The organism is Pseudomonas sp. SJZ074 (assembly GCF_007828215.1).
Taxonomy (GTDB): Bacteria; Pseudomonadota; Gammaproteobacteria; order Pseudomonadales; family Pseudomonadaceae; genus Aquipseudomonas.
Window position 1 is genome coordinate 111,690 of sequence record NZ_VIUE01000005.1, and the last position, 55,914, is coordinate 167,603.

General features: G+C 59.1%; 54 protein-coding genes and 1 tRNA gene (2 of these 55 running past the window's edge). 30 read left to right on the top strand and 25 right to left on the bottom strand.

Annotation, left to right across the window (positions count from 1 at the left end):
• The 7 genes from cyoA to FBX99_RS08520 form a co-directional block, all read left to right on the top strand.
• Positions 1-506, top strand: partial view of a ubiquinol oxidase subunit II gene (gene cyoA / locus FBX99_RS08490; protein WP_047699654.1) — the 3' portion only. It extends 442 nt beyond the left edge of the window; 506 of the gene's 948 nt are visible here — the last part of the coding sequence; the start codon falls outside the window, past its left edge; its stop codon occupies positions 504-506.
• A 3-nt stretch (positions 507-509) separates the two neighbouring features.
• Positions 510-2,540, top strand: a complete 2,031-nt coding sequence (gene cyoB, locus FBX99_RS08495; protein WP_144922996.1) for a cytochrome o ubiquinol oxidase subunit I — start codon at positions 510-512, stop codon at positions 2,538-2,540.
• 3 nt (positions 2,541-2,543) lie between these two features.
• Positions 2,544-3,170 carry a cytochrome o ubiquinol oxidase subunit III gene (locus FBX99_RS08500; RefSeq protein WP_047699659.1) on the top strand — a complete coding sequence of 209 codons (627 nt, stop codon included), beginning with the start codon at positions 2,544-2,546 and terminating at the stop codon, positions 3,168-3,170.
• The gene (gene cyoD, locus FBX99_RS08505) at positions 3,171-3,506 is read left to right on the top strand and encodes a cytochrome o ubiquinol oxidase subunit IV (protein WP_041022358.1); all 336 of its coding nucleotides are present in this window, start codon (positions 3,171-3,173) and stop codon (positions 3,504-3,506) included.
• 11 nt (positions 3,507-3,517) lie between these two features.
• A complete protein-coding gene (gene cyoE, locus FBX99_RS08510; RefSeq protein WP_025211928.1) occupies positions 3,518-4,405 on the top strand; it encodes a heme o synthase in 888 nt (295 codons plus the stop codon).
• Between the two features lie 144 nt (positions 4,406-4,549).
• A complete protein-coding gene (locus FBX99_RS08515) occupies positions 4,550-4,894 on the top strand; it encodes a toxin (RefSeq protein ID WP_145131316.1) in 345 nt (114 codons plus the stop codon).
• Positions 4,891-5,205 carry a DNA-binding transcriptional regulator gene (locus tag FBX99_RS08520; RefSeq protein WP_144922999.1) on the top strand — a complete coding sequence of 105 codons (315 nt, stop codon included), beginning with the start codon at positions 4,891-4,893 and terminating at the stop codon, positions 5,203-5,205. The genes FBX99_RS08515 and FBX99_RS08520 overlap by 4 nt, the downstream gene beginning before the upstream one ends.
• A gap of 221 nt (positions 5,206-5,426) precedes the next feature.
• Here FBX99_RS08520 and FBX99_RS08525 read toward each other — a convergent pair whose 3' ends face one another.
• The 3 genes from FBX99_RS08525 to FBX99_RS08535 form a co-directional block, all read right to left on the bottom strand.
• The gene (locus FBX99_RS08525) at positions 5,427-6,131 is read right to left on the bottom strand and encodes a hypothetical protein (protein ID WP_047699663.1); all 705 of its coding nucleotides are present in this window, start codon (positions 6,129-6,131) and stop codon (positions 5,427-5,429) included.
• Positions 6,132-6,270: 139 nt separating this feature from the next.
• Positions 6,271-7,014, bottom strand: a complete 744-nt coding sequence (locus tag FBX99_RS08530; RefSeq protein ID WP_145131227.1) for a DUF72 domain-containing protein — start codon at positions 7,012-7,014, stop codon at positions 6,271-6,273.
• Between the two features lie 67 nt (positions 7,015-7,081).
• Positions 7,082-7,990, bottom strand: a complete 909-nt coding sequence (locus tag FBX99_RS08535) for a LysR family transcriptional regulator (RefSeq protein ID WP_145131229.1) — start codon at positions 7,988-7,990, stop codon at positions 7,082-7,084.
• 98 nt (positions 7,991-8,088) lie between these two features.
• Between FBX99_RS08535 and FBX99_RS08540 the strand changes: the two genes are divergently transcribed.
• Positions 8,089-9,261, top strand: coding sequence for an aspartate aminotransferase family protein (locus FBX99_RS08540; protein ID WP_144923005.1), 1,173 nt, complete (start codon positions 8,089-8,091; stop codon positions 9,259-9,261).
• A gap of 123 nt (positions 9,262-9,384) precedes the next feature.
• Positions 9,385-10,119, top strand: coding sequence for an OmpA family protein (locus FBX99_RS08545; RefSeq protein ID WP_047699666.1), 735 nt, complete (start codon positions 9,385-9,387; stop codon positions 10,117-10,119).
• Positions 10,120-10,380: 261 nt separating this feature from the next.
• Here FBX99_RS08545 and FBX99_RS08550 read toward each other — a convergent pair whose 3' ends face one another.
• From FBX99_RS08550 to dctP, 5 genes are all read right to left on the bottom strand, one after another.
• Positions 10,381-12,285, bottom strand: coding sequence for an alkaline phosphatase D family protein (locus FBX99_RS08550; RefSeq protein ID WP_144923008.1), 1,905 nt, complete (start codon positions 12,283-12,285; stop codon positions 10,381-10,383).
• A 162-nt stretch (positions 12,286-12,447) separates the two neighbouring features.
• The gene (locus FBX99_RS08555) at positions 12,448-13,443 is read right to left on the bottom strand and encodes a TRAP transporter substrate-binding protein (protein ID WP_145131231.1); all 996 of its coding nucleotides are present in this window, start codon (positions 13,441-13,443) and stop codon (positions 12,448-12,450) included.
• Between the two features lie 113 nt (positions 13,444-13,556).
• Positions 13,557-14,840 carry a C4-dicarboxylate TRAP transporter large permease protein DctM gene (gene dctM, locus FBX99_RS08560; RefSeq protein ID WP_144923014.1) on the bottom strand — a complete coding sequence of 428 codons (1,284 nt, stop codon included), beginning with the start codon at positions 14,838-14,840 and terminating at the stop codon, positions 13,557-13,559.
• Positions 14,837-15,469 (bottom strand): TRAP transporter small permease, encoded by a 633-nt coding sequence (locus FBX99_RS08565; RefSeq protein ID WP_144923017.1) that lies wholly within the window; start codon positions 15,467-15,469, stop codon positions 14,837-14,839. The genes dctM and FBX99_RS08565 overlap by 4 nt, the downstream gene beginning before the upstream one ends.
• A gap of 65 nt (positions 15,470-15,534) precedes the next feature.
• Positions 15,535-16,530 (bottom strand): C4-dicarboxylate TRAP substrate-binding protein DctP, encoded by a 996-nt coding sequence (gene dctP / locus FBX99_RS08570; RefSeq protein WP_144923020.1) that lies wholly within the window; start codon positions 16,528-16,530, stop codon positions 15,535-15,537.
• A gap of 446 nt (positions 16,531-16,976) precedes the next feature.
• On the opposite strand from dctP, the gene FBX99_RS08575 reads away from it, so the two are divergent.
• Entirely contained in the window at positions 16,977-17,348 is a 372-nt protein-coding gene (locus FBX99_RS08575) for a PH domain-containing protein (RefSeq protein WP_039592153.1), read from the top strand.
• A gap of 47 nt (positions 17,349-17,395) precedes the next feature.
• Here the strand turns inward: FBX99_RS08575 and FBX99_RS08580 are convergent, their stop codons facing one another.
• The 3 genes from FBX99_RS08580 to FBX99_RS08590 all read right to left on the bottom strand — a co-directional run bounded on the left by FBX99_RS08580 (position 17,396) and on the right by FBX99_RS08590 (position 23,863).
• Positions 17,396-19,702, bottom strand: a complete 2,307-nt coding sequence (locus tag FBX99_RS08580; RefSeq protein ID WP_144923023.1) for an Orn/Lys/Arg decarboxylase N-terminal domain-containing protein — start codon at positions 19,700-19,702, stop codon at positions 17,396-17,398.
• A 238-nt stretch (positions 19,703-19,940) separates the two neighbouring features.
• On the bottom strand, positions 19,941-20,345 hold the full coding sequence (locus FBX99_RS08585) for a DUF488 domain-containing protein (protein WP_144923026.1): 405 nt from the start codon (positions 20,343-20,345) through the stop codon (positions 19,941-19,943).
• Between the two features lie 221 nt (positions 20,346-20,566).
• Positions 20,567-23,863 carry a tetratricopeptide repeat protein gene (locus FBX99_RS08590; protein ID WP_144923029.1) on the bottom strand — a complete coding sequence of 1,099 codons (3,297 nt, stop codon included), beginning with the start codon at positions 23,861-23,863 and terminating at the stop codon, positions 20,567-20,569.
• Positions 23,864-24,066: 203 nt separating this feature from the next.
• Here FBX99_RS08590 and FBX99_RS08595 point away from each other — a divergent pair, with 203 nt between their 5' ends.
• From FBX99_RS08595 to FBX99_RS08610, 4 genes are all read left to right on the top strand, one after another.
• A complete protein-coding gene (locus tag FBX99_RS08595; protein WP_144923033.1) occupies positions 24,067-25,989 on the top strand; it encodes an MAC/perforin domain-containing protein in 1,923 nt (640 codons plus the stop codon).
• A 68-nt stretch (positions 25,990-26,057) separates the two neighbouring features.
• Positions 26,058-26,909, top strand: coding sequence for a hypothetical protein (locus FBX99_RS08600; RefSeq protein WP_144923036.1), 852 nt, complete (start codon positions 26,058-26,060; stop codon positions 26,907-26,909).
• A gap of 293 nt (positions 26,910-27,202) precedes the next feature.
• The gene (locus FBX99_RS08605; RefSeq protein ID WP_145131233.1) at positions 27,203-28,405 is read left to right on the top strand and encodes a hypothetical protein; all 1,203 of its coding nucleotides are present in this window, start codon (positions 27,203-27,205) and stop codon (positions 28,403-28,405) included.
• A gap of 12 nt (positions 28,406-28,417) precedes the next feature.
• Entirely contained in the window at positions 28,418-28,963 is a 546-nt protein-coding gene (locus FBX99_RS08610; protein ID WP_145131235.1) for a DUF4256 domain-containing protein, read from the top strand.
• Between the two features lie 115 nt (positions 28,964-29,078).
• On the opposite strand, the gene FBX99_RS08615 is transcribed toward FBX99_RS08610, so the two are convergent.
• A complete protein-coding gene (locus FBX99_RS08615; RefSeq protein WP_144923045.1) occupies positions 29,079-29,504 on the bottom strand; it encodes an EamA family transporter in 426 nt (141 codons plus the stop codon).
• 224 nt (positions 29,505-29,728) lie between these two features.
• Between FBX99_RS08615 and FBX99_RS08620 the strand changes: the two genes are divergently transcribed.
• On the top strand, positions 29,729-30,367 hold the full coding sequence (locus FBX99_RS08620; RefSeq protein ID WP_145131237.1) for a YopT-type cysteine protease domain-containing protein: 639 nt from the start codon (positions 29,729-29,731) through the stop codon (positions 30,365-30,367).
• A 47-nt stretch (positions 30,368-30,414) separates the two neighbouring features.
• Here FBX99_RS08620 and FBX99_RS08625 read toward each other — a convergent pair whose 3' ends face one another.
• Positions 30,415-31,281, bottom strand: a complete 867-nt coding sequence (locus tag FBX99_RS08625) for a LysR family transcriptional regulator (RefSeq protein ID WP_145131239.1) — start codon at positions 31,279-31,281, stop codon at positions 30,415-30,417.
• Positions 31,282-31,397: 116 nt separating this feature from the next.
• On the opposite strand from FBX99_RS08625, the gene FBX99_RS08630 reads away from it, so the two are divergent.
• The 5 genes from FBX99_RS08630 (at position 31,398) to FBX99_RS08650 (ending at position 38,728) form a co-directional block, all read left to right on the top strand.
• Complete coding sequence (locus FBX99_RS08630; RefSeq protein WP_144923054.1) at positions 31,398-31,817, top strand: ester cyclase; 420 nt, start codon at positions 31,398-31,400, stop codon at positions 31,815-31,817.
• Between the two features lie 3 nt (positions 31,818-31,820).
• A complete protein-coding gene (locus FBX99_RS08635; RefSeq protein ID WP_145131241.1) occupies positions 31,821-32,858 on the top strand; it encodes an SDR family oxidoreductase in 1,038 nt (345 codons plus the stop codon).
• Between the two features lie 251 nt (positions 32,859-33,109).
• Positions 33,110-33,949 carry a helix-turn-helix domain-containing protein gene (locus tag FBX99_RS08640; RefSeq protein WP_178111874.1) on the top strand — a complete coding sequence of 280 codons (840 nt, stop codon included), beginning with the start codon at positions 33,110-33,112 and terminating at the stop codon, positions 33,947-33,949.
• Positions 33,949-36,351, top strand: coding sequence for a 7TM-DISM domain-containing protein (locus tag FBX99_RS08645; RefSeq protein WP_144923063.1), 2,403 nt, complete (start codon positions 33,949-33,951; stop codon positions 36,349-36,351). The genes FBX99_RS08640 and FBX99_RS08645 overlap by 1 nt, the downstream gene beginning before the upstream one ends.
• 1 nt (position 36,352) lies before the next feature.
• Positions 36,353-38,728 carry a TonB-dependent receptor gene (locus FBX99_RS08650; protein WP_144923066.1) on the top strand — a complete coding sequence of 792 codons (2,376 nt, stop codon included), beginning with the start codon at positions 36,353-36,355 and terminating at the stop codon, positions 38,726-38,728.
• Here FBX99_RS08650 and FBX99_RS08655 read toward each other — a convergent pair.
• The 3 genes from FBX99_RS08655 to FBX99_RS08665 all read right to left on the bottom strand — a co-directional run bounded on the left by FBX99_RS08655 (position 38,712) and on the right by FBX99_RS08665 (position 41,572).
• Positions 38,712-39,797: a sensor domain-containing diguanylate cyclase gene (locus FBX99_RS08655; RefSeq protein ID WP_144923069.1), complete on the bottom strand. Its 1,086-nt coding sequence runs from the start codon at positions 39,795-39,797 to the stop codon at positions 38,712-38,714. The genes FBX99_RS08650 and FBX99_RS08655 overlap by 17 nt on opposite strands.
• Positions 39,798-40,085: 288 nt before the next feature.
• Positions 40,086-40,340: a colicin E3-like toxin immunity protein gene (locus tag FBX99_RS08660; RefSeq protein ID WP_144923072.1), complete on the bottom strand. Its 255-nt coding sequence runs from the start codon at positions 40,338-40,340 to the stop codon at positions 40,086-40,088.
• Positions 40,341-40,348: 8 nt separating this feature from the next.
• Positions 40,349-41,572, bottom strand: coding sequence for a colicin E3/pyocin S6 family cytotoxin (locus FBX99_RS08665; protein ID WP_145131243.1), 1,224 nt, complete (start codon positions 41,570-41,572; stop codon positions 40,349-40,351).
• Between the two features lie 662 nt (positions 41,573-42,234).
• Here FBX99_RS08665 and FBX99_RS08670 point away from each other — a divergent pair.
• Positions 42,235-42,549, top strand: a complete 315-nt coding sequence (locus FBX99_RS08670; RefSeq protein ID WP_145131244.1) for a DUF2442 domain-containing protein — start codon at positions 42,235-42,237, stop codon at positions 42,547-42,549.
• A gap of 88 nt (positions 42,550-42,637) precedes the next feature.
• Here the strand turns inward: FBX99_RS08670 and FBX99_RS08675 are convergent, their stop codons facing one another.
• Entirely contained in the window at positions 42,638-42,868 is a 231-nt protein-coding gene (locus FBX99_RS08675; RefSeq protein ID WP_145131246.1) for a hypothetical protein, read from the bottom strand.
• Complete coding sequence (locus FBX99_RS08680; RefSeq protein ID WP_145131248.1) at positions 42,865-44,058, bottom strand: colicin E3/pyocin S6 family cytotoxin; 1,194 nt, start codon at positions 44,056-44,058, stop codon at positions 42,865-42,867. Before FBX99_RS08680 ends, FBX99_RS08675 begins: the two co-directional genes overlap by 4 nt.
• Before the next feature lie 237 nt (positions 44,059-44,295).
• Here FBX99_RS08680 and FBX99_RS08685 point away from each other — a divergent pair, with 237 nt between their 5' ends.
• Complete coding sequence (locus tag FBX99_RS08685) at positions 44,296-44,577, top strand: DUF6429 family protein (protein WP_256662464.1); 282 nt, start codon at positions 44,296-44,298, stop codon at positions 44,575-44,577.
• An 18-nt stretch (positions 44,578-44,595) separates the two neighbouring features.
• Here FBX99_RS08685 and FBX99_RS08690 read toward each other — a convergent pair whose 3' ends face one another.
• The 3 genes from FBX99_RS08690 to FBX99_RS08700 all read right to left on the bottom strand — a co-directional run bounded on the left by FBX99_RS08690 (position 44,596) and on the right by FBX99_RS08700 (position 46,625).
• Positions 44,596-44,862, bottom strand: coding sequence for a Rho-binding antiterminator (locus FBX99_RS08690; RefSeq protein WP_144923078.1), 267 nt, complete (start codon positions 44,860-44,862; stop codon positions 44,596-44,598).
• A 73-nt stretch (positions 44,863-44,935) separates the two neighbouring features.
• Positions 44,936-45,823, bottom strand: coding sequence for a dihydrodipicolinate synthase family protein (locus FBX99_RS08695; RefSeq protein WP_144923082.1), 888 nt, complete (start codon positions 45,821-45,823; stop codon positions 44,936-44,938).
• A gap of 19 nt (positions 45,824-45,842) precedes the next feature.
• Positions 45,843-46,625, bottom strand: coding sequence for an aldolase (locus FBX99_RS08700; protein ID WP_053152480.1), 783 nt, complete (start codon positions 46,623-46,625; stop codon positions 45,843-45,845).
• A 150-nt stretch (positions 46,626-46,775) separates the two neighbouring features.
• Between FBX99_RS08700 and FBX99_RS08705 the strand changes: the two genes are divergently transcribed.
• A complete protein-coding gene (locus tag FBX99_RS08705) occupies positions 46,776-47,342 on the top strand; it encodes a helix-turn-helix domain-containing protein (RefSeq protein WP_145131250.1) in 567 nt (188 codons plus the stop codon).
• 156 nt (positions 47,343-47,498) lie between these two features.
• Here the strand turns inward: FBX99_RS08705 and FBX99_RS08710 are convergent, their stop codons facing one another.
• Both FBX99_RS08710 and FBX99_RS08715 read right to left on the bottom strand, forming a co-directional pair.
• Positions 47,499-48,266, bottom strand: coding sequence for a TSUP family transporter (locus tag FBX99_RS08710; RefSeq protein WP_145131252.1), 768 nt, complete (start codon positions 48,264-48,266; stop codon positions 47,499-47,501).
• A gap of 133 nt (positions 48,267-48,399) precedes the next feature.
• Positions 48,400-49,380, bottom strand: a complete 981-nt coding sequence (locus FBX99_RS08715) for a hypothetical protein (protein ID WP_145131254.1) — start codon at positions 49,378-49,380, stop codon at positions 48,400-48,402.
• 155 nt (positions 49,381-49,535) lie between these two features.
• On the opposite strand from FBX99_RS08715, the gene FBX99_RS08720 reads away from it, so the two are divergent.
• From FBX99_RS08720 to FBX99_RS08730, 3 genes are all read left to right on the top strand, one after another.
• Positions 49,536-50,405 (top strand): LysR family transcriptional regulator, encoded by an 870-nt coding sequence (locus FBX99_RS08720; protein WP_145131256.1) that lies wholly within the window; start codon positions 49,536-49,538, stop codon positions 50,403-50,405.
• Positions 50,406-50,907: 502 nt separating this feature from the next.
• Entirely contained in the window at positions 50,908-51,267 is a 360-nt protein-coding gene (locus FBX99_RS08725; protein ID WP_145131258.1) for a DUF6124 family protein, read from the top strand.
• Positions 51,268-51,536: 269 nt separating this feature from the next.
• Positions 51,537-52,127 (top strand): hypothetical protein, encoded by a 591-nt coding sequence (locus tag FBX99_RS08730; RefSeq protein ID WP_145131259.1) that lies wholly within the window; start codon positions 51,537-51,539, stop codon positions 52,125-52,127.
• 141 nt (positions 52,128-52,268) lie between these two features.
• Here FBX99_RS08730 and FBX99_RS08735 read toward each other — a convergent pair whose 3' ends face one another.
• On the bottom strand, positions 52,269-52,598 hold the full coding sequence (locus tag FBX99_RS08735) for a hypothetical protein (protein WP_145131261.1): 330 nt from the start codon (positions 52,596-52,598) through the stop codon (positions 52,269-52,271).
• A gap of 292 nt (positions 52,599-52,890) precedes the next feature.
• Positions 52,891-52,975 (bottom strand) — tRNA-Leu (locus tag FBX99_RS08740).
• A gap of 108 nt (positions 52,976-53,083) precedes the next feature.
• Here FBX99_RS08740 and queA point away from each other — a divergent pair.
• From queA to secD, 4 genes are all read left to right on the top strand, one after another.
• Positions 53,084-54,133: a tRNA preQ1(34) S-adenosylmethionine ribosyltransferase-isomerase QueA gene (gene queA, locus FBX99_RS08745; RefSeq protein ID WP_144923115.1), complete on the top strand. Its 1,050-nt coding sequence runs from the start codon at positions 53,084-53,086 to the stop codon at positions 54,131-54,133.
• A 14-nt stretch (positions 54,134-54,147) separates the two neighbouring features.
• A complete protein-coding gene (gene tgt / locus FBX99_RS08750) occupies positions 54,148-55,263 on the top strand; it encodes a tRNA guanosine(34) transglycosylase Tgt (RefSeq protein WP_178111879.1) in 1,116 nt (371 codons plus the stop codon).
• A 43-nt stretch (positions 55,264-55,306) separates the two neighbouring features.
• Positions 55,307-55,642, top strand: coding sequence for a preprotein translocase subunit YajC (gene yajC / locus FBX99_RS08755; protein ID WP_007956696.1), 336 nt, complete (start codon positions 55,307-55,309; stop codon positions 55,640-55,642).
• Between the two features lie 65 nt (positions 55,643-55,707).
• Positions 55,708-55,914, top strand: partial view of a protein translocase subunit SecD gene (gene secD / locus FBX99_RS08760; protein WP_144923121.1) — the beginning only. 1,662 nt of this gene lie beyond the right edge of the window; the window shows 207 of its 1,869 coding nt (coding positions 1-207); its start codon is at positions 55,708-55,710; the stop codon falls past the right edge of the window.

Genomic DNA, 55,914 nt, shown 5'->3' on the forward strand with positions numbered 1-55,914 from the left:
CCGTCAACAAGATCGTGTTCCCGGCCCACACGCCGATCAACTTCAAGGTCACCTCCGACACCGTGATGAACTCGTTCTTCATCCCGGGCCTGGGCGGGCAGATCTATGCGATGGCGGGCATGCAGACCAAGCTGCACCTGATCGCCAACCAGAACGCCGAACTCGAAGGGATCTCCGCCAACTACAGCGGCGCAGGTTTCACCGGCATGAAGTTCAAAGCAATCGCCACCACTCAGGAAGACTTCGACGCCTGGGTCAACGATGTGAAGAAGGCACCTAAACAGCTTGAAAAAGCTGAATACGAAGCCCTTTCCAAACCGAGCCAGAACAACCCAGTCGAACTCTACTCCGCGGTCACGCCGAACCTGTTCCAGACCATCATCGACAAGTATGAGGGGATGAATCCAGGCAAGCCGATGCACCACGAGAAGCATGAGAAGGAAGTGGCGCACAACATGGAAGGGATGGACATGAGCTCGCATTCAGCTGCCGGGGCAGAGGAGTAAACGATGTTTGGTAAATTAAGTTGGGAAGCGATCCCGTTCCACGAGCCGATTGTCATGGTGACCCTTGCCATCATCGCGCTCGGTGGTCTGGCGTTGTTCGCCGGGATCACTTACTTCAAGAAGTGGACCTATCTGTGGACCGAGTGGCTGACGTCGGTCGACCACAAGAAAATCGGCGTGATGTACATTGTCGTCGCCATGGTCATGCTGCTGCGTGGTTTTGCCGACGCCATCATGATGCGTACCCAGTTGGCCATGGCCACCGAGGGTTCGCCTGGCTACCTGCCACCTGAACACTATGACCAGATCTTCACCGCCCACGGTGTGATCATGATCATCTTCATGGCGATGCCATTCTTCACCGGCCTGATGAACCTCGCAGTGCCGCTGCAGATCGGTGCCCGCGACGTTGCCTTCCCGTTCCTGAACTCCCTGAGCTTCTGGCTGCTGGTGTCCGGCGTCGTGCTGATCAACGTTTCCCTGGGTGTCGGCGAGTTCGCCAAGACCGGTTGGGTGGCCTATCCGCCGTTGTCGGGGCTGCAGTACAGTCCGGGCGTGGGTGTGGATTACTACATCTGGGCGCTACAGCTATCCGGCCTGGGTACGACGCTGACGGGGGTCAACTTCCTGGCCACCGTGCTGAAAATGCGTACCCCGGGCATGAAACTGATGGACATGCCGATCTTCACCTGGACCTGCACCTGGGCCAACGTACTGATCGTCGCTTCGTTCCCGATCCTGACCGCTACCCTGGCACTGCTGACGCTTGACCGCTACATGGATTTCCACATTTTCACCAATGAGCTGGGTGGAAATCCGATGATGTACGTCAACCTGTTCTGGGCCTGGGGTCACCCCGAGGTGTACATCCTGATCCTGCCGGCGTTCGGGATCTTCTCCGAAGTCATCTCGACCTTCTCCGGCAAGAAACTGTTCGGCCATCACTCGATGATCTACGCGTCCGGCGCGATCTCGGTGCTGGGCTTCATGGTCTGGCTGCACCACTTCTTCACCATGGGCTCGGGTGCCAGCGTCAACGCCTTCTTCGGCCTGGCGACGATGCTGATTTCGATCCCGACCGGGGTGAAACTGTTCAACTGGCTGTTCACCATCTACCAGGGGCGCTTGCGTTTCACCAGCCACGTCATGTGGACCCTGGGCTTCATGGTGACCTTCGCCATCGGCGGCATGACCGGCGTACTGCTAGCCATTCCGGGTGCCGACTTCGTCCTGCACAACAGCCTGTTCGTGATCGCGCACTTCCATAACGTGATCATCGGCGGCGCGGTGTTCGGCTACATCGCCGGCTTCGCCTTCTACTTCCCGAAAGCGTTTGGCTTCAAGCTGCACGAAGGCTGGGGCAAGGGCGCGTTCTGGTTCTGGATCACCGGCTTCTTCGTCGCGTTCATGCCGCTCTATGTACTGGGCTTCATGGGCATGACTCGTCGCTTGAACACCACCACCAACCCTGAGTGGGTGCCGTACCTGTACGTCGCCATGTTCGGTGCGGTGCTGATCGCCGTCGGTATCGCTTGCCAGCTGATCCAGCTGTACGTCAGCGTGCGTGACCGCAACAAGCCAGAGAACATGTGCGAACACGGCGACCCGTGGAATGCCCATACCCTGGAGTGGTCGACCTCTTCGCCGCCGCCGTTCTACAACTTCGCCGTGCTGCCGAAAGCGGACGTCATCGACCCGTTCACCGAAGCCAAGGAAAACGGTACTGCGTACCAGACTCCGGCCAAGTACTCGCCGATCCACATGCCGAACAACACCGCCACCGGTGTGGTCATGGGCGGCCTGTTGACCGTGTTCGGTTTCGCGATGATCTGGCACATCTGGTGGTTGGCGATCGCCAGCCTGGTTGGCACCGTGGTGTATTTCGCCATCCATGCCGCCCGTGACGATCAGGGCTACATGGTGCCGGTGGATGTCATCGAGCGCATCGAAGCCGAGCAGCACAAACGTCTGGTCGCGGCCGGGAAAGTCCCAGCCACCGCCACCCGTGTTGAAACCTCGTTGGAACAGGCTTAAACCATGTCGAACTTAGTGACCAATGTTGGACACGCCCATGGTCATGACCATGGGCACGATGACCATCACCACGACTCGGGCGAGATGACCGTATTCGGTTTCTGGCTCTACCTGATGACCGACTGCATTCTGTTCGCGTCGATCTTCGCGGCCTACGCGGTGCTGGTAAACAATGTCGCCGGTGGCCCGTCGGGCCACGACATCTTCGAACTGCCTTACGTACTGGGCGAAACCGCTCTGCTGCTGTTCAGCTCGATCACCTACGGCTTCGCCATGCTGGCGTTGTACAAGGGCAAGAAAACCCAGGTACTGGGTTGGTTGGCCATGACCTTCCTGTTCGGGGCCGGCTTCATCGGCATGGAGATCAACGAGTTCCACGTGTTGATCTCCGAGGGCTTCGGTCCTAACCGCAGCGGTTTCCTGTCCGGGTTCTTCACCCTGGTCGGCACCCACGGTCTGCACGTGACCAGCGGCCTGATCTGGATGGCGATCATGATGTACCAGGTCCAGAAAAATGGCCTGACCGCCACCAACAAGACCCGCCTGAGCTGCCTGAGTCTGTTCTGGCACTTCCTGGACGTGGTGTGGATCTGCGTATTCACCGTTGTTTATCTGATGGGGACCCTGTAAATGGCTAACGCACATTCCCATGATGGTCATGACGCCAGCCACGGCAGCGTCAAGTCCTATGCCATCGGCTTCATCCTGTCGGTGATCCTGACCGTCATCCCGTTCGGCCTGGTGATGTACCCATCGCTGCCCAAGAGCCTGACCCTGTGGATCGTCCTGATCTTCGCCGTGGTCCAGGTCCTGGTGCACCTGGTGTACTTCCTCCACCTTGACCGCTCCGCCGCCCAGCGTAACAACGTGATTGCGTTTGTCTTCGCGGCGTTGGTGATCGTCCTGCTGGTCGGCCTGTCGTTGTGGATCATGTTCAGCATCCACACCAACATGATGGCGCACTGAGGAAAGTCCGGATGTCCTTAAAGCACTTTATCCAAATCACCAAGCCGGGGATCATTTTCGGTAACGTGCTTTCTGTGGCAGGCGGGTTTTTCCTGGCCTCGAAAGGGCATGTCGATCTGGCCATCTTCCTGGCGGCGATGATCGGCACCTCCCTGGTGGTGGCGTCCGGTTGCGTGTTCAACAACTGCATCGACCGCGACATTGACATCAAGATGGAGCGCACCAAAAACCGTGCGCTGGTCCAGGGGCTGATCCCGGTACAACTGGCCCTGGCGTTCGCCACGGTGCTGGGCGTGGCCGGCGTGGCGCTGTTGTATCGGGTGGCCAACCCGTTGGCGGCGCTGTTTGCAGTGATCGGTTTTGTCATCTACGTCGGCCTCTACAGCCTGTACCTCAAGCGCAAGTCGGTTCACGGCACGTTGGTGGGCAGTCTGTCGGGGGCGATGCCGCCGGTGATCGGCTACGTGGCGGTCAGCAACAGCTTCGACATGGCTGCGCTGACGCTGCTGGTGATGTTCAGCCTGTGGCAGATGCCGCATTCCTATGCCATCGCGATCTTCCGCTTCAACGACTACCTGGCAGCCTCGATTCCGGTGTTGCCGGTCAAGCGTGGCATTCGCGTGGCCAAGAAGCACATCCTGCTCTACATCCTGGCCTTCCTGGTGGCGACCTTGATGCTGACCTTCAGTGGCTACGCCGGCATGAGCTACCTCGCCGTCGCCGCCGCCATGGGCATGTACTGGCTGTACATGGCCTGGACCGGCTACAAGGCCGTGGATGACACGGTCTGGGCACGCAAGCTGTTCGTGTTCTCGATCTTCACCATCACCGCCCTGAGCGTCATGATGTCCCTGGACTTCAAAGTGCCAAGTGAGCTGCTGCTGACCTACGCACCATAAGCGCCAGACGCTATATAGAAAGCCCCGCCTTCGCGAGAAGCGCGGGGCTTTTTCTTGGTACGGAGCTTTGAGCGGTATCGTCTTTCATCTGCTGCAACAGATGGGTGGGTGTTGAACTATAAGCAATTTGCCTATAGTTTTACCATGCGCACTCAATTTTTTGAAACCTCGTCATTTACTGCCACCGTAAGCCGTTACCTGACGGACGATGAATATCGCTTGCTTCAAACTCATCTGCTGCAGCATCCGGGCGCCGGCGACCTCATGCCTCGTACAGGGGGATTTCGTAAGTTGCGCTGGGCGGACGAGCGTCGTGGCAAGGGGAAGCGAGGAGGGTTGCGGGTTATCTACTATTGGCTTATGAATGATGGCCAATTCTGGATGTTTGCGATTTATGACAAGGACGAGCTGGAAAACCTGACCTCGGATCAGGAAAAAACGCTCAAGCGCGCCATAGACGCAGAGTTGAAAGTACGAGGTACCTTATGAAAAAGCGCGATCTGTTTGCCGAGCTGATGCAAGGCGTCGACGAGATGGCTGCTCATCGAGAGGGCAAGATCACCCTTCGTCAGATATCGATTGAAGACAAGCCCGCTCCCGAGGTGTCGGCGCAGGAAATTGTTGCTCTGCGCGACAAGCTCCACATGTCTCAGGCGGTTTTTGCGAAGAGCATCAGGACTAGCCCCGGTACGCTTAGAAATTGGGAGCAGGAGAAGTCCAAACCCAATGCCCAGGCGGCTCTGCTGATCAAACTGGTCGAGAAGTTTCCAGACATGGTCGAGCGGCTCGGCGCGGTCTGATCAATCAGTCCCATGAAAAAGCCCCGTCTTCGCGAGAAGCGCGGGGCTTTTTCATGGGTGTCATTTCGGACTTTTGTGGGAGCGGGCTTGCTCGCGAAAGCGGTGGGTCAGCTAGCGATGATGTTGGCTGTCGACCGCCTTCGCGAGCAAGCCCGCTCCCACAGTAGGTCTGCATGGCACAGGGAATTTGTGCCTGGTGAAGGACTCGTGTGGGAGCGGGTTTACTGCTGGGCGATGCTATAGCCGTCAAAGGCCTTTTGCTGCTGCAAAGCGGTGATGATGCTTTTGCGGGTGGCCTGTTGTTCGGTGCCGTCGTTGTCGAGGAACAGGTCGTTTTCCAGCTCGGCCTCGTCCCCTTCGCCGACGAAATTGAAACCCAGGAATTCGAAGGCCTCACGGTCGACGTTCGGCTTGGAGCTCGGGGTGCGCAGGGGCAGAGTGACGCTGATGCCGTCCTTGCTGATGACAAACACTTGCGCTTCCTTCTTGGCCCGCGAGGCCTTGCCCTTGCTGCCGCTCGGGTTGCTGATGGCCTGGTGGGTCTGGTTCAGCACCTTCAGGGCCAGGCCATAGACCAATTCCTGGAAGGCTGGGTCGTCCTTGTAGCTGGAAAGAATCCGGCTGATGGGGAAGCGGCTGCTCAGGTCTTCCAGCGCGGCGAAATCGGCCGCTTCGGCGTCCTTGAGTTGCTTGAGCTGGCCCATCAGTTCGTAGGCCTTGTCATCGTCGAACGCGTCGTGGGCCTGGCGGATGGCGCTGCGCAGTTCGCGGATCTGGTCGCTCTCACGGTTCGACTGGAAGGCATCCAACACCATCTCACTGATGGTCTTGGCTTGAGGCAGATGCTGTGAAAGATTGATGGAGTTTTCGTATTCCGCTTTGGACGACAGGGTGACTACGGATTCAGCGGTATTGGAATCGGACATTGAAATTTCACTACTTCTGTTAGCTGGATAAGACGAGAAAGGCATTGAGCTTTTTTTCGGTCGCCTAATCTATTGGACGCGGGCGGTGTTGTCACGGTTGATCCGGTGGCTGGTCGGCATTTGTTGCCGGCATCGGCGTTCAGGTGCGCATCAGCGCCTCCAAGCGCAACGCGTCGGGGATGGCGGTGCCGCTGGCGGTGTTGTCGAAGATGCACCAGGTCGGCGTATCGGGTTCGCGTTTCAATTGTTGAGCGAGTTGCTCCAGCCAAATGTCTTCGTAGCGCGAGTAATAGATCCGCGGGGAGCCGTGCAGCCGGTAGTAACGCACCCCGGGCCACCCCCCTGGTTGACCGCAACCGGGCAGGGGTGATGGATCGGCGGCGACGCGGCCGATGTGTTCATCGTGCAGCAATGCCGTGACGTGCTCGGTCAGCCAGCTTGGATGTCGGGGCTCAAGCACCGCGTGGCCCTGATAGCGGTCTCGCAAGGCCCTGAAAAACGATTCGGCCACCGCTGCATCGAAGGCCAGTGACGGTGGCAATTGGATCAACAGGCAGCCCAGCTTTTCCCCCAATTGCGAACATTGTCCGAGAAAATCACCCACAAGCCCGTCGCAATCGCGCAACCGCCGTTCATGGGTGATCTGCTTGGGCACCTTGACCGAGAAGCGGAAGTCCGGCGCGACGCTGTCCGCCCACTTTGCATAGGTGGCGGGACGGTGCGGGCGGTAGAACGAGCTGTTGATTTCCACCGCCGGGAAGCGGGCGCTGTAACGCTGCAGGTGCGTGCCTTCCTCGGGAAAGGCCGGCCATTGCTCCCGGGGCAACGACCAGCCGGCGCAGCCCAAATGAAAGTCAGCTGAAGGGCGAGATTGAATCGACAAGGGCAATGACCTGTACCGTCTCTGGTTTCGCTGGGTTTTCTGTAGCCTCTCAGGGCTACTCCTGGATTTAGTCAGCGGATCTCGCCCATTTCTCCAACGCAAACTCCACAAAACTGCGCAGCTTTGGCAACCGGTAGCGATCCTGGGCGTAGATCAGGTTCATTGGCCGATGGGGCAGTTGGTAATCCTGCAGCAGCGCTACCAGGTGTCCATCCTTCAGGTCCTGTTCCACCAGCGCATCGGGCAGCATCACCACACCCATGCCGGCCAGGGCCGCGCGATGCAGGCCTGCGGAGCTGTTGATCAGCATCGGTCCGTTCACCGGCACTTTGATTTCTCCATCCGGGCCGTTGATGGGCCAGTGGTCCTGGGCGAAGCGCCACTCGTCGCCGGCGGAATAGGCGAACGACAGGCAGTCGTGCTGTTGCAGGTCGGCGGGCTGTTCCGGGGTGCCCCGGCGGGCCAGGTAGGCCTTGGAAGCGCAGATCGTCAGGCTGTAGTCGATCAAGGGCCGGGCAATCAACTTCGGATCGGACAGGCCGAGGCGGATGGCGGCATCGAAGCCGTGGTCGAGCAGGTCCAGGCGCTGGTTGGTCAGTACCACGTCGAGTTTGACCTGCGGATAACGCTGACTGAACTCGGCCAGGGCCGGCGCAAGGCGTTCGGTGCCGAAGGTCAGCGGCGCAGTGATGCGCAACGTGCCGGTGGGCTCACCTTGGGTCTGCTCGGCCAGGCGCTCGGAGTCGGCCACCAGCCCCAGGACTTCCAGGCAGCGCTGATAGTACGTCGAGCCGAATTCCGTCAGGCGCTGTCGACGGGTCGTGCGGTTGATCAGTCGTACCGCCAGGCGTTGTTCCAATGCCCGAAGGTGATTACCCACCATGGTGGTGGACATTTCGCACGCCTGGGCCGCTGCGGTCAGGCTCCCGGTTTCTACTACTTTGACGTAAACCGTCATTGCCTGGAACAGATCCATTATCAAGCCTGGCTTTTAAATGATTGAAGTTAAGCAGTGTTTATCCAGCAAAGGTGGCTAACCATACTGGAAAAAACCACCTGATGGAGCTTGATGTCATGACCGCCACCTGCCTGATGACCACTTACCAACCTTTGGCCCTGAGTTTCACCCATGGGCTGGGGACGCGCCTGTGGGACCAGGACGGTCGCGAGTACCTCGATGCGGTGGCCGGTGTGGCGGTGACCAATGTCGGTCATTCCCATCCCCGGCTGGTGGCCGCCATCAGCGAACAGGCCGGTCTGTTGCTCCACACCTCGAATCTGTACAGCATCGACTGGCAGCAACGGCTGGCACAAAAGCTCACCCAACTGTCGGGGTTGGAACGGGTGTTTTTCAATAACTCGGGTGCCGAGGCCAACGAGACCGCGCTGAAGTTGGCGCGTCTCTACGGCTGGCACAAAGGCATTGAGCAGCCCTTGGTGGTGGTCATGGAAAACGCCTTTCATGGACGCACGCTAGGCACTTTGTCCGCCAGCGATGGCCCGGCGGTACGGTTGGGTTTCAACCGCTTGCCGGGGGACTTTATCAAGGTGCCGTTCGGCGATCTCGCCGCGCTGGAAGACATCCAGCAGGCCCACGGTGAACGCATCGCGGCAATACTGGTGGAACCGATCCAGGGTGAGAGCGGTGTGCAGATGGCATCGCCGGGCTACCTCAAGGCTTTGCGGCAGTTGTGCTCCCGGCGTGCCTGGTTGTTGATGCTTGACGAGATCCAGACCGGCATCGGCCGCACCGGGCAGTGGTTCGCGTTCCAGCACGAGGGCATCGTGCCGGATGTCATGACCCTGGCCAAAGGGTTGGGCAATGGCGTACCCATTGGCGCGTGCCTGGCGCGGGGCAAGGCGGCCGAGCTGTTCACTCCCGGCAGTCATGGCAGCACCTTCGGTGGTAATCCACTGGCCTGCCGGGTTGGCTGCACGGTATTGGATATCATCCAAGAGCAGGACCTGGTGGGCAATGCCAGGCGTCAAGGCGAGCACTTGATCGGCCGGCTGCGGGCGGAACTGGCGGACAACCCGAACGTGCTGGCGATTCGTGGCCAGGGATTGATGATCGGCATCGAACTCAAGCAACCGGTCCGCGACCTGGTGCTTCGTGCCGCCCGGGACCACGGTCTGTTGATCAATGTCACCCGCGGCAAGACCATCCGCTTGTTGCCACCGTTGACGATCGATGGGCGGGAGATCGAAATGATTGTCCGGGGGGTAAGCCGCAGCCTCGTCCAATGATAAAATCGGCCTGAGCGAAGCGCAGCGTGACGGAATTTTTAACGTTTGCTGCGTTCCAACGCCAGCCAGAGTCGATTGCCCATGTCCTGGCACATCAGACTGAAAACCCCAGGAGCTTGTCCCATGTTCACCTCGCGTCGCTTGATCGTTGTCGCTACCGCCGTGGCCCTGTTGTCCGGCTGCGCGTCGCCTAACCCGTATGACAACCAGGGCCAGGCTTCCACGGACTCCTCAGGGATGAGCAAGACCGCCAAGTACGGCGGCCTCGGAGCGTTGGCCGGCGCACTGGCCGGTGCGGCCATCGATCACAACAATCGTGGCAAGGGTGCGTTGATCGGCGCCGCAGTCGTGGGTGCTTCCGCGGCAGGCTACGGCTACTACGCCGACCAGCAGGAAAAGAAATTGCGGGCCAGCATGGCCAACACCGGTGTTGAAGTGCAGCGCCAGGGCGACCAGATCAAACTGATCATGCCGGGCAACATCACCTTCGCCACTGACTCGGCGAACATCGCATCGAGCTTCTACCAGCCGCTGAACAACCTGGCCAACTCCCTCAAGGAGTTCAACCAGAACCAGATCGAAATCGTTGGCTACACCGACAGCACCGGCAGCCGTCAGCACAACATGGACCTGTCCCAGCGTCGCGCCCAGAGCGTGGCAACCTACCTGACGTCCCAGGGCGTCAGTGGTGCCAACCTGAGCGCCCGCGGGGCCGGTCCGGATAATCCGGTGGCCAGCAACGCCGACGTCAACGGTCGGGCGCAGAACCGTCGCGTTGAAGTCAACCTCAAGGCCATTCCGGGCCAGAACTACCAGGCACCGGCGCAGCAAGGACAGACTTACCAACAGTACCCATGATTGCCTGACGGCATATGAAAACGGGGGCCCTGGAGACAGGGCCCCCGTTTTTTTCATCACGAGCAGGCCCTCACGTTTTTCCGAACTGTTACAAGCGTCACGTACGCCATCAATCCCGTGTGGGAGCGAGCCTGCTCGCGATAGCGGTCCGCCTGAACCGGTGATGTCGGATGTGCGGACGTCATCGCCAGCAGGCTCGCTCCCACCGGTTTTGCGCAATGGCTGAGGGATGCATGGTTACCACAAATCCCTCTGTGGGAGTCAGGCTGGAGGGGATGTCGGGCCCAGCATCCGCGTTGGCGGCTTGCCGTTGGCGTTGTGCTGGTAGATCTGCTCCGGCTGGCCTTGCTCATTGAAAAATACCTGGCCGATCCCGGCCGAGTTCCACAAGCGTTCACCCGCCTCGGCATGTTCCGGGGTGTGGGGAACGATGCGCATGCGTCGACGCTGGGTGAACCAGTTCAGGGGCGAGCGTGGGGCGTAGAGCCAGCGGTTCAGGCGGTCGAACCATTCCAGCAGCACCGGTGGGAATTCATTCTTGATGCCGCTGCTGGTGATCTGCCAGACCCGCGGGCCGCCCTTGCGATGGGGAATCAACACTTCGTAGACGAAGGAATAATGCACATCCCCTGACAGCACCACGTAGTTCCCTGGCGTCCGCGAGTGTCGGAAAATGTTCAGGATCACCTGGGCCGCGCCGCGGTGGGCCATCCAGTTTTCCGCGTCCACCAACAGTGGATAACCACACCAACTGAACACCCGCTGCACAGTTTCGATCAGCTTCACCCCGAAGATCGGTGCTGGCGAAACGATGATTGCTGAAGGATGGTCCAGCAGTTCCTGTTGCAGTTCGCTCAGTGCTTCCCAATCCAGCAGACCGGAGGGGTGCCTGAGGTTGCGTTCACTGCGCCAGCGGCGGGTACGGGTATCGAGCACCACCAGGGCCGGGGTGCTGGGCAACACGTAGTGCCACTGCTGGAAGCCCAGCAAGGTATCGATCAGGGCGTCCTGGGGCCCGCTGTCGAGGTAGCGGTCCCGTGCCGTGTCGCTCAGGGCTACGGTCTGGCGAACCACATCCTCGAACGCATCCGGGTTGTTGCCCCAGCCCTGACACAGCATGTAGGCGATCAACGTATTGCCGATGATGCGCTTGGAGAACGGGTGGCCGTAGGCCGTTTCTTCCCACTGTGCAGACAGGTTCCAGTCATCGGTGATGTCGTGATCGTCGAAAATCATCAGGCTCGACAGGTGCGCCAACACCCGCGCCACGCCATCCAGGCCGGCCTTGAAGCCATCGATGCGTTGCTGCTCCAACCCGTAGCGCTGGCGTCGCTCGGCGGTCAGCTCGGGCGGCTGCGGATCGATCAGTGTCCAAGGCACTGGCGACCAGACCAGCAGGTACATTGCCATGACCTCGGCGAAGGTCACCAGGTGATTGTCGGCGCTGCTGCTGGTGAAGATCGGCTTGCGCGCGCCGCCGAAAAATCGCTCGCGCAGGGTTTCGTTGCTTTCCAGGGCAGGCAACAGATCGGCGCGATGGTAGTAGCTGGCCGGGTGTCGATAGAGCCGGGCGCTGTCTTCCACCACCGCACCGTCCAGACATTCCTCGAACAACCCCAGCCGCTCGATCAGTGCATGAATCGCCCGCAGCATCGGCCCGGCGACGTCATCGGCATAGACTTGATCGCCGCTCATCATCAACAGTGCCGGCCGTTGCGCTGGGGGTTGCGTGAGCAGTCGGTCGACACAGAGTAAACCGTCGTTGGCCGGGTGATGAGGCTTGCGACACGAGCCGTGGACCAGTTGCCCGATACGCGAGTGCAGCACGAAGTTCGGCCGTTTCGCCTCGCCATACAACAGGTGCGGCGCCCACTCGGCGATGGGGCTGCCGTCCACCAACAGGTCGTATTCAAGCGCGACGTCCTGGGGCAGGGGATGATCGAGTCGGACATCGACCAGGTGTACAAACGCGTGCTGCCCCACCGGCACCACCGTGCAGTGGTCGGTATCCAGTGCCAGATCGCCCACACCCTCCACCTGCAACGTCAATGCCAGCGACCGCGTCCCCACCAGCCACATCACCAGCCGCGTGGGCTCCAGCCGCCGCAGCAGCGGACCGACCAGGACGGGGGGCAGGGCAGTGGTGATATCGGCAGTGGACGGCATGTGTGGGTAAAGCTCGGGTTCAGAACGAGGAGCGGATCATAACGCAATGCGCTTTGGCACTGAGGAGGGGTGAACAAGAGCAGCAAAGCGACACAGCTCTTGTGGCGAGGGGATAAATCCCCTCGCCACAAGAAAGCGATGTTCAGTCGATCGACAGCTCGGTCACTGAACCTGATTGGCCGCCTGCGCTGCCTTGAGCAGATCCGCTCCGATCTCCTTTTCGAATGTCGCCCATACCGGTTTCATCTTTTCCCGCCAGGCGTTGCGCTGCTCCGGTGTGAGGGTAATGATCTGGGTGAGCTTGGTGTCCAAGACGTGCTGCTTATCCTGCTGGTTCAACCGCTCTGCCTCACCATTGGTATAGGTGGTCACCTCCACCACGATCTTGTCCAGTTCGGCGCGGATATCCGGTGGCAGGCCATTCCAGAAATCGGAAGTCGTGATCCACATGTAGTCGAGTGCGCCGTGGTTGGTTTCGGTGACGTACTTCTGCACTTCATACAGCTTCTGGTTGTAAAAGTTCGAATAAGGGTTTTCCGCCCCATTGACGACGCCTGCACGCAGAGCCTGATACGCCACTGAGAAAATCATCGGCTGCGCCTTGGCACCCACCGCCTTGAACTGTTCTTCCAGCACCGCGGAAGTCTGGATCCGGAAGATCAAGCCTCGGGCATCATCGGGTGTGCGCAGGGGCTTGTTGGCGGACAACTGCTTCATGCCGTTGTGCCAGTAGGCCAGGCCGGTGATGTTCTTGCTTTCCATGGACTTGAGCAGCTTCTGGCCCTCGGGGCTCACCTGGAAACGCTCCACCGCGGCCATGTCGTCAAACAGAAATGGCAAGTCGAACAACTGTACGGTCCTGGTGTACTGCTCGAACTTGGCCAATGATCGCGCAATCATCTGCACATCCCCCAGCAGCAGGGCTTCCATCTCCTTGTCATCGTTGTACAAGGTGGAATTGGGATACACCTCGACCTTCACCTTGCCCGCCAGCCGCTCATCCACCAGCTTCTTGAACATCAACGCGCCCTGGCCCTTGGGCGTCTGTTCGGCCACGACGTGGGAGAATTTGATCACGATGGGTTCTGCTGCCATGGCCGTGCCCAATGCACTGAACGCGAGGGTACAGACGAGCGCTTTCCAAAGAGGTGTGAACATTGCGAAGTTCCCTTTGCATCAATATTTATCGGGTGGGCTCATTCAACTCAGACCAACGGCGGTCAACTCCAGGTCCGGGAGAAAACCGCCGCGACTTCGGCAGAGCCGGTGGGCTAACTCATCCCCAACCAGTTCGGCAAGACCAGCGAGATCCACGGCACATAGGTAATCAGCACCAGGAACGCCAGCAGGATCATCAACCACGGCATGGCCGCGCGGATGGTGGCGGGCAGGGACATGCCGGTCACCGCCGAGGTCACGAAGAGGTTCAGGCCCACCGGCGGCGTAATCAAACCAATCTCCAGGTTCACCACCATGATAATGCCCAGGTGGATCGGGTCGATGCCCAGTTGCATGGCGATCGGGAACAGAATCGGTGCCAGGATCAGGATGATCGCCGATGGCTCCATGAACGCGCCGGCAACCAGCAGCACGATGTTCACCACCAGCAGGAACGTCACGGGGGTGAGCCCGGCATCGATCACCCATGCGGTGATCTGTTGGGGAAGTTGCTCGGTGGTCAGCACATGGGCGAAGAGCATGGCGTTGGCAATGATGAACATCAGCATGATGCTCAACTTGGCCGACTCCAGCAGTACCTTCGGCGTCTCACGGAACGTGAGGTCCTTGTAGACGAACAAGGCGATGAACGCCGAATACACCGCAGCCACCGCAGCCGCTTCGGTCGGAGTGAACATCCCCGAATAGATCCCGCCGAGGATGATGAGCATCAGCAGCAGACCCCACAGGGCCTTGCGCGCGGTGGACAGCCATTCGCGGAACGTCGCCCTAGGCAGGGCCGGCAGGTTCTTTTTCACCGCGACGATGTAGATCGCGACCATCAGCGCCAGGCCCAGCAGCAAACCAGGCACCACCCCGGCCATGAACAACTTGCCCACGGAGGTCTCGGTCGCGGCGGCATACACCACCATCACGATCGAGGGTGGAATCAGGATCCCCAGGGTCCCGGCGTTGCACACGATGCCGGCGCCGAACGATTGTGGATAACCCGAGCGCACCATGCCAGCAATGGCGATGGAGCCGACCGCCGCTACGGTCGCCGGGCTTGAGCCGGACAGCGCCGCAAACAGCATGCACGCCAGCACCGCGGCAATCGCCAAGCCGCCGCGAATGTGGCCGACGCAGGCGTTGGCGAAGTCGATCAGCCGTCGCGCCACGCCGCCGGTGGTCATGAACGCGCCGGCCAGCAGGAAGAACGGAATTGCCAGCAGTGTGTAGTGTTCAGACGTTTCGAACAGCTTGATCGCCAGGGATCGCACGGAGTCCGGGCTGAAGAAAATGATGGTCAGTGAGCCGGCCAACCCCAACGAAATGGCAATGGGCACACCGATGAACATCAGAATGAACAGTGCTGCAAACAGGAAGGCAATGGTCATGGCTTGTCTTCCTCGTGTTCGGTCAGTTTGATAGCTTCCGCCGCTTCATCGGCCAGGCCCAGGCCTGTCTGACGATTCCTCAGGATGCGCAGGAGGATTTCCGCGAAACGGATGAACACCAAGGCAAAACCCACCGGTACGATCAACCCGATATGCCATTGCATGATGCCGAATTGACCCAGGTCCTCGGCGCCGATCTGCGCGATCATCAACGTATTGATCCATTCATAGCTCGCCACGGCCAGCAGCCCGGCGTAGGTCAGGCAGAACAGGCAGGCGATCACCCCGATAAAGCGCTGCACCGGCTTGCTGGCCAGTTTCACCAGCGCGTCGACGCCGATATGCCCGGCGGTGCGCACGCCATACGACAAGCCGAAAAAGATCAGCCAGCCGAACAGCGCTTTGGTCAGCGAGCTGCTCCAGGTCATGGCCTGGGCCATATTCATGATGCCATCGCCAATGGCGGACGCCGGTTCACTGACGGCCGACCAGTTATCGCCGATGCTGTAGAAAACGCTGTAGAGATTGTTGAGCACCACATAGACGAAAGTAACCAACGTCATGGCGGCCAGAAGGAAGGCAATGAAACCTTCCTCGAAGTGTTCCCAGATGCGCCGAAAAGCGTTCATGGAGGACATCTCCTGCAGGGGGACGACAAGCCGGTGTTGCCAGAACGGCAGCACCGGCCAACCCATTACTGAGCCTTGTTGGAGGCTTCGGCCGCTTTGATCAGATCAGCACCGATGTCACCTTCGAACTTCTTCCACACCGGTTTCATCTTGTCGCGCCATTCGCCACGCTGCTCGGGTGTGAGCGTGATGATTTCGGTGGTTTTGGCATCGACGATTTTCTGCTTGGCATCCTGATTCAGTTGTTCGGCTTCTTTGTTTACCTGGGTGGTGACTTCCTTGATGATCTTGTCCAGTTCGGCACGGACATCGGGTTGCAGGCCGTTCCAGAACGTGGTGTTGGTGATCAGCATATAGTCGAGTACACCGTGGTTGGATTCGGTGATGTACTTCTGAACTTCATGCATTTTCTGGCTGTAGATGTTCGAGTACGGGTTTTCCGCACCATTGACCACGCCGGTCTGCAGGCCTTGGTACACCTCTGCGAAACTCATCTTGCGCGGGTTGGCGTTCACCGCCTTGAACTGTTCTTCCAGCACGGCGGACGCTTGCACCCGGAACTTCAGGCCACGGGCATCCTTGGGCTCGCGCAGCGGCTTGTTGGCCGACAGCTGCTTCATGCCGTTGTGCCAATAAGCCAGTCCGGTGATGTTCTTGCTTTCCATGGACTTGAGCAGCTTCTGCCCATCAGGGCTCAACTGGAATCGGTCCACGGCAGAAATGTCATCGAACAGGAACGGCAAGTCGAACAACTGCACGCTCTTGGTGTATTGCTCGAACTTGGCCAGCGATGGCGCAATCATCTGCACATCGCCCAGCAACAAGGCTTCCATCTCCTTACCGTCACCGAACAGCGAGGAGTTGGGGTAGACCTCCACCTTCACTTTGCCCGGGAGTCGTTCTTCCACCAGCTTCTTGAACATCAATGCGCCCTGGCCCTTGGGCGTTTGCTCGGCCACCACGTGGGAGAACTTGATGATGACCGGATCAGCCGCCATGGCCGTGCTCAATGCACTGAGGGCGAGGGTACAGACGAGGGCGTTCCAGATAGGTTTGAACATTGCGGGAGTACCTCTTTATTTTTGTATTTATCGTGCAGGCTCATTCAAAACCGAATGCACGTCGGGACAGTTGCAGTCTAGGCAGAAAACAATCTGCCGGGGGTTTTTGACGGTCGAAAAGGGCAGAATCGTCCGTATGGGGAACGTCTGAAGAGAGACCTCAAGGTCCCCAGCGGCCGAGTCGAGCCCCTTGTGACCGACACTGGGCCAAAGACCTCAGCCAACAACCGTAACGGGGGCAGGAAACCATAAACGAGGGGTAATGGCTACTGGCTTTCAATGGTGGCGACGGGACAGGATCGAGGTGCTGTGGCAGAGGTCCGTGCTTTGGTCGGACGGTAAAAAGGTCCTCTTCCGATCCTTGTGAGGTTCGCTCCAACTGCATCAGAATCCCATCCTCCCGCCTTTACTGGCCTGAAACGCTTTTCAACTCGAAGGATTTATGGATGATCGACTTCAACAACAAAGGCTTCTTCAAACTCAAGCAGAACGACGAATATGCCGAGCGTGTCACGGCGTTGCTGCTGGATGGTGAGCAGGTCATCGACGCCTACAAATCCATGCGTGACGGCGTGGTCTTCACCAACAAGCGCATCATCGCGGTGAACGTACAGGGCATCACCGGCAGCAAGAAAGACTTCACCTCCCTGCCTTACAAGAACATCGTGGCTTACTCGGTCGAAACGTCCGGCACCTTCGATCTGGACTCCGAGCTGGAGATCTACTTTTCGTCTCTGGGCAAGGTGAAGTTCGAGTTCACCGGCAAGACCGGGATCGTCGAGATCTCGAAGGTGATCTCCCGGCATCTCCTGGCTTGACCTCAGGGCGCCGCCGGAGGGAGGGGCGCCAGGAGTCGGTGTCTACCTCACTCGAAATCCGTCCCACCGGACTTCAGCACCAGTAACTGATAAACGCCGTTCTCCACGTCGATCCCATGGGTGTCATGGGTGAAGCCCGGAAAGGATCTGTCGAAGCTCTCCAGTGCTTTCAGATAAGCCAGCAAAGGTCCGTCCGCGGGGCCGGCGTTTTCCCCCGGCATCAACAAGGGGATGCCCGGTGGGTACGGCACGATGCCGGTGGCGGCGATGCGTCCCGCGGCGTCCTTCAGGGGCACCAGCTCGACATCGTTGCGCACCAGTTTTTCGTAGGCCTGCACCGGGCTGAACACGGCTGTGGGCAACGTGCCGAAAGCCTGGGCCATGGTCGAGGTGGTCTTGTTCTTTTTCATCGCGGTGAAGATTTCATCGGCCAAATCCTTGAGCCCCATGCCGGCGTAGCGCTGCTGATTGGCCACCAGCAGGTCCGGCAGGCACAGCTCCAGCTCGGTGTTTTCGTCATAGTCGCGCTTGAAGTCGAGCAGGGCGTTGACCAGGGTGCCCCATTTCCCTTTGGTGATGCCGATGGAGAACAGAAACAGGATGGTGAAGTCGGTGGTCTTCTCGACCACGATGCCCTGGTGTTCCAGGTAGGCCGTCAGGACGCAGGCCGGGATGCCGAAGTCGAGCAGGTTTCCATCGTCGCCCATGCCGGGGCTCAACACCGAGACCTTGATAGGGTCGAGCATGCAATAGCCGTCTTCGATGTCGCCGAAGCCGTGCCAGACCTCGTTCGGGTGCAGCACCCAGCAGCTCGGGTCCGTCTTGAGCAATACCGGGTCCACTGCATGGAACGGCATCTGGCTGGCGCCAACGCGCACTGACGGCGGCTGCCAGCAGGTGAAGAACCATTCCTGCTTGCTCGACATCTCGTTGTGCATGCGTGACAGGACCTGGCGAAACGCGACGGCCTCCTCGATGGATTCGCTGGTCAGGATCTGTCCGCTCGGTGCCTCCATCATGGCCGAGCTGACGTCGCAGGAGGCCATGATTGCGTAGTTGGGCGACGTCGAGGCGTGCATCATGAACGACTCGTTGAACCGCCCGTGTTCGATCGGGTTGCGGCCATTGCGCACATGAATCATCGAGGCCTGGGACAAGGCGGCAATCAGCTTGTGTGTCGACTGGGTGGCGAACACGGTCGGCTTCGAATCGTCGTGATCGTCGGGCTCGCCGTGCATGGCGAAGCGGTCGCGGTACAGCGGGTTGAAACGTGCATAGCCGTACCAGGCTTCGTCGAAATGCAGGCGGTCGACGCTTTGCCCGAGCAATTCTTCTACGCGGGTGACGTTGTAGGTCAAGCCGTCGTAGGTGGAATTGGTGATGATCGCGTGCACCGGTGTCGGGTCGATGCCTTTCTTGACCAGCGGGTTATTCGCGATGGCGGCTTTGACCCCTTCGGCGCTCAAGGTTTGCGGCAGGATCGGACCGATGATGCCGTAGCGGTTGCGGGTGGGGACCAGATAGGTGGGCAGCGCGCCCGACAGGGTCATCGCATGTTCGGCCGATTTGTGGCAATTGCGGTCGCAGAGGGCGATCTGGTTGCGCGTGACGCTGGCCATGAGGATCACGCGGTTGGACATCGAGGATCCATTGGTGACGTAGTACGTGCGATGGGCGCCGAACACCTTGGCCGCATAGCGTTCACCCTGGCCGATGGGGCCGCTGTGATCCAGCAGTGAACCCAGCTCCCCGACAGAGATGGACAGGTCGGAACGCAGCAGGTTTTCTCCGAAGAACTCGTAAAACGCCCGACCTGCGGTGCTTTTGAGAAACGCCGTGCCACCCGCATGGCCGGGGGTGTGCCAGGAGTATTCGTAGGAACTGGCAAACCTGACCAGCGCACCGAACATGGGGGGCAGGGAGGCTTTGCGGTAGCGCTCGATGGCCGCCAGAATGCGACCGCTGAGGAAGCGGCTGGTGTCCTCCGGCAGCCAGATGAAGTCATCGGCGTACTGCATGACCACCAGGGGAATACTGGAGGCGGTACTTCGGTCGCTGATCAGGAAGACCGGTACCCGGGTGTTGCGTTCACGCAGGTTGGTCAGCAGCTTGATGCATTCCTCGTGGCCCTCGCTGTCGTCCATTTCCCAACTGAGCAGGACACATTGAATGGCCGGGTCCGAATTCAGGATCGACGTGGCGTCGCTCAGGGATTCCGACACCAGCATGCTGATGGCCCGCTGCTCCACGTCGCTGATCAGTTGAAGCAGGGCTCGACCGAAGACCGTGCGTTTATCCGGCGGGCTGCTGACCAGTAGGGTGAGCATCCCGAGCGTGTGCTTGTTTTCCGTCATGGCAGAGCCCCCGGAGTGGCTTTATTCAAGTGGTTCACCGGTACTGGTTCGCCTTTGAGATGCTGGGCGCTGACCACTGCGCCGGGTATCAACGCTTGTTTGCCGAGTGAGCGACATCCCTGCCCCATTCAATGCGTGGTAAAGACTTAGCTATAGCTGAAGATAGGGATGTCGCAAGGCTTGCCCTGGCGCGTTCCGATGGTTGTCGAGCCGAAAAACCTTACAGATCACGCCAATTTCAGTGGTCCGGAAACTCAGGCAAATAACAAGCCGGCGAACTCATCTCTCCCCGTTTCTCCAGCTCATCCTCCAGCCATTCGGCCAGCACCACGGCATTGTTTTCGCTGGTCGAGTGGGCGGCGTAAACCAGGGTGAGGTTGCCGTTGCAGGCGGTGTCGACCAGCTCCCACCAATGCTGCGGTTGCGCGCCCAGTGCCTGGCGATAGGCCGCTTTGAACTGATCAAAGGTCATCGCACCGCTCTTGAATGCCTTGCGCAGTTCAGGAGACGGCGCCACGTCCTGGAGCCATGCGTCGATGATCAATTTATCCTTGCGACAATTGCGCGGCCACAGGCGGTCGACCAGCACGCGCCGACCATCGTCGGGGGCGGGTGCTTCGTAGGCGCGTTTGCATTGGATCATGACGGCCGGCCTCTCGAGGGGATTGGATCAGCATAGGCCTTGGCGGCTGGGTTATCACGGGACAGTTCAAGCGTAGAGGTGTTGAATGTTCGGACGCCATCGCGAGCAGGCTCGCTCCCACAGGTCCGGCGTCGTACTTCAATACTGCATATACCGCAGAGTTTCTGTGGGAGCGGGCTTGCTCGCGAAAGCGTGGGGCCACCCAACGAGGTTCCGTGGCGTCACTGAACATCCAGCAGAGGCTGCAACCGTGGCATCGTCGCCACAAATCCCATCTGCTGCGCTGCGCGTTGAATCCCTTTCAACGACTCCTCCTTCGTTCGATCGCCCCGCAACCATTGGCTCGCCACATCGATCAGCCGCACATGATGACTGACCCACGCGCACGACGCGGACTCAGGCAGTACCGCCATCTGTTGCCCATGCCGGATTGCCTGTTCGATGTTCCCCGCCAGCAGGCAGGCTTCAGCGGCGGCCACGCGAAAGCGCAGGGTGTTGTGGGCGAGGCAGGCTTGGGTGAGTTGAGTTTCGCCTTTCAATAGCGCCTGGTCACTGAGTTGCGGATCGTCGACCATCATTGCCAGGCTGCCGTAGATCCAGGGGCCGATATAACGGTGCAAATCGAAGCGTTCAACCAGGTTTGCCGCGTCCATGATCAACGTCTGCGCCTGCTTGCGTTCACCCTGGTGCAGGGCTACCCGTGCCAGCCCTTCCAGCAGGATCGCTTCGAAACGGCTGGCGCCCAGGTTGCGCGCCAGTTCAAGGGCGCAGGTCAGTTGCTGCTCTGCCGATGCCTGCTGAGCACTTGCTGCCAGCACCCAGGAGGCGGTCAGGCGCGAGAACACTTCCGCCCGATGGTTGCCGATCCGGCGACTGTATTCGATGGCATCCGTGGCGTCGCGCAACGCCAGGTGCGGCTGGCCCAGGTAGAATTGCGCCGAGCCGCGGGCACTGCGATTGCCTGCTTCCACGTCCACCAACCCATGCCGCTCGCACAGGCGCACGCATTGGTCGAAGACTTCGTAGGCAGTCTGCATGTTCCCTTGGGCGTAGTAGGAGTCACCGATCCCGCTCAAGGCCTTTGCCTCGGTTTCCAGATCCCGACCGATCCTCGCAAAGGAGAGTGCCTCTTCGTGCAAGCGACGACATTCGACATAGTCTCCGCGCGGAAAGTAGATGTTGCCGTGCAACTGATGCAGCCGGGCCAGTGCGGTGTGGGCGCGCAGGGCCTGGGCGACGGGGAGCATGTCTTCGATCAGGCGTTCTTCTTCGTCCAGGCAATCGAGAGTATTGAGGACCGCCGCCAGCCCGAGCGCCGCCTCGATCCGGTCCTGCGGCTGTTGCGCCAATGCCAGCGCCCGCTGGAAATGTTCCCGTGCCTGTGCCGTCTGGCCCAGACCCGAACAGGCCTGGCCGCACAGCAACGCAAGGGTAAAACTGCCCTGGGAGCGCTCGCCGAACACTGCGCATTGGTGTGCCAGCGCGAGTACGCTGTCGTACTGACAGGCAAGGCGTTTTTCGTCCATGGCCGCCAGCAGCGCATCGAACGCTGCCGGGTCTTTGGCCCGCAGCAGATGCTGGGCATGGAGCACCCGGTCGCGCTCACGGTAGAGCTTCGCCACCGTCCGGTGCAACTGTTCACGCAGCACGTCGGGGATCGCGTCGTAAAGGCAATGCATGACCAGGTCATGGACGAACAGGTAGCTTCCCGGCTCGACTTCGCGTAACAGCCCCTGGCGCATGTCCGCCGTCGGTAAATAATCAGGCTGCCCAAGAGCCTCGCGCCAGAGCGTCAGTTCGAAGCGATTGCCCAGCACCGCGGCGTAGTGCAGGGCGTGACGCTGGTGCGAGGCCAGCTTGTCAAAACGGGTCTGTATCAGGTGTCGCAGGCTATCGGGAAAAGTACCTTCCTGACTCGCCAGCAACTGCGTCAGGTACAGCGGGTTGCCTTGGGCCCGGATGACGCAATCGGCGCGGTAATGCGGGTCGACATCAATGAACTGAGCGGCCAGGGCAGAGGCCTCCCGTGCGCGGATCGGCGCGATGTCGAGCACACTCATGGGTGTGTTCGCGTGAGCACGGATTGAGTTTTCCAGCGGATCGCCTTCTGGTCGGGACGTCAGCAGCCAGACGATGGGCGCCTCGTCCGTGGCATCGAGCAGCTTGCCCAGTAGCGTAAACAATGGAGCGTCGCCCCAGTGCAGGTCCTCCAGGCCGATCAGCAAGGGCTGTTGCACCGCGATTCGTCGCAACACCTCGACCAAGGCCAGCAGCAGGCCCTGGGTGCGGGCCGGGCTGCTCATCGCTGCATACAAAGCGGGCGGCTCGGCGGATGAAACAGCCGTCAGGACCTGAAGGAACATCCAATGTTCAGGCGCCACTTTCAGGCGGGACAACCCGGCCTCCAGCTGCGCAGCATTGATCGACGTAGTGCCAGCGACACCCAACAAGCTGCCCACCAACTGCCCCAACGGCCAGAGGCTGTTGTCCATGCCGAAGTCCAGCACATCGGCACGGTGACAAGCGAAACCGCTTTGCCGGGCGATGTCGAAAAACTCGCTGACCAGCCGTGTCTTGCCGATGCCCGCCATGCCGCGCACATAGACCACATGGCCGTCCTGGCACTCGTGGGTGGCCTCGATCACGCCCTTGAACTGCAGCAACTCAATGGCCCGTCCCACCAACGGTCGGGGGGCGTTTTCGTCGAGGTTGCGCAGACGCCGACACTTTCGATAGGTGGGAAAAGCCTCGTCGGTGGGGGAGAACTCGAAGCGCGAAGCGAGTTGTTCAAGCAGGCTCTGTGCGACATACACCGGAGCGTGACCGTGGTGGTCCGACAGCGGTTGTCGCGCAAGCAGGATTGCATCGCCTTCCGGCATCGCCACTTCGTTGCCCAGGCGCACCAGCCGCAGCAACAAGGCGTGCCCCGGCTTCACGAATTGCTCCCGGCTCAGCGCCAACGCACACAACAGGCCACGTTCGCTGTCGCTGCGATAGGCGTGGGGTGAGCCGAACCGGGCGATGATGACATCCTGGGCGATGACGGAGACTGCGCCGCCGAACTGCCGGACCAGGCGTTCGATGTCATGCGCCAATACATCGGGCAACCCCCCGATGGCAAAAGAAAGTTCCAGCACATAGCGGATGACCGCGTCGTCGGCTTGTTTCAGCGTCTGTTGTGCCAGGGTCTTCTCATGCAACTGGGTGACCGATTGCTCTATCTCCACCAGCATCGTTGACATGGCTGCGCCCAACAACGCACTCACGTCGACATCGAAGGCCGTCGCCAGGTGACGGGCCGTGCGGTAGAGCACCGGTTTGCCGGTTTCGGCGCGTTTGATGGAGGCGATAGACACGCACAGGTGCCGGTTCAGGCAGGCTTCGGCCAGGGTTTCCTGGCTCAGGCCATGTTGTTTGCGCAAGCCTTTCAATAGCCCGGCGTCCAGCAGTACGCGGCCATCGGACACCGAAGCATCGCGCTTGGGGAGGGCAGGGAGCACGCGGTATCTGGAGTCCATGTCGATCGCCAGGGGAAGTCAACGGCAGACGCCCGAGTCTACTCCTCTGCATCCGCGACGTTAACGAAAAGATGGCATTTTGCCTGATACCAAACTGATACCGGACTGACACCACGCTGGACTGTCGGCTCGGCAGCGGTCTCCTGATACTGAATCCCGTCAATTGGCATCAGTTGATACCACCTGAGCGATGGGAGAAAGCGATGAACGAAGGCATTCAAGGCAGCACAAATGATCTGCGTGATATCGGCGGCTCGCAATTACTGGGGCGCGGCCTGAATCGGCTCGACTGGGCCGGCGACAGGAAGGAATGTCAAAAGGTCGGTGATACCGAGTCGGGTAAGCGGGCCGTGCCGTACAAGGCCACGTCTTATAACGTGGGTCAGCACGTCACCATGAGCACGGTGGTCTCCCAGGACAACTCCACGGTCGAGACGTTCTCTTCCCGCGACGATTATGAAAGCCATACCCAATCGAGCGTCGAGGGGGCTGGTAAATACGGTGCCTTTGCCGCGGGTTTCAAAGTCACGTTCGGCAGTGACATCAAAACCTTCGAGGAGCGTGAGGCTGCGCTTTACAGCCACACGGCACGGCTGTGGAAACTGACGCTTGCGGTCGACCCCGCCAACGCCACCGAAGTCTTCAAGGAGCGGGTCAAGGCACTGCCCAAGGCTTTCGACGAGGACAATCCGCAGCCATTCTTCGACTTCTTCCTCGCTTTCGGTGTCGATATCGTCAGTGAGGTCACCGTCGGCGGCTCGCTGAACTACGCGATGACCGCGCTCAAGAGCTATCTCAGCCAGACCAACACCCTCGATGCGATGGTCAAGGCCGAGTACGGCGCTTTCGTCAGCGGCAGCGCCTCGACCTCGATTTCGGAAACGGTCAAGAAAAACCTGGCCCATCGCAAGGCCAACCTGACCACGCGGGGTGGCACCCATTCGATCAACTTCAACTCGATGGAGCCCAATAACTGTAATGCGGATTTCAGCAAGTGGCGCGAGTCGCTGGCCGACGATCCCGCGATTGTGGAATTGACCCTTTCGCCGGTCTATTACTTCATCGACAGTGGCGCAACCCGCACGGCAGTGGAGCAGGCCTACCAGTGGTACACCAGCTACAAGGCGGAAATCAAAGCGGACTGGCAGGAGTCGACGATTGTTCTCGGCCGCTCCAATCGGCTCAAGGCATCTGTCGCGGCGGCAACCGGCCCAGCCCTGCGGCTAGTGTTCGTCGACAACAAGAGCAAGGAAACCCACGAAACCTTTCACACCCCGCCGGCTGCGGACGCCTCCAGCGAAGACTTTGAACAGTTCTGGGATGCGCTGGCCTCACTGGTGAAGCAAAAAGGCGGGCACAAGCTATTGATGGCCACTGAGCGCTGGCCTCGCGACAAGCGTTACTACCCGGGGCGCCGTATGCGTGAGGCGCTGTTGCTGAATGGTGCCAGCGAGAAGGCGCTCCAGCGTTGGGAAGCGTTGACCAAGCACATGGTGCCAAACCCATTGGCTGGACTCACTTATGTGCTGGCGGGCAACGACCTGGAAACGCCGGGCGTCGACGGGCTCATCGCCGGCTTCGGCCAGGCGGGCAAAGACCTCAACCCAACGGTGAAAGTCTCGGCGCGCCTGTGTCATGACTCGTTCGGCAGGGTCAAGGTGGTGCAGACGGAAAAGACCCAGGAAGACCCGTGCACCTTGCTGTATATCGTGCGCAACAACACCGACTCCAAACCGGCCCTGGCGACTGACCCGCAGAACAAGACCCGTATCGCCATGCAAACCCCGGACAGGCACAACCTGGGGCAGTACTGGTACATGCCCGAGCTGGAAAAACCCTATCCGGAAATCAACCACCCGGTGCTGCTGATCAACTACGAGACGGGGACCTGTCTGCAAGGCATGCATGATCAGAACGACTGCCGGCTCAAACCCATCGAGCCGGGTCGCCAGCAAGACGATGTGATCTGGGATCGGCGTGGCGACGACGTGTTCCATCTATTGCTGGTGCACTACTGGATGAACGCCATGTGCCTGACCCAAGTCGAAAAGCGCGCCGCCGTCCGGCCATGGCGTCTGCCCCACGGCATGGACTGGTTCCGCGAAGTACATCGTCCGTATAGTTGATAACCAACAGACAGACCCGGCTGTCCGGCCGGGTCTCCCGTGCTTTCTTGCGTGAGTGGTCCCTGACGATGCAAGTCTTCAACAGTGTTTCTTTTATCGACGAGGGCGTGGAAGTAGCGCTCGATCCGCGAACCTCTCCTTATCTGTTCAACGACCATGGCCTGGCCCAGCCCAGTGCCTGTGTGCGCGGCAAGCTGATCTCCCTGACACCTGAAAACCCCGACCTGCTGCTGGGGGCTCGCTATTCCGGCATCACCTGGTGGGACCGTGAAGTGCCGACGAGCACCGGCTCCTATCGGATCAAGCAATTCGACTTCCATGCCAAGGAAGTACGCTACGAGCCCATTTGGGCCACGAAGGAAACGGCACAAGCCTTCGGCATGACCCTGCTCGCCAATGGCGAATGCCTGCGCTTCGAGTACGACCAGTTGATCCTGGGCCAATACACCTACGGCAAATGGGCCGGCCATCAATCCCCGTATCTGGGGCCGGAGCGCATGCGTGAACTGCTGACCTACAACCCCACCGACCTCGAATACCACAACTTCCCCCACGCCTTCTTCTCTCGCTACGGGCGCCTGCCACTGGTCATCAGCGTCGCACGCTGGCGGCCTGCGGCACGGGAGATCTACCTGGCCGATCTGTGGCTACGCCCCGGCGACGCGCTGGTCCTGCCGCCCAAACACTACCCCGACATCCCATCCAGCGACGCCGGCGGCCTGGAGAACTGGCCGGTGGTGGTGGACATGCATGGCAATAGGAACTCGGCCTTGGCTTGCTGGTTTGGAGGGCAGGATTGCCTGCTCACGGAAACGGTACTGGCGAATTCGGCATTGATGAGGTCCCCGGCGGGGAGGCCGCATTATCACGAAGAGAAGACGGCGACGCGGCATGAGATGCCAGTGGGTTATCAGGCGTAAAGAGGTCAGGCACGACGCCCTGTGGGAGCGGGCTTGCTCCGGGCGGCGATCCGACGAAGGCGGCCTGTCAGTCACCTCGATGTTGAATGTATCGACGCGTTCGCGAGCAAGCCCGCTCCCACAGGTCCGGTGTAATACCGCAGTCCCCCTGTGGGAGCGAGCCTGCTCGCGATAGCGGCCTGTCAATTACCCGATACCAACAGTTGCCGCACAGCCACTTCCCCCGGCTGGACGTCCCGAATTCCCCTGTCTAGAGTGAAATATCCGCGCCGGATACATCGGGAGGGATTCCTGTGAACCAGCTTAATGACTACACCAGCCTGATTGATCCATTGAATGTAAAAATCATGGAGCTGGCCCCCAAGGAAAAGCGCGATGGTAAGAAAACCAACCTGTTCTTCACCCCCGACACCGCATTCGACGCCAAGCCACTGACCCTGACGACCGGCAGCTATCCCTTCACGCCCATCGGCAGCCTGGGCATCACCCAGGTGGATACCACAGGAAAGGAATGGAGGCATGTCGTCAATCAAATCACCAACAGGCATGGCCTCACTTCGGATTACGGCAATCCTGACCGAGCCGATCAACTGGTCTTGCTGGACACCCTGGACGCCCTGAAGATCAAGGAGGCCGTCGCACGGGACAAGCAGTTCACCAAAGGCAGCTACTACCATCCCGACGTCGAACAGGTATTCGGGACAACCAACCCTGTCACAACCTATGCCGCCCAACAGGTCATCGAACGCCGAGCCGTCTTGTGTCAACCCGTGCCCGATCCGATTGCGCTCAACTACTGGAACCTGCTCAGCTCGGACCCGACCGCGCAGGCAAAGGTCTATAACTGGCTGCAAACCCATGGGTGGATTTCCCACAAGTTCTCGGTCCATGACAGAAAATCGGGAAACAGAATCCAGAACCACTTCCAGAACCTGGAGAACTCCAACGCCATACATTTCGCCAGCGAAACCCGTGGGGAATATGCTGCCGCCAAACTGCTGATTACCGTCCTCGGCAACGAATACCAGATGAAGATCGGCAAAGCCTCTTCAGGTCGCACCAATGGCATCGACCAGATATGGGTCAAGCGCAACCTGATCAGCGGCGTGGTGGAGGAATACATCATCGTCGAGTGCAAAGGCAGCGTGGATGCGTCGCTCAACGAAGCCAAGTATGGCTGGCAGATGTCGCCGTGTTGGGTCTTCTATTGCCTGGTCGGTCTGCTGGGCACCAATGGCAGTCTTGCCAGTACCTCGACCACGGATGTGTTCGCCAAGACCACCATGGTCAGGAAAATCTTGAACGCCTTGATCAACCCAGGCCCGCCCGTGGTGAAAGGCCTGGTCATCCAGCCCATGACCAAGTCCATCACCGCACCGAATAACATCGAAATGGTCGACTTGGGCGCCTATGACCTGGTCGAGCAATATACGAATGCGGTGGCCGGACACTCGAAGTTCCATAACGCCCAGGTGTTCACCGGCACTTTGTTCTAGGACGTCAACGCCATGAAAAAAACAGAACAGGAAAGCCTCCTGTACACCCTGAAATCCCGCTTTGAACAAAACCTCCATCGTCACCCGGACCTTCAATGGCCTGACATCCAGGCCCGGCTCGAAAGCAACCCTACCGCGCTGAAAACCCTCCAGGCCATGGAAACCACCGGAGGCGAGCCGGACGTGATCGGCCACGACAAGCATACCGGGCGCGTGACCTTCTGCGATTGCGCCAGGGAAACCCCGGCCGGCCGCAGAAGCCTTTGCTATGACCGCGCCGCCCTGGACGCGCGCAAGGAAAACAAACCTCGGGGCAGCGCGCTCGAGCTGGCCGCAGAGATGGGCATCACCCTGTTGACGGAGGATCAGTACCGCGAGCTGCAGGCGCTGGAGGCATTTGATTTGAAAACGTCCAGCTGGCTGGCCACACCCGCTGAGATTCGCTCGCTGGAGGGGGCGATATTCGGTGACCGGCGTTATGGCCGGGTGTTCGTGTACCACAACGGCGTGCAGTCGTATTACGCGGCGAGAGGGTTTCGTGGAATGCTGGGTGTTTGAACTGAACCTGTTTGCGAAGCGGAGTGGCTGTCGGCGAATAGGTTGAATGCAGGGCCGCCATCGCGAGCAGGCTCGCTCCCACAGGGGATTCGTGCAAGCGCATAGTTTGAGGGGGTCACGGCTTTTTAGCGATGACGACCAACCCGCCCACTATCAGCGCCGCGCCTATCAGCGTGCGCAAGGTGATCACTTCCCGCAGGATGAGCCACGCCAACAGCATGGTGACCAGTACGCTGCCTCTGTCAATCAAGGCAATGGTAGCGACGTCGCCCAGTTTCAACGCCTTGTAGTAGAAGATCCAGGACAGCGCCGTGGTAACGCCGGAGGCTCCAAGCCACAGCAGGTTTTGCTGGTTGATCTGTGCGATGTGTTGAACCGGCACCGCCCATGCGGCGAATACCAGCACAAACATGCACACGAATAATGTACGAACGGTCAGCCCCAGTTCGGCTGATATGCCGTTGAGCCCCATCTTGGCGATCACCGATGTGAAGCCGGCAAAGAACATTGAGATGCAGGCATAGATCACCCATTTTTCCATGGCTTCTATTCTCCAGGTCAGGTAGTCGGAACAGGCGTTCGGAACTCAGGTGTCATGTCCTGCACGGGTATTTGTAGCACCTCTTGCGCGACGCGATATCGATTCCAGAGGCAGTAGCGACAGTTGATCAGGGTCTAGGTCTATCAAAGGCGCGTACCTGGCGAACAGTTCGCTTGTCGTCTACTTTTCACTGGAGCCGCCATCACCCAGCCTGGAGAAACTCCATGTTCACCTTCCCCCGAGCGCAGCAGAATAGAAGATGGGAAGGGCAGGGTGACCTGCTTGGCGGTGGAATTCCCTGGTTTGGCGTGGACAGTCTGGGGGTGTGCTTCGGTTTCAGTACGCTATGGATTAAGCTCGGCGCACCTTATAACTGTTTTGATGCATTGCGGGCCGAGAACCAGGCGGTTATCGAAACCCAGCGCAAGCTGACCCAGGCTATGGAAGGATTCGAAGTGTTGATGGCCATGGGCACTACCGCCGAGGGCATCATGGGAGCCAGTACGGTCAGCGAGACTGCCTACGTCGACGGTGTTGCCAGCCACATCGTCCTCGACATCCTCCAGAGAGCCGGCGCCCGCCACTTCGTTGTCTCGTTCTACTTCTCCGGTGGGCCGGAAGGCGCCGGTGGTCATGCGATCGGGGTGTCCTTCGATGTGGGCCAGACGGGGAGGCTCTTCGACCCCAATTACGGTATCGGCGCCTACTCGTCGAGAACCGACCTGTGCAACGACCTGCATGGGTTGCTGGCGAGCTACGTTGTGCCCAACGGGCATGTCAGTGCCAGCTACCTTCTGGAATTCGCGGTCGTCGACGATGACGATGGGTTTGGTGATTTCATGAGTGCAGCTGATTTTCACTGATTGACGTTGATGGGGTTAAGCGCAGGCGCGGACGTCCTTCCAGGTCCTCAGCCCCCGGACACACCTTCCAGCAACACCTGTTCCAAAATCCCGAAAAAACATTTGATATGCGCCTGCTTCAACGCCTGGGGCCGGCTCACCAGATAGACCTCCAGGTCTGGAATAGGCAGCTCCGCAAACACCTCGATCAGGTCCTGCGCCAAGACCCGAGGCAATACCGCCACCCCCATGCCGCGCCGCACTGCCTCAAGTTGTGCCGTGAATGAATTCACGCTGATCGGCCCGCGCTCCAGGCCGCCGGCTTTTGCCGCGCGCAATTGCGGCAGCATGTCCAGCGGAGGAAGCAAGGCGATATGGGCCGTGGCCGGGGTGAGCCCTGGAGAGCGCTTCAAATAGTCTGCATCGGCGAAGACGCCATAAGCGACTCGGTCTATATGCTTGTAAATCAGTGATGGCTCACCCAGATGCGCGGTGCGCACCCCGATGTCGGCCACGCCGCGGACGATCTTGTGGAACTCGGCGGTGACCAGTAATTCTACTGAACAACGGGGGTGCAGGGTGGTGAAGCGGCTCGCGGCCTCCAGTACGGAGGAGGAGAAGCCTTCCCCGGCACTGACCAGCACGCTGCCACTGAGCTCGGCCTGGCGCCCGGTCGGGCTCGCAACGGTTTGTCGGCGCAAACCGGTTTCCGCGGCCAGGGCGACTTCCACCAGCGACTGGCCTCGCGAGGTCAGCCAACAGCCTTCGACGCCCCGCTCGACAAGGGGTTCGCCCAAGGCGCTTTCCAATTGCGTCAGACGACGGGACACCGTGGACGCCGCGATTCCTAACAACTGTCCCGCTTGAAGAAAGCTACCGCGCCGCGAGACGGCCAGCAGCAGTCGAAGATCGTCCCAATTCGCTTGCAATGCCATGCGTCCTTTCTTCCCTGGTTTGCATATATGCAAAGCCATTATGCAGCAGTCGCTGTTTTTCAAAAATGGCGCCGACGGTATATCTACGGCCCTTCGAAACCCATGGAGTGGACTCTATGACCACCGGCCCCAACGACTATGCGGAACGCGCCTCAAGAGCCTTCAATTGCCGTGATGTGGAGGCGATGCTTGCATTGGTGAGCGAGGACTTCATCTACCTCGATGGCTCGGGCATTCAGATTGGTCGCGAGGCCATGCGCAAACGGGAAGTCGCATTGTTCGAAGCGCTGCCCGACGCTGAAATCAACTTTAGCCCTTTCATGGTCGCCGAGGACCGACTGGCGCTGGTCGCCGTACTGTGCGGCACCTTCACCGCCCCCCTGATGTTGCCGGAGCGAGTGATACTGCCCCATGGCCGGCACATCACTGTGCACTTTGCGGCGCATTTCATCTTCAAGGACGGCCTGGCTACCCATGAAGAAGTGTTCTTCGACAGCGCGGTGCTGCTGCCGTCCGCCGAACAGGGGGAGGGCTGAACCATGCAAAACATATTTGTGACCGGGGCAACCGGCTTGCTGGGTAACAACCTGGTACGGGAACTGGTTGCGTGTGGCTACGCGGTCAAAGCCCTGGTCCGCTCCAGAAGCAAAGGTGAACAGCAATTCAGTGACCTGCCCGACGTGGAGCTGATTGTCGGCGACATGGCCGATGTCAACGCCTTCGCCGCCTCGCTGCAAGGCTGCGACACGGTGTTCCACACGGCGGCGTTCTTTCGCGATAACTACAAGGGCGGCAGCCACTGGGCGGCGCTCGAAGCGATCAACGTCACGGGCACCCGAGATCTGCTTCATCAGGCGTACCGCGCGGGCATACGCCGATTTATTCACACCTCGTCAATCGCCGTGCTCGACGGTGAGCCCGGCGCGTCCATCGACGAAACCTGCCTGCGGGCCGAGGTCGATGCGGACGATTACTACCGCAGCAAGATCCTCGCCGACAGTGTCGTCCTGTCTTTCCTGGATGCCTACCCCGACATGCACGCTTGCATGGTCCTGCCCGGCTGGATGTGGGGGCCTGGCGACATGGGCCCGACGTCTTCGGGGCAACTGGTCGATGACGTCGTGAATGGCAAGTTGCCCGGGTTGATCCCCGGCAGCTTTGCCGTGGTCGATGCCCGCGACGTGGCCTGGGCTCTGATTGCCGCAGCCAGACTGGGACAGCGAGGCGAGCGCTACCTCGCGGCGGGCCGGCATATGACCATGGGGCAGTTGGTGCCTGTGCTGGGACGGATCGCGGGCGTCAAAACACCTTCGCGGCAACTGCCGCTGCCCTTGCTATACGCCTTTGCGACGGTGCAGGAAATCTATGCCCGGCTGACCGGCAAGCCGATTCTGTTGAGTCTGGCGACGTTGCGGCTGGTGATACGCGAGGAGCATCGCACCTGTTTCAACCCTCGCAAGAGCGAGCAAGCGCTGGGGCTACGCTTCCGGGATCTGGAAGTGACCATTGCGGACACGGTGGCCTGGTATCGGGAGCATGGTGGGTTTGGCAAGCACAATGCTGTAAACACTGCATAACGACTGGGCCGTTCTGTGGCGAGGGGATTGTTCCCCGCTGGGATGCATAACAGCCGCAACCTCAACTCCCCAAAAAACCACCCCCCAGCCTGATGCCAGTCAGTTAAGCCACGAACGATCCGTTCCCTTCAAGTCTTCGCCCCACCTGCCGCTATTGGTATGACAATTTTTACCCACCCCTCGATTGTCTTTGCGATACCTTTGCCTTTCGGCAGTGGGGTTGGCGAAAGCACGACAAGAGAACGCAGCGAATGGACGACGGACGAGACGAAAGGAGGGCGGCTGAGGCTGGAAGCGCGACGGTGTCTTCCGATTCGCTGCCGCATATTCTGCTGATCGACGATGTTCCGGAGGATCTCCGTGCGACGCTGATACTGCTGAAGGCGCAACCCTGGCGCATTTCCCTGGCCAGCGATGCTCACCAGGGGTATCAGCGAGCGCTGGCATTGCGTCCCGACTTGATCGTGCTGGATGTGCACATGCCGCACATGGACGGTTTCAGCCTGTGCCGGCTGCTGCGCGAGGCGCCATCGACCCGGCAGACGCCCATTCTCTTCTTGTCCTCGGCCAACAGCACCTTCGAGCGCCTGGAAGGGCTGACCGTGGGCGCGGTCGATTACATCCCCAAATCCTGCGCCCCCGAGGAAGTGCTGGCGCGAATCAAGATCCACCTGCAATTGACCTGGCGCGCGCCGCCGCCCCTTCAGCACAACCCGACGGACCCGGAGCCGGAGGGTGACGAAATTGTGCTGCGCGCCGCGATGCGCTGGATTGAGCAACATCTCGACGATATGCCCTCCCTCGTGCAACTGGCGCAAAAAGTCGGTACCCATGAAAAACGCCTTTCGCGGATATTTCGCGAGTACCTGGGCCTGACCGTGTTCGCTTACATTCGCGATGCGCGGTTGCGTCGAGGCCAGACCTTGCTGAGCGAAAGCGCCATGAGCGTGCAAGACGTGGCTGAATTGATCGGTTTTCGCAATGCCTGCAACTTCACTACGGCCTTCCGCCAACGCATCGGCATGACCCCCAGTCAATTTCGCCAGCAAACCCTGGGCATCACCGATGCCGAGTCGGCCGGGCGCGCCTGATGCGGCTCGTGCAATTTCTGCTGCTGGCGATGACGCTGTTGTCCGCCGGCCTGTTGCGCGCAGCGCCCGTGGACGCCTGCCAGGCTGAACAGTTGGACGTGATGCCCGCGATGCAGGTTTTCGAAGATCCCCAGGCCAGGTTGAGTCTGGAGGACGTCGCGCAACTGCCCGACGGGCGATTCAGCACCGCGACCCCGACTTGGCCGACGCAAGGCTACAGCCGCTCGGCATTCTGGTTGAAACTGCAACTCACCAATGCAAGCGCCAGGGCCTGTTCGCGTTTGCTGGTAATCGGCGCGCCGCGCCTGGAGGACATCCGCATCCATCAACCTGTCGACGGACACTGGCGCGAGGTCCGGGCTGGTAGCGCCCATCCCCTGGCCGAATGGCCACAACCGCCGGCGCGCCAACCGGCGTTCCCGGTCACGTTGGCGGCCGGGCAGAGCACCACCTTGTTCATCCGGGTGACCAGCAATTTCCAGTTGCTGCTGGAGCCGCAGCTGTGGTCCGAACCGGCGTTGCTGCGCAGCCAGCAACAGACCTACCTGAGCGACGGTCTGACCCTGGGCATTGTCCTGCTGGTGGTCCCGTTCGGGCTGATCGTTGGCTGGATCCTGCGCTCCCGCTTGCTGAGCGTGAATGCGGGGGCGGTGCTGAGCTATATCCTGCTGACCTGCACCGTGAATGGCTACTTGGTCTACTGGCCCGCGGCGCTCGGCTGGACACGTGAGCTACTGGCCTGCCTCAGCGTGACCTCGTTCGTTCTGTTCCTCGCCTACATGCGCGTGTTGTTACAGGTGGCCCGGCTGCCCAGAATCATTGGCTGGAGCTATTGGGTGCCGCTGTTGGGCTGTGCCTTTGGCCGAATCTGGTGGTTGAAGGTCGATCCGGTCCAGGGCGCGCAGATGATCCAGGCGTCGCTTTTGAGCTTTTACGGTGCGCTTCTCGCCACGCTGTTCATGGCATGGCGCAGGCGGCTCACTTACAACTGGATGGCGTGGCTGGTGCCGGGGCTGCTGCTGTCGCAGTTGTTGATGCGATTCTTCTTCCCCCAGGAACAGTTGCCCTGGCAGTCCCCGCAAAGCAAACAGAGCCTGTCATCGACATTGCCCGGCGTGGCGTTACTGGTGTGCACATTGATCATCGAAGTCAGCCGCAGTCGGTATCGGGAAAAGCACGCTCTGTTCACCCTCGAACAGCAGCGCCAGGCCGAGCACGAGCGCCTGGAAAGCACCGTGGCGCTGCGCACGGCACAGTTGCGCGAATCGCTGGCGGCACGCAGTGCGTTGATGGCCCGCATCAGCCATGACCTGCGCTCGCCGCTGGTGCGCATCATCGATTATTCGCGCCTGCTGCACGCGGGGCTGAACCGGGAGTACCCGGCCCATATCGAGCGCAACGCCCGTCAGCAACTGGAACTGATCGACGAAATGCTCGAGTTCTCCCAGGGAGAATTGGAGCAGATGCAACTGACCCTCGCGCCCGGCTATTTGTACGGGTTTCTGAAAGAGATCGAAGAGGAGGCGGGCTTCCTCGCCGCGCGGCAGGGCAACACTTTTGAAGCCGTTCTGGTGCCGGATTTGCCGGCGCTGGTTGAGGCCGATTTCAAACGGCTGCGGCAGGTCCTGATGAACCTGTTGGCCAACGCGGCGAAGTTCACCCGTAACGGCCGGATCCGTTTCGAAGTGAGCGCTGCTCCAGGGGCGACGGCTGACAGCGTGGTGCTGTGTTTCAGCGTGATCGACAGCGGCATCGGCATCGATCCACTAGAGTTCGAACAGCTGCTGCAACCGTTCCGTCGCGGTCGCAACGCGCAACGCTACGAAGGCAGTGGGTTGGGCTTGTCCATCGTCACGCAACTGCTGGAGCGCATGGGCAGTCGGCTCGAACTCCAGGCCGGCGAGCAGGGCGGCAGCCGCTTCAGTTTTCGCCTGCAATTGAACTGCGCCCAGGAACACGAACTGGAAAACGGTATTGTCGATAACCATGCCGAGCCGTTCGATGGCCGAGGCCAGCACGTGCTGCTGGTGGACGATGTCGAGCAGAACGGCGAATGGCTATATGACCTGTTGGCCGGCTACGGGTTTGACGTGAGCCTCGCGGCGAACGGCGAAGACGCCTTGGCCTGCCTGGCCCAGCAGCCGGTCGACCTGCTGATCAGCGACCAGATGATGCCCGGCATGGACGGCTGGGCATTGCTGCGACAGGTGCGCGAGCACGGGCACGATTGCCCGGTGCTGCTCTATTCGGCCGTGCCGCCCCGCAGGCCGGAGGGCTATCCCGAGGACCTGGCCTTCGATGCGGTTCTGCTCAAGCCCGCCGACAGCCGTGAATTGTTGGCGTGGCTCAAGGCACTGACGGGCTCGAGCAGGGTGCGTCGGCCGATGGCCCGGGAGCAATAGCGTGCTCGGTCGGCGTTACCGGCGGCTCTTGCTTGGCAGTCTGACGGCATTGCCCTGGACGTGGGCCTGTGCTGAGCAAGCGCCATCGCCGACCGTGCCTGCGGTGTCGCCCGGCCCCCTGGTCTTGGAGGAAACCACGGTGACCGCTCGTCGCCGCGAGGAGGATCCGCAAGATGTGCCGATCCCGATCAACGTCCTTTACGGCGAGCAACTGGACGAGGCCGGCCTGCACCGGCTGCAAGACATCCAACAGCGCGTGCCCGGCCTGGTAGTTTCCGGACATGACGCCCGCTTTGCCGGCTTCGGCCTGCGCGGCTTCGGCGCCACCGCCTACAACGATGGCCTGGAGGGCAGCGTCGGTACCTACGTCGATGGCGTTTACCAGGCGCGCCAGGGCATGGCCTTCACCGAGTTGATGGACATCGAGCGCATCGAAGTGCTGCGCGGGCCCCAGGGCACCCTCTTTGGCAAGAACACTACCGCGGGCGCGCTGAACATCATCACCCGCCAGCCAACCTTTCAGCCTGAAGCCAACCTCGAAGCCAGCTACGGCGAGCGCGGCCTGCGGGAATATCGCGGGACGGTTTCCGGGCCGTTGCAGGACGATGTGCTCGCCGGCCGACTGAATGTTTTCGACAGCGCCACCGATGGCGCCGTGGAAAACCTGCAAGACGGCGCCCGCCTCGGCGATGCCGACAGCCATGGCCTGCGCGGCCAGTTGCTGTGGACGCCGACCGCCGACTTCAGCGCGCGCCTGATCGCCGACTATGCCGAGCAAAACGAAGCCGGCAACGTCCTGCTGGTCAATCACTACAGCCAACAGACCCGCAAGCGCGCCCAGTTCCTCGGCTATCCGCTGCCGGAGCCCGACCCTTACAAGCGCGAGGCACGCATCGACGCGCCGGGTCATCCGCAAACCCTGCAGAACGGTGTCTCACTGGAATTGAATTGGGACCTGGACGAGGCGATGCGCTTGACCAGCATCACCGCCTACCGCGACTGGGACTACCACGCCACCCGCGACAGCGACAGCACGACGCTGTCCGTGGCCGAGTCCGAAACCGAGCTGGGCCACCGGCAGTTCAGCCAGGAATGGCGCCTGTCCGGCACGGTCGGTTCGTCCGTCGACTACGTGGCCGGGCTCTATTACCTGCGCCAACAGCTTGACCGCGAGATCGACGCCGATTTTGGTAAGGACGCCGCGGCCTGGTTCGTCGGCGATCAGCTGGAAGCCTTGCGCAAGCTCTATGGCATCACCTTCACCGATCCGAAGCAGGTGCCGGCGATGCTGCTGGACGGCGCCCGGCAACGCTATGACGGCGAACAGAAGGGCGACAGCCGAGCCATTTTCGGCCAGCTCTCATGGCGGCCGATCGACCCGCTGGAACTCACCGGCGGCCTGCGCTACAGCCAGGAGCGCAAGGACGGCTGGATCTCCCGCGACGTCAGCAATCTCGCCCCGCTGACGGGGTTGCCGCCGGTATTCCAGGCCGGCGGGCAATTGCTGCGCGACATTGCCCTCGGCGGTGCGTATTACCGCGAGGATTCGATAAAGGAAAACAACCTCTCCAGTCTCCTCAGCGCCAGCTACCGCTTCAGCGATGCGGTAATGGGCTACGTCAGTTGGTCGCGGGGCTACAAGGCCGGCGGCATCAACTTCGACGTGGTCGGCCCGTTCACCGCGCCCACCTTCGAGCCGGAGCGCGCCACGTCCCTGGAACTGGGCATGAAGACGCGCTTCTGGGATGAGCGCGCATTGCTCGACCTCGCCGTCTACCAGACCGACGTCGACAACTATCAGGCGCTCACCTACAGCCCGCCGACGTCCATGTTCGCGCCGCCGCTGCGGGACAATCTGATCAACGTCGGCAAGGTCCGCCTGCGCGGCATCGAGCTGGACTCCGCCTGGCAACTCACCCCTCAACTCACCGGGCGCCTGGGCCTGGCCTGGAGCGATGCGCGCTACCGCAGCTTCCCCAACGCCCCGTGCCCACCGGCCTCGGGCCAATGGACCTGCGACCTCAGCGGCGACCGGCTCTACAATGCGCCGGAATGGAACCTCAGCAGCGGCCTCGACCACACCCATCCGCTGCCCTACGGGCTGGAAGCCTTCAGCGGCATCGACTACAGCTTCCGCACCGGCTACTCCGGCACCCTCGAAGGCGGCGAAGGCAGCTATCAACCCAGTTACGGCCTCACCAACCTGCGCCTGGGGCTGCGCAGCCAGGACCGTGGGTGGGAAGTGGAAGGTTGGGTACGCAATGTCTTCGACCGTCGCTACATCACCGCCGTCTACTCACTGCTGGGCGCCGGTGACTATGGGGTGATGCCCGGCAGCGAACGAACCGTCGGCACCACCGTCAGGCTCCGTTATTGAGGGAAATGAAACGGGTCGGACAAAACGCCAGACGATTGCCGCCGGCCTTTTTCGACAGGTACATCGCCTGGTCCGCCTTGCTGATCAGCCCATCGACTTCCTGCCCATGCTCCGGAAAGAACGCCACGCCGATACTGGCGGCGATCTCCACCGTTTGCGCGCCAATCAAGATCGGCGCACTGGCCGCCGCCAGCATCCGCTTGAGCAGCGGCTCGCTGTCCTCCACCGCCTGCAAATCCACCAGCCCCGCCACAAACTCATCGCCACCGAGGCGCGCCAATGTATCGCCCTCACGCAACGTCGCATTGATCCGCGCCGCGACAATCTGCAACACCCGATCTCCCCAGTCATGTCCGTAACTGTCGTTCAGCGCCTTGAACCCGTCCAGATCAATGAACGCAATGGCCACCTTGTGTTGGTGAATCCGCGCCTTGCCCAGCGCCTGACGCATCCGCTCGGCCAACAGCAACCGATTGGGCAGTTGCGTGAGGGCGTCATAACGGGCATCGCGCTCCAGTAACTGAAGGCGTTGCTTCACCTGCGTCATGTCGCTGAGCAGCGCCACATAGTGCTGCACGTTACCGTGACGGTCATGCACGGCACTGATGCTGATGCGCAACGTCATCTCCCGACCATCCTTGTGGTTGCTTTGAATCTCGCCGGACCAGTGCCCGTGGAAATCCAGCGCGGTCTTCATCGGCGCATAAAACGCCGTGAGCCGCCGCACCATGCGATGGGAATTCAAATCCCGGCCCTTCACCTCGTCTTGCCCGTAACCGGTGAGGCGGGTGAAGGCCTCGTTCACGCTGATGACCCGACCGTAAGGATCAACTAGCACAATGCCCTCCCGCGCATGGCTGAACACCGTCGCCGCCAACTCAAGGCAAACACCGCTACCGCGCAGCTCCAGCGCGTCCTCGTCACGGGGCGCCGGCCATATGCTGGAGTCGAAGCCCTGCTGTGCCAGGTAACCGGCCAAAAACGAAAGCGCCCGGTGCAGCCGAGTCAGTGCGTTCGTTACGAACCTGGAATCAAAGCAATAGCTGCGGATGAAGGTGCGTAGGTTCATTTAGGTTTATGTGAGGCTGGCGGGTAAGGGGAGTGCGAGTGAAGGGGGAATTATCGGGGGGCGGATTTGCCGAGAACTTTGCTGGAGAGGATGGGGGCTTTGCGGGAGGGGATGGAGGGGAAATATTTTTGCTGGGCGTGCTGTGGCTGCGCCTTCTGAGCTGGGAGTTTCCCCAGGGTATCCACCCACCTGTGGCGAGGGGATTCAGCGAAACGTCGCACCGCCCCGCTGGGCTGCGCAGCAGCCCCAAACCGCAAGAGTGAAAAACGGATCAGATGGCTGGTCATTTCACCACTTGGTTCGGTATCGAAATCCAATCTGATAGTCGAACTTCTCTGGATCGATTGGGTGATCAAAGAAGGGTTGGATGATAGGTATCCATCCAGCGAGCACATCAAAGCCTCCGTCATATATCTCCGGTTCGCTTTCCAGATCCAAAGCGGTGATTACCGACAAATCGTCCCCCAAGTCTTTCGAGTATTCTTTGCCTTCAGCCAGTTCGGTTTTTTTGTCGTACCAATCCAATTTAAGCTTCAAACCCATTGAAATCCTCACAAGTATTTTTTAATGCTGCGGTTTTTTCTAGCCTGACTTACTTGCAGACCCGTTTCGTGATCGAACGCGCCTAAATGGCTTCCATCGCTTGCGCGGTATGCCTCGAGCTCACCATGTCTGGAATCCCATTCATAAATAGTTCTTCCTTTAGGATCAACCCACCGCTCTCTAAGGCCTGCCCCTGCTTGTTTAGGTGTTTTCTTTTTTGCGGATTTTAGATTTGGAATACCGGTAATTTCTTCGGTTTCTGGCGCTGGATGATAGTCATGATCGGCGTTACCGCTTCGCCTGACCGAGGCAACGACATAAACCGGTCGAACCCCCGAATCCGCCGGAAACACCAGAATGAAATCCTTGTACTCCGGCGGATAGATCGGATCGACAATGATGCTGTCGGCCATCGACGTCGGCGGGTAGATCCAGATGGGAGGCGCCTGGGGTGCGGCCTCCAGGGCTGGGATGCCGAGGGTGTCGGCCGGGTTAGTGGCCGGTGTCCAGATCAGTTCGATGCCATCACCCAGGTCGGCAACGAACTGGTCAGCTCGCGGAGTGAACTGGATAACGTCGACCATTTCCCAGTCGCGATTCTGACCGGTGTAGAAACCGTAGCCCTTGAGGCTGCCGTCGGCCTGTTGCTCGATGTTCAGGCGCATGCGACTGCGGGCTTGCTTGAGGTTACGTAGCTGGTCTTCGCTGTAGAGCGCGCTGTCGTCCAGGCTGGAAGGCCAGAGCAGGGCGACGATGCCGGTCAGCAGTGCTGCGCCGACGGTGCCGCCAGCGGTAGCCGCCGTAGAAGTCGCGGAACTGCCCAGCGCGAGCCTGCCCAACGTAAGCGGAACCGCGCCCGCGCCGATCTGCTTGAGGGGGACCGTGCCGGATGAATCGGCGCTGCGGCCGCCGAGCCACATGAGATCGCCATACTGCTTGACCAGATCGGCCGGGACGTAGCCGTTGGGGTTGTTGTAATCGATGATGCCATCGGGGAGCTTACAGCTCTTGGCAAACACGCTTCCCGCGACGCTGAGTACGGGCTTTTTATCTAGCGTGGCCCAACGCTCCCGTTCATAGGCAGCCTGCCGGGCAAGCATGGCTTCATAAGCTTGCTGTCGGGCCTCGCGCTCGGCCAGTTCGCTGGCGGTCATGTCCCGATAGGTGACGTAATGCCCGTCACCGCCGGGCGGGTTTCGGACTTGAGGAATGTCTTTTTTGCGTGTCGCCACGTAGTGAGTCTCGTCCAGTGAGTGCGGGACAGACGCTAACGCGGGAAGATAGGGGCGCGATGTAGGAGGTTTCTGAAGTGGTCGTTCCGGTTTCCTCAATGCAGGTAGGGCTGGCTGTTGAGGGGCTGAATAAGCCGAGGCGCAAATCGATCTGGTTGACGGCTGAAGGGCTGGAGCGAGGTTCGCCAGCTTGCTGACCGGTTGTTTGGAAAAGAGAGTTGAGGGTGCGCGTCGCCCCGGTCCCTCGCCGGAAGTCACGGCCAACCCTGTCGAAGCGTGGTTTCAGCTAATGGCTGCGGCTTCTGAGCTGGCAGTTACCCCAGGGTATCCACCCACCTGTGGCGAGGGGATTCAGCGAAACGTCGCACCGCCCCGCTGGGCTGCGCAGCAGCCCCAAACCGTCCAACGCAGTTTATCGATTTTGATCAGATAGAGTTGAGAGAGTGCAGATGCCCTCCAGCCCACATCGCCTTTGCCAAACTACGCCAGAATCCGCTGGCTTGTGCACCTTGGACCTCACCGGTAGCTTGGGTCCTGTCACGGCTCACCAGTGAGCGGGTCGGCGGTACGCACTTCAGGATGAATGCGCAGCATCAGCGGCGGCGACTCACACCGTTGACTTGCAACGGGTGTGGGATGAACAGAACCGGAGGAACTGACCGATGATCAGCAAAGCTAAAATAAAAAGCGTGAGACCTGTCCCTGGCAAATATGCCTTGCAGGTGGAGTTCGTCAACGGTAAACGCCACGACGTGGACCTACGCGAATACATTCACCAATTTCCGGTGCTCAAACCCTTGGAAGACCTGTCGCTATTCGCCATCGCCCAGGTGGGTGAATGGGGTTTTGATGTGAGCTGGGGTGATCTTGAACTCGCGGCTGTCACCTTGCATCGGTTGGCTCTGGAACAGGCTGGTGAGGTGATGCCGACCCAGGCATCCAAAAGCTGGATTAGTGAATACCCTGCTGCCAACTAATGTCTGTTTGCTCGAGGGTTGCTCCTTCAGGATCAACCCACCGTTCTCTTGGTCCTACTCCTCAGTGATCCAGCTTAGTCCTCATGCCTTACTCAAGGCAGACGATTTGAATAATTCGGTTATCACCATCAAGTGTTGTGTGAGTCCACTCTTCTATCGTCTTTAGCTGCTGCGGTAACAAATCATAGACGAAGCAAAAATCCTCAGGCTTTGTCCAGCCCATAAGCACAGCCAACTGGTCTATGTAGGCGCTTGGAATTTCTACTGTCTCTATTAGTTCTTCTGTTGTCATGTCAAAAATTTCAACGATGGGCTTCACTTTTCTACTCTCCTTGTTGGATCGGCCGGTTTTGTTTGTTCGCCAGTCATTGGGTCGTATTCACCAAGATGTTTCCCTTGTTTTGTATATAGCTCTACAGCTCCGTGCTGTGAGTCCCATTCATAGATTCTTCCGGCGCGATCCTTCCACCTTCGACGCTTAACACCGCCACCACGTACAAACGTTTTAGATGGAGTCGTTTTAGCATCTGGGAAGGCTGGAAGCAGCGAGGGAGGTTTGTGGTACTTATGATCCCCCGGAACACTCAAAACCACATAAACCGGCCGAACCCCCGAATCCGCCGGAAACACCAGTATGAAATCCCTGTACTCCGGCGGATAAATCGGGTCGACAATGATGCTGTCGGCCATTGGCGTCGGCGGGTAGATCCAGATGGGAGGCGCCTGCGGCGCGGCCTCCAGGGCGGGGATGCCGAGGGTGTCGGCCGGGTTAGTGGCCGGTGTCCAGATCAGTTCGATGCCATCACCCAGGTCGGCAACGAACTGGTCGGCTCGCGGAGTGAACTGGACAACGTCGACCATTTCCCAGTCGCGATTCTGACCGGTGTAGAAACCGTAGCCCTTGAGGCTGCCGTCGGCCTGTTGCTCGATGTTCAGGCGCATGCGACTGCGGGCTTGCTTGAGGTTACGTAGCTGGTCTTCGCTGTAGAGCGCGCTGTCGTCCAGGCTGGAAGGCCAGAGCAGGGCGACGATGCCGGTCAGCAGTGCTGCGCCGACGGTGCCGCCAGCGGTAGCCGCCGTAGTAGCCGCGGAACTGCCCAGCGCGAGCCTGCCCAACGTAAGCGGAACCGCGCCCGCGCCGATCTGCATGAGGGGGACCGTGCCGGATGGATCGGCGCTGCGGCCGCCGAGCCACATGAGATCGCCATACTGCTTGACCAGATCGGCCGGGACGTAGCCGTTGGGGTTGTTGTAATCGATGATGCCATCGGGGAGCTTGCAGCTCTTGGCAAACACGCTTCCCGCGACGCTGAGTACGGGCTTTTTATCTAGCGTGGCCCAACGCTCCCGTTCATAGGCAGCCTGCCGGGCAAGCATGGCTTCATAAGCTTGCTGTCGGGCCTTGCGCTCGGCCAGTTCGCTGGCGGTCATGTCCCGATAGGTGACGTAATGCCCGTCACCACCGGGCGGGTTTCGGACCTGGGGGATGTCTTTTGTGCGTGTCGCCACGTAGTGAGTCTCGTCCAGTGAGTGCGGGACAGACGCTAACGCGGGAAGATAGGGGCGCGATGTAGGAGGTTTCTGAAGTGGTCGTTCCGGTTTCCTCAATGCAGGTAGGGCTAGCTGTTTGAATAAGCTGAAGCGTCAGCTCGGTTTGAGCTTATGAATCCGTGCTGTCATGGAACAACCCACCCGCGCCAGAATAGCTAAACTCACTGCTTATCTTTGACCAGTAGAGTTTAGGGGATGCTGATGCTGATCCGGCGTTACCAGCTAAACATGCGTGGAGTAGCGACCATGAATTACGATGACAAATTGATAGAAGAAGCTGTGCTTGCCTTGTTGGCAGCCTTCAGTTCCGACGACGGAAACGCTTGGAAAGGTTTCGACTTCGAAGTCATGAACCGATTGCATGAACAAGGCCTCATCAGCAATCCGGTAAACAGGAACAAATCGATCTGGTTGACGGTTGAAGGGCTGGAGCGAGGTCGGCAGCTTGCCGACAAGTTGTTTGGGACAGAGCGTTGAGGGGCGCGTCTGAACGGATTACCCACTCGCCAGCACAACCCGTCCAAACCGGGCGTTGTGATCCTGCGGCGTAATCGCCAGCAACTGATCGAGTCGAATCTCTCGGCGACCTTCCGCAGTGTCCACATCAAGAAACTCCTCCCGCGTGGGGGCGGTGCGCGTGGTGATTGCACGGGCGGTCAGGCGTTGGCCGTCAGTCAGTTCGATGTCCAGCGTGTAGCCATACAGGCAGGCAATTTCCAGGTAATCATGCAGGTCGCAGTTCAACGGTTGATAGGTCTTCATCTCAAGTGACCCCCAAGGGAGCGAGCGGACAGGTTAGGGCGCTACCTGTCCGTCGCAAGATTAGAACTCTCAATCAGCGCAGCTGTTTCAACATCGTCTGCAGTTGCTGGTTACGCGCCTCATCCAATGGGAAAACCGGCAGACGTGGATCGCCAACCTCCAGGCCAAGCGTACGCAAGCCGGCCTTGATGGTGGCAGGCAAACCGCCCTTGAGGATGAAGTCCAGCAGCGGCAATTGACGATAGAACAACGCCCGGGCCTGGCTCAGGTCGTTGGCCAGTACGGCCGCATACAGGTCGAGGTTGAGCTGCGGGATCAGGTTCGGCGCGGCGGTGCACCAGCCCTTGGCGCCGGCGGCGAAGGCTTCCAGCGCCAGCGGGTTGCAACCGTTGTAGAACGGCACCTGGCCTTCGCCCAGCAACTGCAGCTTGTGCATGCGCTGAATGTCGCCAGTGCTTTCCTTGACCATGGTGACGTTATCCACCGCGTTGAAAATCCGCAGGATCAGCTCCACCGACATGTCGATGCCGCTGGTGGCGGGGTTGTTGTAGAGCATGATGGGCAGGTCGATGCTGGCGCCGATGGCCTGGTAGTGCGCGAGGATTTCCGCCTCGCTCAGTTTCCAGTACGAGGCCGGCAACACCATCACCACATCGGCGCCCTTCGCCTGGGCAAAGCGTGCGCGGCGCACCGCCTTGGCGGTGGTCAGGTCAGACACGCTGACCACGGTCGGCACCCGGCCGGCGACGCGGGCGATGCTGAACTCGCTGACCTGGTCCCACTCGGCGTCGCTCAGGTAGGCGCCTTCGCCGGTGCTGCCCAGGGGCGCGATGGCATGCACGCCGCTGTCGATCAGACGGTCGATGGACCGGCCCAGTGCGTCCAGGTCCAAGCCCTGGCCGTCGCTGGAGAAGGGCGTGATGGTGTAGCCGATGATGCCGTGGATGTTGGGGGTAGACATGGCTTCGCTCCTGGTGGGTTCAGTTCAAGCAATCGGCGTGTTGGCGCAGGGTCTGCCGGGCGTAGTAGTTGAAGGCGGCCGCGTGACGCTTGGGGCGGGCGATCCAGTCGTGGGCTTCGCGGCCCAGGTGAGGCAGGATCGGTTTCACCTCGCCGGCGGCCATGGCCAGCAATTGCAGCTTCGCGGCGCGTTCGATCAGTTGGGCGATGTTGCAGGCTTCTTCCACGGTGGCACCGGTGGACAACTGGCCGTGGTGGGAAAGCAGGATGGCGCGCTTGTCACCCAGGGCACCGGCGATCAATTCGCCTTCCTCGTTACCCACCGGCACACCCGGCCAGCCCTCCAGGAAGGCGCAGTCGTCGTACAGCGGGCAGAGGTCCATGTGGGAAATCTGCAGCGGCACTTCGAGCATCGACAGCGCGGCGATGTGGGTCGGGTGGGTGTGAATGATGCAATTCACATCCGGCCGGGCGCGGTAGACCCAAGTGTGAAAGCGGTTGGCCGGGTTGGGCATGCCATGGCCCTCCAGCACCTCGAGGTCTTCATTGACCAGCAACAGGTTGCCGGCGGTGATCTCATCGAAGCCCAGGCCCAATTGCTGGGTGTAATAGGTGCCAGGTTGCGGCCCACGCGCGGTAATCTGCCCCGCCAGCCCTGAGTCGTGGCCGTTCTCGAACAGGATGCGGCAGGTCAGGGCCAGCTTTTGTCGTACAGTCCACGTATTATCCGGCAGTGTTTTCTGCATCTGGTTAACAGCATGCTGGACCAACTGGTCCTTGGGCGTCGCCAGTGTCTTGCTCATACCCGTTCTCCTGATTCGTTCTTTGACCGTTCTTGATCCGCGTCATGGAAGCTGTGAAAGGAAGGTGCTGATGACACTAAATAGACTATATGACACAAAGTGTCATTTGCAATCGCAGATTGTCCGTTTCTCTGGAAATGTTGGTTACCTATGTCCATTCGCTTGAAATTGCTCAGGAAAAAACTCGGCATGACACTGGACGTCCTGGCCGAAAAAACCGGGATGACCAAGAGCTACCTGTCCAAGGTGGAGCGGGGCTTGAGCACGCCCTCCATCGCCACAGCACTCAAGCTCGCCAAGGCCCTGAGCGTGAAAGTCGAGGAGCTGTTCTCCGAAGAAAACGTCTCTCTCGACAGCTACAGCCTGGTGCGCAGCGAAGACCGCCAATCCCTCGCGGCGAGCAGCGGCAGCTCCGAATACGCGGTATTGGCCCACCAGGTGTCAGAGCGCAGCCTGCTGCCCTTCATCCTCTATCCAGAGGCCGAATTCACGGCCCATCACGCGTTCAAGGAACACACCGGAGAGGAGTTCCTGTTCGTGCATGAGGGCCAGGTGGAAGTGGACTTCATGAACGAGCGCGTGTTGCTAAACCGCGGGGATGCCTTGCATTTCAATGCGCAGAAACCGCATCGGTTGCGTTCGGTGGGGGATGTTCAGGCGCAGTTGCTGGTGGTGGTGCACAGCGATGAGGCGTCGGAGAAGGGCGAGGGCGCCTAATGCGTCGCTTCGCCAAAATGGGGCGGGCTTGGGACAACCAAATCACTGGTAGGCAACAAGTGAGGGTTAAACGAGCTACCGAGCCTGATCAGCGTGGCCCAGGCACCGAACCACACGCCGCGAACCTTATGCAGGCGTTTGCAGGAGTAGGATTACCTACGAAAAAATAGTCAGTCCCATCCGGCCTATTAAAAAAACAAGCAACACTAGGAAGAAAACTCTTATAAAGCCGCTTCCATAACGCAGTGCCAAAAAGACACCGGTGAGCGAGCCGGCGATATTGCACAGAGCGACCACGCCCCCTACCGCCCATAAGACATTCCCAGACGGAACAAAAAACATAAGTGCTGCGCTAAACGTGCCAAGATTAACCAACTTTGCCGACGCTGATGCGTTTAAAAAGTCGAAACCAAAAAACTTAACAAAGATGAAAAGCAGTAGACTACCGCTACCAGGGCCAAAGACACCATCATAGAAACCGATCAAGCCGCCAAGAAGAGTACCTAACGCAATCTCCTTCGTTCCGTAGTGTTTGTTGGAGCCTACCAGCCCAAGTCTTTTTTCCTTGAAGGTATAAATAGCCATGACTATCAGGATGAAAAAGACAACAAATTCCATCAGCTTTTTGGGCGCAATGGATACTACGGCGGCCCCAAGGAAAGCAAAGACAAACGCTGAACACATGGTGGGAAGCATCAGCCTCCATACGATGGTAATTCGTTTCAGATAGCTGAATATGGAAGAGGTATTTCCCGCCAGAACGGCAAATTTATTAGTCCCGAAAACTGTGGCCAGGCTTTGCTGGGGGAGGGCATGTAAAAGTGCTGGGACTTGTACAAGCCCGCCACCCCCTACCGCTGCATCTATCAAACCGCCGCAAAAGGCAAAAAAGCCCAGCGCGACCATAGCTTGATCAAAATCCATATAGGAGATCCTGTAGAAGCTTGAATTTCCAGATCATGGCATTCCCTTAAGTTGAAACTGGTTTCTCTTGGAGGTCGGTTAGCCTGCGACTTGTTGCAGGGGATAATTGGAGTTTTTCTGCGGCATAGTAAGCCTACGTATATGAGCTCAGGGCGTTGTGCATTGCCGCAAAAGCTTTTCCTACTCGTTCGTTGTAACTAAGCATAATTCCTTTTAATCGGCTTGGCTTAAAATTTATACCTACCGTTCGGCCATAGGCTTGTGCCGCGGCCAAAGCATGCAAGCCATGCTTGTTTTCCACTTCACCGGCATGACCCATTACATAACTTTTGGCGTTGCGAAAGCGCAAAGTATCCGCTCTCATGTCCGGATTAACCTCGAGTAACTTATTTTCTATGTGTTGAGCGATGAAATTATACTCCCGACCATTCCATAGCTCTGAAGAAATCGAAACCATCATGGCATCCAATATCGAGCCCTTATGCGCCGCTGAGTTAAGTGGGGATTTATATTCCGCAACTCCAGTGTCATATAGAAACTGTGAAAATTCGTTACATTCATTTAATTTATACTGATCTTCAACCCAAGCTGTTGCTCCAAAAGCTGATGTCATATATTCGTACATGCCATCGTGGCCTTGGTGTCCAAGCCCGAAATCGTCTTTCACAACTTCATGCATGTGTGCCATAACGTTGTTATAGCCAGCTCGCTTTTCAGCCGGTAAAGATATCGCGTCTGCTGATAACCGCATGATGATTTTAGCTGAAACTAAACTAGTGGTTTTGTGAGTTTCATTCCATCCATTGAAAAACATCAGAACAGTAGGGTCCACCGTTTGCTTTCTAAGGAAGGCTCTGAATGCGCTTTCAGTATGGAAATGGGCTTCTTGTGTAATTGGATGGCGAAGCACCTCAAGCATGGCATCTTGAAGTTCGGATATTTGCACTATGTGAGCTGGCGAGGGTTCCCTGCGGTGATTTTCAAATATGGTTCGTCCGGGAATTTTCAAGTTTCGTATGTGCTTGGGTAGTGACTCAACAAAAAACTCCCCAAACTCTTGCATAGACTTGCTTTCAAATATATCGAAGCGACGTTGCTGTGATGCTGAGTTCATAGGTATCTTTCCTTGAAAATGATCGAATTATTTAATTCTCTTAGAATGTTCTGATTTACCTTCCTTGAAAATCAGCTTCTAAATGTTAAGCGACTTGAGGGTGTGCAACAAGTGACTTATACTCAGCAAATAATTCACTTTCAGTGAGTAGTGGGATGGAGCTCTCTCAGCTAACTATGTTCAAGACCGTGGCCGATCAAGGTAGTATTGTTCGTGCTGCTACACTGTTGCACTGTGTTCCGTCAAATATTACGAATAGGATTAAAATTTTAGAAAGGGAGCTTGGCGTTTCCTTGTTCATAAGGCAAGGAAGAGGGCTCGTCATCAGTCCTGCCGGTAAATTATTTCTTGGCTACACGAATAGAATATTGTCCTTGTGTCAGGAGTCACAAAGAGCTCTCGATCCTATGGCTGCGCCCTCGGGAAGTTTGAGAATTGGCGCTATTGAATCGTCAGCTACAGGTAGATTGCCCAAGTTGTTGTCAAGGTACCATCATCTCTATCCTCTGGTGCAAATGCAATTTGGTACTGGCGATTGGTCGCACTTATTAATTGATGTGGTGAGCCATAAACTGGATGGGGCAATCATCGCTGTCAGACCTGAGCATCCGGATATTGCTGCCACTGAGATTTACAAGGAAGAGCTGGTGTTGATCGCTTCTGCGACGGCGGCGCGGATAAGTGAACCGCAGGATTTAAGTGGCATGGATATATTCATGTGGCCAGAGAGATGCCCGTATAGGGGATCGCTGGAAAACTGGCTGAGGATGCATGAGGTGTCGAGCTCCATAATTGATATAGCCAGTTATGGCACCATTCTTGGCTGCGTTAGCTCCGGTGCCGGAGCTTCCTTAGTTCCGAGGGGGATGTATGAACAGTTCAAAAACATTGGAAGTATAAGTGGGTATATGTTTGATGATTTGACGCCTATACAAAATTATTTTATGTGGAACAAGAATGTTGAAGTTCATCGTGCGAAGGACAAGTTTGTCGAACTGCTGGTAGAAGAGTTCAAAGAAATATGATGGTATTTTTACAAAGGTAGGTGGGGTGCCGTTGCCGGCTCTAACATGCCCAACCTCAGTGATATCTACCCGGCAGGGGGATCGGACCAGGCGCGTATCAAGGAAGTGGAGAACAACAGGATTGTTTTGGAGCAAAGTGCCCGGGGCGGGCAGCCCCTTCATCGTGACCACCCACCGTCAGGTTGTGCCCTAGAACTCACATCGCCTTGCGCCTTTCCCTACAACTACGCCAGAATCCGCCGGCTTGTGCGCCCTGGGCAGCGTCGGTAGTTTGAGTCCTGTCACTGCTCATCAGTGATCGGGTTTAGTCGCCCGTCGTAGCTAAGTCGCTCAAGCGTCCATCAGTCAGGTATTCCCCATCCCTGCGCTCGATGGTGGCTGTGCGCAGGGCGCCCTTGGGCGCGCCGATTTCTTAGCTCGTCGGTCGACTAACCTGCGTACAGCTGCCACCCATCGTTTAGTCGCGAGCGGGTCGTAGCCTCAACCAAAGAGAGCTAAGACCATGGTCAAAATTACACCGAATCCTCCAGTTACCGACGAACATGTCTCCCGCGCCCAGACTGCGCGTAACAAGAAAATCGACGACGCTGCTACGCGAGCGTTGGATTTCTATCTAAATCCCAAGCCTGACAAAGAAACGTCCGACAATCCCAACACCATCTTTCGCATCGCTTCTGATGTGGATTCTGAATGCCTGCTTGCCAGCCTCAGTGAGAACCTGGCTTCGGCCAATGCCATGATCAGTGATCTGGCGTTCGATCTCGACGGATCGCGGCGGCATGTGGCGTTGGGGATTCAACAGGTGATTGAGTTGAGTGAGCTATTGGCGAATCGGGCGTTGGATATTGTTGAGGTGAGATAGCCGAGGCGCTTGACCTCAGTACAGGAAAGGCCTTGCCCAACTAGGCCTTTCTTGTGCGAAGAGAAGGGCCGCCCTGAACAACCGCTGGTTTTCCCTTGTCGACGACACGTCAGGAATGAGGATAAATCGCCGAAGAAACTCAAGTTGTTGAATTGAACGCCGATAGGATGCGCAAGAATTTCTCCCGAGGGACCGGGGCATGCTTTACGGCAATACTTGCTTAGGAGAACCGGAGTGCTGCACGCCTCCTCATGGATTAGGAGCTTTCAATGAGCATTGTCTCGACACTTAAGCAGTACTCTGTAAAAGGCTGGGCCGCTGTTGTAGCCATTGTTGGTTTGATGGCAGGGCTCCCTAGCATCTCATCCTGGTTGGCCGACATGAGGGCTGACTACTACAAAAGCCATTTCATTGGCCGTTGGACCGAAGAGTTCAGCTATCCCAATGGCGGCGGCGTTCAGTTCGAGTTCAAGGGCATGACCGAATACTTCGCCAACAACCATTACAATCTGAGCGGGGTGATCGCGCTGGTGGGGACAGAGCCTTCGAAACCCTATCGCTTTGAGTACAGCGTCAATGGCGCGGGTAGCTGGAGTGCCGATAGCGAGTACCTTTCGTTCACATTGGAGCAAATGAAGACGGTGCCCAAGACGTACACGGTGGATGGCAAGGATATTTCGCCTCTGACGGTGGCGCAGTTTGTCGGCCCTAGCATGCCCAACCTCAGTGATATCTACCCGGCAGGGGCATCGGGGCAAGCGCGCATCAAAGAGGTGGAAAAGAACAGGATTGTCTTGGAGCAAAGCGCCCTGGACGGCAGCCCCTTCATCGTAACCACCCACCGTCAGGTCGCACCCTAGAGCTCACATCGCGTTGCGCCTTTGCCTACAACTACGCCAGAATCCGCTGGCTTGTGCGCCCTGGGCCTCGTCGGTAGTTTGAGTCATATTAGCGATCCCACATGGGCGCCTGTTGTTCTGTAAGAGGGGCGGCGTACTGGGTTACTGAATATCTTTCAAATAACAACTGAGCGCGATGAGCGGGTCCTCGAACTGAATCAGTTTCTGTGCAGAACTAAAGTCTATCGCCAGGCGCTGCAATTCGCGGCCCAAAACTGTATCAACGCCCCCAAGCGTCCCTTGGACAAGATCCAGGCAGCGCTCTATCTTAGCTTGAATCCCCTGAATATCCCCCCGCCGCACCAGCAGCCCAAACACCTCCCGATCATAGTCCCCCATCAACGGATCATCCCGCAAAATCGGACTATGCCCCTCCGTCTCATAAGCCAGCTTCAGCGAGTAAAGAGCGACCGTTTCCAGCAGCAATTCCATGGGGTGAAGTCCTTTGTCAGCGGGTGAGGAGGGGCGGTGGATCAATTGGGCGTTGCAAGGCGGAGCGTCGGCGGAGGTAGGGGCATTTTTGTGAGCGCTTTGCGCTCAAGCGGGAGCAAGCTCCCTCGCCACAGGTTCCTACTAGCCACAGATTCTTCCTTGCCACAGGTTTGGTGGTTGGGGCCGCTTCGCGACCCAACGGGGATAAATCCCCTCGCCACAAAAGGGCATGGTCAATCACTTTCCTGCAGACGAAAAAAAAGACCTTGAATTTCAAGGTCTTTCTTTAAAATGGTGCCCCGAGGGAGACTCGAACTCCCACTCCTTTCGAAAACGGATTTTGAATCCGCCGCGTCTACCAATTCCGCCATCAGGGCTCAATGGCGGCGAAGTATAGAGAGGTGCCTACCGTTGGTCAATCACGTTTCATGGTGAATTTTTGATAATTCCGCTAGACTTTCCGGCCCTGCTAGACGAACCCCATCATGCGTGTTGCTGACTTTACCTTCGAACTCCCGGATTCGCTGATCGCTCGCCACCCTCTGGCCGAGCGTCGCGCCAGTCGACTGTTGACCCTGGATGGGGTCAGCGGTGCCATGGCTCACCGTCAATTCACTGATTTGCTTGAGCATTTGCGCCCTGGCGATTTGATGGTGTTCAACAATACCCGGGTGATTCCGGCGCGGTTGTTTGGCCAGAAGGCCTCCGGCGGCAAGCTGGAGATTCTGGTGGAGCGGGTGCTGGACAGTCATCGTGTGCTGGCCCATGTGCGCTCCAGCAAGTCGCCCAAGCCGGGTTCGTCGATTCTCATCGACGGTGGTGGCGAGGCGGTGATGGTGGCGCGGCATGATGCGTTGTTCGAGCTGGAATTTGCCGAAGAGGTGTTGCCGCTGCTCGACCGTGTCGGGCACATGCCGTTGCCTCCTTATATAGATCGCCCGGACGAAGGTTCGGACCGCGAGCGTTATCAGACCGTGTACGCCGAGCGCCTGGGGGCGGTGGCGGCGCCGACGGCGGGGCTGCATTTTGATCAGCCGTTGTTGGAGGCGATTGCCGCCAAGGGCGTGGAGACCACGTTCGTGACGCTGCACGTCGGCGCCGGGACGTTCCAGCCGGTGCGGGTCGAGCGCATCGAAGACCACCACATGCACAGCGAATGGCTGGAAGTGAGCCAGGACGTGGTCGATGCGGTAGCGGCCTGTCGCGCGCGCGGTGGGCGGGTGGTGGCGGTGGGGACCACCAGTGTGCGGTCCCTGGAAAGCGCTGCTCGCGATGGCGTGCTCAAGCCGTTCAGTGGCGACACCGACATTTTCATTTACCCGGGCCGGCCGTTCCATGTGGTCGATGCCCTGGTCACCAACTTTCATTTGCCCGAATCCACGCTGTTGATGCTGGTTTCGGCGTTCGCCGGTTATCCCGAAGCCATGGCCGCCTACAAGGCCGCCGTCGAGCATGGATACCGCTTTTTCAGCTACGGTGATGCGATGTTCATCACCCGTAACCCCGCGCCACGCGGACCCGAGGAAACAGTATGAGTCGCACCTGTCGCATGTCCTTCGAGTTGCTCGCCACCGATGGCAAGGCTCGTCGCGGTCGTCTGACCTTCCCCCGCGGAACCGTGGAAACCCCGGCGTTCATGCCGGTGGGCACCTACGGCACGGTCAAGGGCATGCTGCCACGGGACATCGAGGCGATTGGCGCGCAGATCATCCTCGGCAACACCTTCCACTTGTGGCTGCGCCCGGGTATGGAGGTGATCAAGGCCCACGGCGACCTGCACGATTTCATGCAGTGGAAAGGCCCGATCCTGACCGACTCCGGCGGTTTCCAGGTGTTCAGCCTGGGCGCGATGCGCAAGATCAAGGAGGAGGGCGTGACCTTCGCTTCTCCGGTGGACGGTTCCAAGGTGTTCATGGGCCCGGAAGAGTCGATGCAGGTGCAGCGCGACCTGGGCTCGGACATCGTGATGATCTTCGACGAATGCACGCCGTATCCGGCCGATGAAGACGTGGCGCGGGTGTCCATGGAGCTGTCGTTGCGCTGGGCCCAGCGTTCGAAGAATGCCCATGGCGACAACACCGCGGCGCTGTTCGGTATCGTCCAGGGCGGCATGCACCAGGACCTGCGCATGCGCTCGCTGGAAGGCCTGGACAAGATCGGCTTCGACGGCCTGGCGATTGGCGGCCTGTCGGTGGGCGAACCGAAGCACGAGATGATCAAGGTGCTGGATTATCTGCCGGGCCAGATGCCCGCTGACAAACCTCGTTACCTTATGGGCGTTGGCAAACCGGAAGATCTGGTTGAGGGTGTGCGCCGCGGGGTGGACATGTTCGATTGCGTGATGCCAACCCGTAATGCCCGCAATGGGCATCTGTTCATCGACACCGGTGTGCTGAAGATCCGTAACGCGTTCCATCGCCATGATGATTCGCCGCTGGATCCGACCTGCGATTGCTACACCTGCCGGAACTTCTCCCGCGCTTATCTGCATCATTTGGACAAGTGCGGCGAAATGCTCGGCAGTATGCTCAATACCATCCACAATTTGCGCCATTATCAGGTGCTTATGGCTGGTTTGCGCGAGGCTATCCAACAGGGTACATTGGCCGCCTTCGTCGAGGCCTTCTATGCCAAGCGCGGGTTGCCTGTGCCGCCTTTGGACTGAGTTTTCCGATCCCTAGATTCAATACTTGCAACTGGAGTGCTAAATGAGCTTTTTTATCTCTAACGCCATGGCTGATGCCGCTGCCCCTGCAGCTGCGCCTATGGGTGGCGGTTTCGAGTGGATTTTCCTGGTCGGCTTCCTGGTCATCTTCTACCTGATGATCTGGCGTCCACAGGCCAAGCGCGCCAAAGAGCAGAAGAACCTGCTCAGCAGCCTGCAGAAGGGCGACGAAGTGGTGACCACTGGCGGTATCGCCGGCAAGATCACCAAAGTGGCCGATGACTTCGTGGTACTGGAAGTGTCCGACACCGTTGAAATGAAGTTCCAGAAGGGCGCTATCGCGGCCACGCTGCCTAAAGGCACGCTGAAAGCGATCTAAGGTTTCAAACATCTCTTCAATCGACGGGGCGCGCAAGGCGCCCCGCGTCATAAGCGGGCGGCGTGATGCTGAACAAATACCCTCTGTGGAAATATGTACTGATCCTGGCGGTGCTGGCGGTCGGTCTGATTTATTCCGCTCCCAACCTCTACCCGGATGACCCGGCCATTCAGGTCAGTGGCGCAAGCACTGCCTTGCAGGTCACCCAGGCGGATCTGGACCGTGCGAGCGCGGCCCTCAAGACCTCCGGTATCGAAGTCAAGGCTGCGTCT

What these genes read in the sequence shown, in the direction of transcription:
- cyoB (WP_144922996.1), top strand. Translation starts at nt 510, where the DNA reads ATGTTTGGTAAATTAAGTTGGGAAGCGATCCCGTTCCACGAGCCGATT.
- FBX99_RS08500 (WP_047699659.1), top strand. Translation starts at nt 2,544, where the DNA reads ATGTCGAACTTAGTGACCAATGTTGGACACGCCCATGGTCATGACCAT.
- cyoD (WP_041022358.1), top strand. Translation starts at nt 3,171, where the DNA reads ATGGCTAACGCACATTCCCATGATGGTCATGACGCCAGCCACGGCAGC.
- cyoE (WP_025211928.1), top strand. Translation starts at nt 3,518, where the DNA reads ATGTCCTTAAAGCACTTTATCCAAATCACCAAGCCGGGGATCATTTTC.
- FBX99_RS08515 (WP_145131316.1), top strand. Translation starts at nt 4,550, where the DNA reads ATGCGCACTCAATTTTTTGAAACCTCGTCATTTACTGCCACCGTAAGC.
- FBX99_RS08520 (WP_144922999.1), top strand. Translation starts at nt 4,891, where the DNA reads ATGAAAAAGCGCGATCTGTTTGCCGAGCTGATGCAAGGCGTCGACGAG.
- FBX99_RS08525 (WP_047699663.1), bottom strand. Translation starts at nt 6,131, where the DNA reads ATGTCCGATTCCAATACCGCTGAATCCGTAGTCACCCTGTCGTCCAAA.
- FBX99_RS08535 (WP_145131229.1), bottom strand. Translation starts at nt 7,990, where the DNA reads ATGGATCTGTTCCAGGCAATGACGGTTTACGTCAAAGTAGTAGAAACC.
- FBX99_RS08540 (WP_144923005.1), top strand. Translation starts at nt 8,089, where the DNA reads ATGACCGCCACCTGCCTGATGACCACTTACCAACCTTTGGCCCTGAGT.
- FBX99_RS08545 (WP_047699666.1), top strand. Translation starts at nt 9,385, where the DNA reads ATGTTCACCTCGCGTCGCTTGATCGTTGTCGCTACCGCCGTGGCCCTG.
- FBX99_RS08550 (WP_144923008.1), bottom strand. Translation starts at nt 12,285, where the DNA reads ATGCCGTCCACTGCCGATATCACCACTGCCCTGCCCCCCGTCCTGGTC.
- FBX99_RS08555 (WP_145131231.1), bottom strand. Translation starts at nt 13,443, where the DNA reads ATGTTCACACCTCTTTGGAAAGCGCTCGTCTGTACCCTCGCGTTCAGT.
- dctM (WP_144923014.1), bottom strand. Translation starts at nt 14,840, where the DNA reads ATGACCATTGCCTTCCTGTTTGCAGCACTGTTCATTCTGATGTTCATC.
- FBX99_RS08565 (WP_144923017.1), bottom strand. Translation starts at nt 15,469, where the DNA reads ATGAACGCTTTTCGGCGCATCTGGGAACACTTCGAGGAAGGTTTCATT.
- dctP (WP_144923020.1), bottom strand. Translation starts at nt 16,530, where the DNA reads ATGTTCAAACCTATCTGGAACGCCCTCGTCTGTACCCTCGCCCTCAGT.
- FBX99_RS08575 (WP_039592153.1), top strand. Translation starts at nt 16,977, where the DNA reads ATGATCGACTTCAACAACAAAGGCTTCTTCAAACTCAAGCAGAACGAC.
- FBX99_RS08580 (WP_144923023.1), bottom strand. Translation starts at nt 19,702, where the DNA reads ATGACGGAAAACAAGCACACGCTCGGGATGCTCACCCTACTGGTCAGC.
- FBX99_RS08585 (WP_144923026.1), bottom strand. Translation starts at nt 20,345, where the DNA reads ATGATCCAATGCAAACGCGCCTACGAAGCACCCGCCCCCGACGATGGT.
- FBX99_RS08590 (WP_144923029.1), bottom strand. Translation starts at nt 23,863, where the DNA reads ATGGACTCCAGATACCGCGTGCTCCCTGCCCTCCCCAAGCGCGATGCT.
- FBX99_RS08595 (WP_144923033.1), top strand. Translation starts at nt 24,067, where the DNA reads ATGAACGAAGGCATTCAAGGCAGCACAAATGATCTGCGTGATATCGGC.
- FBX99_RS08600 (WP_144923036.1), top strand. Translation starts at nt 26,058, where the DNA reads ATGCAAGTCTTCAACAGTGTTTCTTTTATCGACGAGGGCGTGGAAGTA.
- FBX99_RS08610 (WP_145131235.1), top strand. Translation starts at nt 28,418, where the DNA reads ATGAAAAAAACAGAACAGGAAAGCCTCCTGTACACCCTGAAATCCCGC.
- FBX99_RS08615 (WP_144923045.1), bottom strand. Translation starts at nt 29,504, where the DNA reads ATGGAAAAATGGGTGATCTATGCCTGCATCTCAATGTTCTTTGCCGGC.
- FBX99_RS08620 (WP_145131237.1), top strand. Translation starts at nt 29,729, where the DNA reads ATGTTCACCTTCCCCCGAGCGCAGCAGAATAGAAGATGGGAAGGGCAG.
- FBX99_RS08625 (WP_145131239.1), bottom strand. Translation starts at nt 31,281, where the DNA reads ATGGCATTGCAAGCGAATTGGGACGATCTTCGACTGCTGCTGGCCGTC.
- FBX99_RS08630 (WP_144923054.1), top strand. Translation starts at nt 31,398, where the DNA reads ATGACCACCGGCCCCAACGACTATGCGGAACGCGCCTCAAGAGCCTTC.
- FBX99_RS08635 (WP_145131241.1), top strand. Translation starts at nt 31,821, where the DNA reads ATGCAAAACATATTTGTGACCGGGGCAACCGGCTTGCTGGGTAACAAC.
- FBX99_RS08640 (WP_178111874.1), top strand. Translation starts at nt 33,110, where the DNA reads ATGGACGACGGACGAGACGAAAGGAGGGCGGCTGAGGCTGGAAGCGCG.
- FBX99_RS08645 (WP_144923063.1), top strand. Translation starts at nt 33,949, where the DNA reads ATGCGGCTCGTGCAATTTCTGCTGCTGGCGATGACGCTGTTGTCCGCC.
- FBX99_RS08655 (WP_144923069.1), bottom strand. Translation starts at nt 39,797, where the DNA reads ATGAACCTACGCACCTTCATCCGCAGCTATTGCTTTGATTCCAGGTTC.
- FBX99_RS08660 (WP_144923072.1), bottom strand. Translation starts at nt 40,340, where the DNA reads ATGGGTTTGAAGCTTAAATTGGATTGGTACGACAAAAAAACCGAACTG.
- FBX99_RS08670 (WP_145131244.1), top strand. Translation starts at nt 42,235, where the DNA reads ATGATCAGCAAAGCTAAAATAAAAAGCGTGAGACCTGTCCCTGGCAAA.
- FBX99_RS08685 (WP_256662464.1), top strand. Translation starts at nt 44,296, where the DNA reads ATGCTGATGCTGATCCGGCGTTACCAGCTAAACATGCGTGGAGTAGCG.
- FBX99_RS08690 (WP_144923078.1), bottom strand. Translation starts at nt 44,862, where the DNA reads ATGAAGACCTATCAACCGTTGAACTGCGACCTGCATGATTACCTGGAA.
- FBX99_RS08695 (WP_144923082.1), bottom strand. Translation starts at nt 45,823, where the DNA reads ATGTCTACCCCCAACATCCACGGCATCATCGGCTACACCATCACGCCC.
- FBX99_RS08700 (WP_053152480.1), bottom strand. Translation starts at nt 46,625, where the DNA reads ATGAGCAAGACACTGGCGACGCCCAAGGACCAGTTGGTCCAGCATGCT.
- FBX99_RS08705 (WP_145131250.1), top strand. Translation starts at nt 46,776, where the DNA reads ATGTCCATTCGCTTGAAATTGCTCAGGAAAAAACTCGGCATGACACTG.
- FBX99_RS08710 (WP_145131252.1), bottom strand. Translation starts at nt 48,266, where the DNA reads ATGGATTTTGATCAAGCTATGGTCGCGCTGGGCTTTTTTGCCTTTTGC.
- FBX99_RS08715 (WP_145131254.1), bottom strand. Translation starts at nt 49,380, where the DNA reads ATGAACTCAGCATCACAGCAACGTCGCTTCGATATATTTGAAAGCAAG.
- FBX99_RS08720 (WP_145131256.1), top strand. Translation starts at nt 49,536, where the DNA reads ATGGAGCTCTCTCAGCTAACTATGTTCAAGACCGTGGCCGATCAAGGT.
- FBX99_RS08725 (WP_145131258.1), top strand. Translation starts at nt 50,908, where the DNA reads ATGGTCAAAATTACACCGAATCCTCCAGTTACCGACGAACATGTCTCC.
- FBX99_RS08730 (WP_145131259.1), top strand. Translation starts at nt 51,537, where the DNA reads ATGAGCATTGTCTCGACACTTAAGCAGTACTCTGTAAAAGGCTGGGCC.
- FBX99_RS08735 (WP_145131261.1), bottom strand. Translation starts at nt 52,598, where the DNA reads ATGGAATTGCTGCTGGAAACGGTCGCTCTTTACTCGCTGAAGCTGGCT.
- queA (WP_144923115.1), top strand. Translation starts at nt 53,084, where the DNA reads ATGCGTGTTGCTGACTTTACCTTCGAACTCCCGGATTCGCTGATCGCT.
- tgt (WP_178111879.1), top strand. Translation starts at nt 54,148, where the DNA reads ATGTCCTTCGAGTTGCTCGCCACCGATGGCAAGGCTCGTCGCGGTCGT.
- yajC (WP_007956696.1), top strand. Translation starts at nt 55,307, where the DNA reads ATGAGCTTTTTTATCTCTAACGCCATGGCTGATGCCGCTGCCCCTGCA.